This is a genomic window from Clostridium cadaveris, assembly GCF_020911725.1.
Classification (GTDB): Bacteria; Bacillota; Clostridia; order Clostridiales; family Clostridiaceae; genus Clostridium_X; species Clostridium_X cadaveris.
This window is the reverse complement of the sequence record NZ_CP076620.1, coordinates 2,465,664-2,523,334: the sequence shown is the minus strand read 5'-3', so window position 1 is coordinate 2,523,334 and position 57,671 is coordinate 2,465,664. Positions and strand designations below refer to the sequence as shown.

56 protein-coding genes (2 of these 56 cut by a window edge) are annotated in these 57,671 nt (G+C 30.5%); 42 read left to right on the top strand and 14 right to left on the bottom strand.

The genetic code is table 11. The features are described 5' to 3' along the window. A protein-coding gene (locus KQH81_RS12045) for a hypothetical protein (RefSeq protein ID WP_155850330.1) crosses the window boundary here: on the top strand, positions 1-137 show its 3' portion. Its footprint begins 34 nt before the window's first position; 137 of the gene's 171 nt are visible here — the last part of the coding sequence; its start codon lies beyond the left edge, outside the window; the stop codon is at positions 135-137. A gap of 121 nt (positions 138-258) precedes the next feature. Here the strand turns inward: KQH81_RS12045 and abc-f are convergent, their stop codons facing one another. After that, positions 259-2,175, bottom strand: coding sequence for a ribosomal protection-like ABC-F family protein (gene abc-f, locus KQH81_RS12040; RefSeq protein ID WP_027639577.1), 1,917 nt, complete (start codon positions 2,173-2,175; stop codon positions 259-261). Positions 2,176-2,353: 178 nt separating this feature from the next. On the opposite strand from abc-f, the gene KQH81_RS12035 reads away from it, so the two are divergent. Continuing rightward, positions 2,354-4,117 (top strand): DUF2207 domain-containing protein, encoded by a 1,764-nt coding sequence (locus KQH81_RS12035; RefSeq protein WP_027639576.1) that lies wholly within the window; start codon positions 2,354-2,356, stop codon positions 4,115-4,117. Between the two features lie 59 nt (positions 4,118-4,176). Here KQH81_RS12035 and KQH81_RS12030 read toward each other — a convergent pair whose 3' ends face one another. Then, positions 4,177-4,779, bottom strand: a complete 603-nt coding sequence (locus KQH81_RS12030; protein ID WP_027639575.1) for a hypothetical protein — start codon at positions 4,777-4,779, stop codon at positions 4,177-4,179. A 105-nt stretch (positions 4,780-4,884) separates the two neighbouring features. On the opposite strand from KQH81_RS12030, the gene KQH81_RS12025 reads away from it, so the two are divergent. From KQH81_RS12025 to KQH81_RS12015, 3 genes are all read left to right on the top strand, one after another. Next, positions 4,885-6,180 (top strand): aminotransferase class V-fold PLP-dependent enzyme, encoded by a 1,296-nt coding sequence (locus KQH81_RS12025; RefSeq protein ID WP_035771100.1) that lies wholly within the window; start codon positions 4,885-4,887, stop codon positions 6,178-6,180. A 367-nt stretch (positions 6,181-6,547) separates the two neighbouring features. Then, a complete protein-coding gene (locus tag KQH81_RS12020) occupies positions 6,548-7,093 on the top strand; it encodes a manganese efflux pump MntP (RefSeq protein ID WP_099336399.1) in 546 nt (181 codons plus the stop codon). Between the two features lie 89 nt (positions 7,094-7,182). Then, positions 7,183-7,608, top strand: a complete 426-nt coding sequence (locus KQH81_RS12015; protein ID WP_027639572.1) for a Fur family transcriptional regulator — start codon at positions 7,183-7,185, stop codon at positions 7,606-7,608. Here the strand turns inward: KQH81_RS12015 and KQH81_RS12010 are convergent, their stop codons facing one another. Then, a complete protein-coding gene (locus tag KQH81_RS12010) occupies positions 7,609-8,403 on the bottom strand; it encodes a metal ABC transporter permease (RefSeq protein WP_027639571.1) in 795 nt (264 codons plus the stop codon). After that, positions 8,403-9,065 (bottom strand): metal ABC transporter ATP-binding protein, encoded by a 663-nt coding sequence (locus KQH81_RS12005; RefSeq protein WP_027639570.1) that lies wholly within the window; start codon positions 9,063-9,065, stop codon positions 8,403-8,405. Before KQH81_RS12005 ends, KQH81_RS12010 begins: the two co-directional genes overlap by 1 nt. 94 nt (positions 9,066-9,159) lie before the next feature. On the opposite strand from KQH81_RS12005, the gene KQH81_RS12000 reads away from it, so the two are divergent. The 4 genes from KQH81_RS12000 (at position 9,160) to KQH81_RS11985 (ending at position 13,623) form a co-directional block, all read left to right on the top strand. Next, positions 9,160-10,065, top strand: a complete 906-nt coding sequence (locus tag KQH81_RS12000; protein WP_027639569.1) for a metal ABC transporter solute-binding protein, Zn/Mn family — start codon at positions 9,160-9,162, stop codon at positions 10,063-10,065. 94 nt (positions 10,066-10,159) lie between these two features. Beyond that, positions 10,160-10,555: a DUF6762 family protein gene (locus KQH81_RS11995; RefSeq protein ID WP_027639568.1), complete on the top strand. Its 396-nt coding sequence runs from the start codon at positions 10,160-10,162 to the stop codon at positions 10,553-10,555. 120 nt (positions 10,556-10,675) lie between these two features. Beyond that, complete coding sequence (gene pepF, locus KQH81_RS11990; protein WP_027639567.1) at positions 10,676-12,475, top strand: oligoendopeptidase F; 1,800 nt, start codon at positions 10,676-10,678, stop codon at positions 12,473-12,475. A 173-nt stretch (positions 12,476-12,648) separates the two neighbouring features. After that, positions 12,649-13,623 carry a rhomboid family intramembrane serine protease gene (locus KQH81_RS11985; RefSeq protein WP_051196326.1) on the top strand — a complete coding sequence of 325 codons (975 nt, stop codon included), beginning with the start codon at positions 12,649-12,651 and terminating at the stop codon, positions 13,621-13,623. Between the two features lie 74 nt (positions 13,624-13,697). On the opposite strand, the gene KQH81_RS11980 is transcribed toward KQH81_RS11985, so the two are convergent. After that, entirely contained in the window at positions 13,698-15,440 is a 1,743-nt protein-coding gene (locus KQH81_RS11980) for an ATP-dependent metallopeptidase FtsH/Yme1/Tma family protein (protein ID WP_027639566.1), read from the bottom strand. A gap of 210 nt (positions 15,441-15,650) precedes the next feature. Between KQH81_RS11980 and KQH81_RS11975 the strand changes: the two genes are divergently transcribed. The 6 genes from KQH81_RS11975 (at position 15,651) to clpB (ending at position 23,345) form a co-directional block, all read left to right on the top strand. After that, the gene (locus tag KQH81_RS11975; RefSeq protein ID WP_051196325.1) at positions 15,651-16,601 is read left to right on the top strand and encodes a YkvA family protein; all 951 of its coding nucleotides are present in this window, start codon (positions 15,651-15,653) and stop codon (positions 16,599-16,601) included. A gap of 13 nt (positions 16,602-16,614) precedes the next feature. Next, positions 16,615-17,535: a ribonuclease H1 domain-containing protein gene (locus tag KQH81_RS11970; RefSeq protein ID WP_027639565.1), complete on the top strand. Its 921-nt coding sequence runs from the start codon at positions 16,615-16,617 to the stop codon at positions 17,533-17,535. A gap of 119 nt (positions 17,536-17,654) precedes the next feature. Beyond that, a complete protein-coding gene (locus KQH81_RS11965; protein ID WP_035771096.1) occupies positions 17,655-17,852 on the top strand; it encodes a hypothetical protein in 198 nt (65 codons plus the stop codon). 165 nt (positions 17,853-18,017) lie between these two features. Further along, positions 18,018-19,316 carry a helix-turn-helix domain-containing protein gene (locus KQH81_RS11960; RefSeq protein ID WP_027639564.1) on the top strand — a complete coding sequence of 433 codons (1,299 nt, stop codon included), beginning with the start codon at positions 18,018-18,020 and terminating at the stop codon, positions 19,314-19,316. Between the two features lie 29 nt (positions 19,317-19,345). Next, on the top strand, positions 19,346-20,605 hold the full coding sequence (locus KQH81_RS11955) for a helix-turn-helix domain-containing protein (protein WP_027639563.1): 1,260 nt from the start codon (positions 19,346-19,348) through the stop codon (positions 20,603-20,605). Positions 20,606-20,756: 151 nt separating this feature from the next. Then, positions 20,757-23,345: an ATP-dependent chaperone ClpB gene (gene clpB, locus KQH81_RS11950; protein ID WP_027639562.1), complete on the top strand. Its 2,589-nt coding sequence runs from the start codon at positions 20,757-20,759 to the stop codon at positions 23,343-23,345. A gap of 49 nt (positions 23,346-23,394) precedes the next feature. Here clpB and KQH81_RS11945 read toward each other — a convergent pair whose 3' ends face one another. Then, entirely contained in the window at positions 23,395-23,577 is a 183-nt protein-coding gene (locus tag KQH81_RS11945; protein WP_027639561.1) for an alpha/beta-type small acid-soluble spore protein, read from the bottom strand. 290 nt (positions 23,578-23,867) lie between these two features. On the opposite strand from KQH81_RS11945, the gene KQH81_RS11940 reads away from it, so the two are divergent. Together KQH81_RS11940 and KQH81_RS11935 are read left to right on the top strand one after the other, a co-directional pair. Continuing rightward, positions 23,868-24,452, top strand: a complete 585-nt coding sequence (locus KQH81_RS11940; RefSeq protein ID WP_027639560.1) for an ECF transporter S component — start codon at positions 23,868-23,870, stop codon at positions 24,450-24,452. 125 nt (positions 24,453-24,577) lie between these two features. After that, positions 24,578-25,900: an IS3 family transposase gene (locus KQH81_RS11935; RefSeq protein ID WP_022788069.1), complete on the top strand. Its 1,323-nt coding sequence runs from the start codon at positions 24,578-24,580 to the stop codon at positions 25,898-25,900. Between the two features lie 61 nt (positions 25,901-25,961). Here KQH81_RS11935 and KQH81_RS11930 read toward each other — a convergent pair whose 3' ends face one another. Further along, the gene (locus tag KQH81_RS11930) at positions 25,962-26,159 is read right to left on the bottom strand and encodes a PspC domain-containing protein (RefSeq protein ID WP_074845876.1); all 198 of its coding nucleotides are present in this window, start codon (positions 26,157-26,159) and stop codon (positions 25,962-25,964) included. Between the two features lie 140 nt (positions 26,160-26,299). On the opposite strand from KQH81_RS11930, the gene KQH81_RS11925 reads away from it, so the two are divergent. The 17 genes from KQH81_RS11925 (at position 26,300) to KQH81_RS11845 (ending at position 45,030) form a co-directional block, all read left to right on the top strand. Continuing rightward, entirely contained in the window at positions 26,300-27,754 is a 1,455-nt protein-coding gene (locus KQH81_RS11925) for a DUF1648 domain-containing protein (protein WP_027639170.1), read from the top strand. A 93-nt stretch (positions 27,755-27,847) separates the two neighbouring features. Then, a complete protein-coding gene (locus KQH81_RS11920; RefSeq protein WP_407647294.1) occupies positions 27,848-28,495 on the top strand; it encodes an HD domain-containing protein in 648 nt (215 codons plus the stop codon). A 54-nt stretch (positions 28,496-28,549) separates the two neighbouring features. Then, positions 28,550-29,281 carry a TVP38/TMEM64 family protein gene (locus KQH81_RS11915; protein ID WP_230028328.1) on the top strand — a complete coding sequence of 244 codons (732 nt, stop codon included), beginning with the start codon at positions 28,550-28,552 and terminating at the stop codon, positions 29,279-29,281. 167 nt (positions 29,282-29,448) lie between these two features. Beyond that, positions 29,449-30,585 (top strand): cysteine desulfurase family protein, encoded by a 1,137-nt coding sequence (locus KQH81_RS11910; protein ID WP_230028327.1) that lies wholly within the window; start codon positions 29,449-29,451, stop codon positions 30,583-30,585. Further along, positions 30,582-31,727: a tRNA uracil 4-sulfurtransferase ThiI gene (thiI, locus tag KQH81_RS11905; RefSeq protein ID WP_230028326.1), complete on the top strand. Its 1,146-nt coding sequence runs from the start codon at positions 30,582-30,584 to the stop codon at positions 31,725-31,727. The genes KQH81_RS11910 and thiI overlap by 4 nt, the downstream gene beginning before the upstream one ends. A gap of 247 nt (positions 31,728-31,974) precedes the next feature. Further along, the gene (locus KQH81_RS11900) at positions 31,975-33,201 is read left to right on the top strand and encodes a murein hydrolase activator EnvC family protein (RefSeq protein ID WP_099336392.1); all 1,227 of its coding nucleotides are present in this window, start codon (positions 31,975-31,977) and stop codon (positions 33,199-33,201) included. A gap of 174 nt (positions 33,202-33,375) precedes the next feature. Further along, a complete protein-coding gene (locus KQH81_RS11895) occupies positions 33,376-33,816 on the top strand; it encodes a hypothetical protein (RefSeq protein WP_099336391.1) in 441 nt (146 codons plus the stop codon). A gap of 120 nt (positions 33,817-33,936) precedes the next feature. Then, a complete protein-coding gene (locus tag KQH81_RS11890; protein WP_027639165.1) occupies positions 33,937-34,758 on the top strand; it encodes a hypothetical protein in 822 nt (273 codons plus the stop codon). 117 nt (positions 34,759-34,875) lie between these two features. Beyond that, positions 34,876-36,168 (top strand): trigger factor, encoded by a 1,293-nt coding sequence (tig, locus tag KQH81_RS11885; RefSeq protein ID WP_027639164.1) that lies wholly within the window; start codon positions 34,876-34,878, stop codon positions 36,166-36,168. Positions 36,169-36,351: 183 nt separating this feature from the next. Beyond that, positions 36,352-36,948, top strand: a complete 597-nt coding sequence (clpP, locus tag KQH81_RS11880; RefSeq protein ID WP_027639163.1) for an ATP-dependent Clp endopeptidase proteolytic subunit ClpP — start codon at positions 36,352-36,354, stop codon at positions 36,946-36,948. 41 nt (positions 36,949-36,989) lie between these two features. Next, positions 36,990-38,279: an ATP-dependent Clp protease ATP-binding subunit ClpX gene (gene clpX / locus KQH81_RS11875; protein WP_027639162.1), complete on the top strand. Its 1,290-nt coding sequence runs from the start codon at positions 36,990-36,992 to the stop codon at positions 38,277-38,279. Between the two features lie 136 nt (positions 38,280-38,415). Further along, positions 38,416-40,107, top strand: coding sequence for an ATP-dependent protease LonB (lonB, locus tag KQH81_RS11870; RefSeq protein ID WP_051196276.1), 1,692 nt, complete (start codon positions 38,416-38,418; stop codon positions 40,105-40,107). Positions 40,108-40,252: 145 nt separating this feature from the next. Next, positions 40,253-42,580: an endopeptidase La gene (lon, locus tag KQH81_RS11865; protein ID WP_027639161.1), complete on the top strand. Its 2,328-nt coding sequence runs from the start codon at positions 40,253-40,255 to the stop codon at positions 42,578-42,580. Further along, positions 42,571-43,155, top strand: a complete 585-nt coding sequence (gene yihA / locus KQH81_RS11860) for a ribosome biogenesis GTP-binding protein YihA/YsxC (protein ID WP_027639160.1) — start codon at positions 42,571-42,573, stop codon at positions 43,153-43,155. The genes lon and yihA overlap by 10 nt, the downstream gene beginning before the upstream one ends. Positions 43,156-43,454: 299 nt before the next feature. After that, positions 43,455-44,015, top strand: a complete 561-nt coding sequence (locus KQH81_RS11855) for a hypothetical protein (protein ID WP_035770863.1) — start codon at positions 43,455-43,457, stop codon at positions 44,013-44,015. 87 nt (positions 44,016-44,102) lie between these two features. Next, entirely contained in the window at positions 44,103-44,462 is a 360-nt protein-coding gene (locus tag KQH81_RS11850) for a hypothetical protein (protein WP_051196275.1), read from the top strand. A gap of 82 nt (positions 44,463-44,544) precedes the next feature. Further along, complete coding sequence (locus tag KQH81_RS11845; protein ID WP_027639159.1) at positions 44,545-45,030, top strand: hypothetical protein; 486 nt, start codon at positions 44,545-44,547, stop codon at positions 45,028-45,030. A 26-nt stretch (positions 45,031-45,056) separates the two neighbouring features. On the opposite strand, the gene KQH81_RS11840 is transcribed toward KQH81_RS11845, so the two are convergent. The 3 genes from KQH81_RS11840 to KQH81_RS11830 all read right to left on the bottom strand — a co-directional run bounded on the left by KQH81_RS11840 (position 45,057) and on the right by KQH81_RS11830 (position 47,072). Further along, a complete protein-coding gene (locus KQH81_RS11840) occupies positions 45,057-45,434 on the bottom strand; it encodes a bactofilin family protein (RefSeq protein ID WP_051196274.1) in 378 nt (125 codons plus the stop codon). Between the two features lie 151 nt (positions 45,435-45,585). After that, positions 45,586-46,530, bottom strand: a complete 945-nt coding sequence (locus KQH81_RS11835) for a VCBS repeat-containing protein (RefSeq protein ID WP_027639158.1) — start codon at positions 46,528-46,530, stop codon at positions 45,586-45,588. Positions 46,531-46,664: 134 nt separating this feature from the next. After that, positions 46,665-47,072: a transcriptional regulator PerR gene (locus KQH81_RS11830; RefSeq protein WP_027639157.1), complete on the bottom strand. Its 408-nt coding sequence runs from the start codon at positions 47,070-47,072 to the stop codon at positions 46,665-46,667. Between the two features lie 326 nt (positions 47,073-47,398). Here KQH81_RS11830 and KQH81_RS11825 point away from each other — a divergent pair, with 326 nt between their 5' ends. After that, on the top strand, positions 47,399-47,881 hold the full coding sequence (locus tag KQH81_RS11825; protein ID WP_027639156.1) for a thioredoxin family protein: 483 nt from the start codon (positions 47,399-47,401) through the stop codon (positions 47,879-47,881). A 16-nt stretch (positions 47,882-47,897) separates the two neighbouring features. Here the strand turns inward: KQH81_RS11825 and KQH81_RS11820 are convergent, their stop codons facing one another. Genes KQH81_RS11820 through KQH81_RS11810 form a run of 3 tightly spaced genes read right to left on the bottom strand, consistent with a single transcriptional unit; the run spans position 47,898 to position 49,875 of the window. Beyond that, positions 47,898-48,395: a hypothetical protein gene (locus KQH81_RS11820; protein ID WP_027639155.1), complete on the bottom strand. Its 498-nt coding sequence runs from the start codon at positions 48,393-48,395 to the stop codon at positions 47,898-47,900. A gap of 12 nt (positions 48,396-48,407) precedes the next feature. Further along, complete coding sequence (locus KQH81_RS11815) at positions 48,408-49,007, bottom strand: DnaJ domain-containing protein (protein ID WP_027639154.1); 600 nt, start codon at positions 49,005-49,007, stop codon at positions 48,408-48,410. Further along, complete coding sequence (locus KQH81_RS11810; protein WP_022788065.1) at positions 49,000-49,875, bottom strand: DUF5685 family protein; 876 nt, start codon at positions 49,873-49,875, stop codon at positions 49,000-49,002. The genes KQH81_RS11815 and KQH81_RS11810 overlap by 8 nt, the downstream gene beginning before the upstream one ends. Positions 49,876-50,134: 259 nt before the next feature. Between KQH81_RS11810 and KQH81_RS11805 the strand changes: the two genes are divergently transcribed. The 3 genes from KQH81_RS11805 to KQH81_RS11795 all read left to right on the top strand — a co-directional run bounded on the left by KQH81_RS11805 (position 50,135) and on the right by KQH81_RS11795 (position 51,757). Further along, the gene (locus KQH81_RS11805; protein WP_022788066.1) at positions 50,135-50,464 is read left to right on the top strand and encodes a hypothetical protein; all 330 of its coding nucleotides are present in this window, start codon (positions 50,135-50,137) and stop codon (positions 50,462-50,464) included. Positions 50,465-50,777: 313 nt separating this feature from the next. Beyond that, positions 50,778-51,401, top strand: coding sequence for a manganese efflux pump MntP (locus KQH81_RS11800; RefSeq protein WP_027639153.1), 624 nt, complete (start codon positions 50,778-50,780; stop codon positions 51,399-51,401). A 158-nt stretch (positions 51,402-51,559) separates the two neighbouring features. Beyond that, entirely contained in the window at positions 51,560-51,757 is a 198-nt protein-coding gene (locus tag KQH81_RS11795; protein WP_035770862.1) for a hypothetical protein, read from the top strand. A 59-nt stretch (positions 51,758-51,816) separates the two neighbouring features. Here the strand turns inward: KQH81_RS11795 and KQH81_RS11790 are convergent, their stop codons facing one another. Beyond that, positions 51,817-53,286 (bottom strand): nicotinate phosphoribosyltransferase, encoded by a 1,470-nt coding sequence (locus KQH81_RS11790; RefSeq protein ID WP_027639152.1) that lies wholly within the window; start codon positions 53,284-53,286, stop codon positions 51,817-51,819. 142 nt (positions 53,287-53,428) lie between these two features. On the opposite strand from KQH81_RS11790, the gene KQH81_RS11785 reads away from it, so the two are divergent. From KQH81_RS11785 to KQH81_RS11770, 4 genes are all read left to right on the top strand, one after another. Next, a complete protein-coding gene (locus tag KQH81_RS11785) occupies positions 53,429-55,429 on the top strand; it encodes an ATP-dependent helicase (protein ID WP_027639151.1) in 2,001 nt (666 codons plus the stop codon). Positions 55,430-55,540: 111 nt separating this feature from the next. After that, the gene (locus tag KQH81_RS11780; RefSeq protein ID WP_027639150.1) at positions 55,541-55,843 is read left to right on the top strand and encodes a hypothetical protein; all 303 of its coding nucleotides are present in this window, start codon (positions 55,541-55,543) and stop codon (positions 55,841-55,843) included. 115 nt (positions 55,844-55,958) lie between these two features. Further along, complete coding sequence (locus KQH81_RS11775; protein WP_230028325.1) at positions 55,959-57,143, top strand: M20 metallopeptidase family protein; 1,185 nt, start codon at positions 55,959-55,961, stop codon at positions 57,141-57,143. 73 nt (positions 57,144-57,216) lie between these two features. Then, positions 57,217-57,671 carry the 5' portion of an RluA family pseudouridine synthase gene (locus tag KQH81_RS11770; RefSeq protein ID WP_027639148.1) on the top strand. Its footprint extends 502 nt past the window's final position, so only the first 455 of its 957 coding nucleotides appear in the window; it begins with the start codon at positions 57,217-57,219; its stop codon lies beyond the right edge, outside the window.

The window sequence follows — 57,671 nt, the reverse complement described above, 5'->3', positions numbered from 1 at the left end:
TTAAAGATGGAGTTTATACCTTAACGCTTGGTCAAGGTTCTAGTGGAGCAATGAAAGCTGTATTTGAAAGCAATTCTTTGAATGATGGATGGAAGTTTGTAAAGAGTTATAAGGGGATAATTCATACTATTGGATAAGAAAAACATATATAACAAAACAAGTGCATTTTTTAGTGCACTTGTTTTGTTATATGATTAGTCATCAAATAATTTAGAAGCTTTCACTAAAATATTTGATGACTTAAAATTATATTTTGATTTATTCGGATAGTTCTTCCCATTTCATGTATAAATCTTCAATTTCATTTTGCAGAGAAGCTATCTCTTTATTAACTTCTTGTGATTTTGTAGGGTTGGAGTATACTTCTTCAAGACATAGCTGTTGTTGAAGCTCTTCAAGTTTTTCCTCGCCCTTAGATATTGTAGTTTCAATAGATTTTATCTCTGCTGCTTTAGCCTTTGCGGCTCTTTCTGCTTCACGTTTCTTTTTCTTTTCATCATTTATCTGAGTTTTACTTTTATGCTCTGTAGATTCTAATCCTTCATATCGATTAGGATTTTTCTTTTTTTCTGCATAATAAGAGTAATTTCCAAGGTATTCTTTAAGGCCATTTTCATTAAGTTCAAGTATTCTATGAATAACCTTATTTAAGAAGTATCTATCATGAGATATTACTATAAGTGTTCCATCATAGTTTAGTATGGCTTCTTCTAAAGCTTCTCTTGACAATATATCTAGATGATTTGTAGGTTCATCTAGAAGCAGTAAATTTGATTTTGAAAGCATAAGTTTTAGTAGATTTATCCTGCATTTTTCTCCACCGCTTAAAAGATGAATTTCTTTAAATACATCATCGCCTTTAAATAAGAAAGCTGCAAGGGCATTTCTTATTTCTGTAGTAGTAAGTGTAGGAAAATCATCCCATACTTCATCAAGTATGGTTTTTGATTCATCAAGGTTTTTTTGCTCCTGATCATAATAACCTATAAAGACGTTTTTACCCAAAACCTTGGTGCCACAATCCTGAGTTTCCATATCCATTATCATTTTAAATAATGTAGTTTTGCCTCGTCCATTTTCACCTATAAGAGCTATTTTTTCACTGCGTTTTATATCCATATTTACATTAGAAAACAAAAGATGATCACCAAAAGATTTCTTTAAATTCTCTATGTATAGCACATCATTTCCGCTCTTTATTTGCGTTTCAAACTTTATTGAAGAGCCTTTAGCTTCCTTAATAGGAGCATCTAAACGGTCCATTTTGTCCAAAGACTTTTGACGGCTTTCTGCAGCACGTATGCTTTTCTCTCTATTAAATGATCTAAATTTCTCTATTATTTCTTCTTGACGCTTTATCTCTGCTTGTTGAAGATTATATGCTTTAAGCTGAGCTTCAATAACTTTTTTTCTAAGTTCTAAAAACTTAGTGTATGGAGCATTATAACATTGAACTTTTTTTCCTATAAGTTCATAAGTTCCGTTACATATGGAATCTAAGAAAAATCTATCGTGAGATATTACAAGTACAGTTCCTTTATAGGTTTTAAGATAATCTTCAAGCCATTCTATAGCTTCTAAATCTAAATGATTTGTAGGTTCATCTAAAAGAAGTATATCAGGATTTTGAAGAAGGAGTTTACAAAGAGCAACTCTTGTTTTTTGACCACCACTCAATATAGTTATAGGTTTCTCAAAATCATCATCACTAAATCCAAGTCCATTAAGAACTCTTGATATAGTTCCTTTATATGTATATCCACCACGATTTTCATAAACTTCAGTAAGAGTTGTATAGTCCTTTATAAGTTTATCATGGTAGTTGGCTTTTGCCGGGTCATAAGGTTCTCCCATTTTGACTTCTAAATCTTTAAGCTTAATCTCCATATCTAAAAGATCTTGAAATACACTTAATACTTCTTCATAAATTGTATTTTCATTGTTTAAAGAGAGGTGCTGAGCTAAATAGCCTAGAGTTTTATTCTTATCTATAAACAGATCTCCACTGTCTTGATCTAAGATTCCTGCAATGATTTTAAACAATGTAGACTTACCAGTACCATTAGCACCAATAAGACCTATTTTGTCACCTTCATTGATATTAAAGGTGACTTTATCTAAAACTATATCTATTCCATAGCTTTTAACTATATCTTTACATCCAATTACTATCATAAAAAAACCGCCTTTATCTAATACAGTATTATAAATATTATACTATTTTAATGAGGTTTATGGCAAATCACATTAAAGAGAGATAAAATTATTTTAAGATTTAATTAAGATAGACTTGTCACTTTCAAAGTATAATATAAGTACATTGTATTTTAAGATGAAGGAGGGAGTTAATAAAATGAGGGGAAAAAGAATAAAAGTATTTTTTTATGCTATCATAGTAGCTATAATTTTTATAATGTATCCATCTGTTAAAGCTTATGCTAGCGATGAGGTTACTATAGAAAATGTGAATATGAAAGTTAATCTTTTAGAAAATGGCGATGTATATGTGGAAGAAAATCTTTCTATGAAATTTAATGGTAAGTTTAATGGAGCTTTTAGAGATTTATCGGTTAATGGAACTGGAGGAATAGAGGAGTTTAAAGCATATCTAGTTGATAACGGAACAGAAAATGAATTTTATTACAATGAAAAAGCTAAAAAAGGCGATTATGGCACATACAAGGTTGAAGAAAAGAAAAAAAATTTATATAGAGTTCAGATATTTGTACCGTCAAAGAATGTCACAAGAAATTTTAAATTTACTTATAAACTTAAGAATTGTGCAGTTTTGTATAATGACGTAGGTGAGCTATATTTTAATTTTTGGGATAAAGGGTATGAGAGTGCAGTAAAAAGATTTAAAGGTTCAATAGTTCTTCCTAAAAGTTCAAATGAGCCCTTACAGTCATATGTAAGAGGAAATAAAAGATATGATGCTATGTCGGATAACAATATAGGTATATCTTTTGAAATATCTGATTTGAATTCAAGGGATTTTGTATCAGCAAGAGTAGTGTTTTCTAAAGATGTTTTAAAAAGCGCATCTAAAGTAGAAAATTATGATGGCAAGCAGAGAATAATGGACAAAGAAAAAAAATATGATGAAGCTATAGCCAAAAAGGAAGCTAATAAAATATTTTTTGGAAAAGTAATGAAAAATCTATTTTTAGTTTTCACTGTAATAAATATACCTCTTATAATTTTCTTTTATAGAAAAAACAAAAAAGGACATATAGACAAAACTATAAAACCCAAATTATGTACACCTGCAATAGCAGCAATGCTTACAGGGATTATGGGAAATGGTGAGGTGTTTATTGGAACCATATTAGATTTGAGTCAAAAGGGATATATTGACCTTGAAGGCGATGAGGAAAATAAAAATAATTATATTATAAAGTTAAAAGAAGGTAATTGGTCAGAGCTTAGAAATCATGAAAAATATTTTTTAAAGTGGCTTAGAGAGATAAGCAGAAATACTTCTAAGACATCAACAGATGAAATAGAAAAGCAGATGAAGGATTATAAGAGTGGATTTTTAGAAGGATTCAATAAGTGGTTAACAGAAATAAGAAAAGAATATAGATCTTTGGGATATAGAGATAAAAGTAATTATGGACTTGGAGGTATTCTAATCACATTCTTTATAATTGAACTTTTAATATCAATAGGACTTTGTATAAATTATAGTATAGTTTTAGGTATTCTAGGGATATTAGAATCTGTAATTATATTTATATTAGCTATGTGCTGTTTTATAAGGATGACAGATGAGGGATGTAGAGAAAAGGCTTCGTGGAAATATTTGAGAGAAAAATTTGAGAAAAAGAGCTTTAAAGATATATCAAAGGAATACCCTTTAGATTTGTATATGCCATATTTTATAGCATTAGGGGTAGGTCCAGATATATTTAAGTCATTTAAGAACTTTGCTATGAATAGTGAGGAGTATAAGGATAATTTATGGCTCACTAATTATTTTGCAGTTGATGCATTTACAAAAGGACATTCTTTTATATATTTAACAAGCACAAGTTTTGGAGGCAGTTCCATGAATGGTAATATCTCTACCGGCGGCGGTGGAGGTGTCGGCGGCGGTGGTGCTGGCGGATTTTAATATAAGAAATTAATAGGAGTACTGTAAAATATTTTGTGTATTTTACAGTACTCCTATTATTATTTTTCATAATGATATTTTAATGATAATTTTATAATTCTTCTAAGAAGAATTCTCATAGATGGGTAGGAATTTGTTTGAGCTAATAAAGTCTGAATTATCAAAGGATTCTTATCCTCGACATTGTTTAAAATTCGTTCAATTTCATATATGTCCACAATTTTTGTTACATCCTCAGCTTCTTTTTCATAAGATGGTTTAGATGAAGTTATGTCCAAAGGTGTAGAACTATTTTCTCTTGCTATATCTTCATAAGTATGATTTAAAACATTATTTTCTATATCTTTTAACAAAGTAGGGTCTTGTGGAATATTTTGAGTATTAGGTAAAGATTTATTTTCATAAGTCGTTCCACTTCCAAAAGGAATCACAGAAGAAGCGAAAACAGTGTTAAAAGGTATAAAATCGCTATCCATCATTGAACTCGTTGGAGATGATTTAAAATCAAAGCTATTATTTAATGTGTCAAAAGTGTTTGAGTCAATAGCATTTATGTTATGAAAACCTCCATATTCATCTGAAAAATTCTCATTATCAATAGGATAAAAGTTAAATTCACTAAAATCATCTTCTCCATAAGACTTAAATTTATTAGGAACCATAAAATAACCTCCAAAACTGTAAATAACTACAATATATAATATGTTATAAGAAGGATAATGTTAACAAAAATATGGAAAATATTAAAAATTTAAGGAGGAATATATATGTATGATAAACAGAAGATTAGAAACTTATTTCCAGGAATAGAAAATAAAGTACCTCTTAAGAATGGAATTATGGCAACTGGAATTAATTTTGATAATGCAGCTACAACTCCTCCATTATTATATGGGCTAGAAGGTATTGAAAGATTTGCACCGTGGTATTCTTCAATACACAGAGGAACAGGATATAAATCTATAAAAACAACAGAACTTTATGATAGATCTCGTGAGAGAGTTTTGGAATTTGTAAATGCAGATAAAAATAAATACACAGTCATATATGTAAAAAATACAACTGAGGGCTTGAATAAACTCTCATATAGACTTATAAAAAGCAGAAACGATGTGGTACTTTCTACAAGCATGGAGCATCACTCAAATGATTTGCCATGGAGGAGCAAATGTATTATCGATTATGTAGATGTGAATGAAGATGGGACTTTAAATATTTTCGACTTAAAGAAAAAAATAATGAAATACAAAGGAAAACTAAGATTAGTTACTGTAACAGCAGCATCAAATGTAACTGGTGCAATAAATGACATCCATTTTATAGCGAAAATGGCTCATGAAGCTGGTGCACTAATAGTAGTGGATGGAGCTCAATACGTACCTCATAAAAAGATTAGCATGAGAGGAAACAGCAGGACAGAAGATATAGATTACCTTGTATTTTCAGCTCATAAGATGTATGCTCCTTTTGGAATAGGTGCAATAATTGGAAGAAAAGATTTGTTAGAAAATGGTGCTCCTGAATATTCTGGTGGTGGAACTATAAAAATAGTTACTCCAAGTAAAGTTATATGGGATGATTTACCTATGAAAGATGAAGCTGGAACGCCCAATGTATTAGGAGTTGTGTCACTTATGGCTTCGATTAATATGTTTAATTCTCTAGGATTAGATGAACTTTATATGGAAGAAAGGAATCTTACTAGATATTTGATGAATAACTTGAGTCAACTTCCTGTAAAAATTTATGGTCCAGAAGATGTTAATAACAAGGTTGGAATTGTTAGCTTTACTATTCCAAAATTAAGTCATAGTTATGTTGCAGAAACTTTGTCAAATACTTTTGGGATAGCCGTGAGAAATGGGTGTTTTTGTGCTCATCCATATGTAGAAAAACTTTTAAATATATCTGAAAGTGATATGGAAAAGTTTTTGAAAAACCCTAATTTAGAGAAGCCTGGACTCATACGGGCTAGCCTTGCCATGTATAATACTAAAAGAGAAGTGGATAGATTTACAGAGGCAATATATAAAATATGTGTTGCAAATAATATAAGAATGTAAAAAATAAGCCTAGGAATGGACAAAATCCTAGGCTAATATCCTTTTTGAATGATTTGTTATACTGCTATTTAGCTGAGAAGCAGAAAACTATCATACCTAGGATAAAAATAACTCACAATAAAGGAGTATTATAAAATTAAAATGATTGTAAATAATGCGGCACAAAATTCGCCACATTAAGATTGTATCCTGCTAATATAATATAACATAATGAGAGAAAAATAAAGAATTTTTTTGAAAAATCGTAGTCTATATGAAAATAGCATATTATATTTGGTAGTAATGTAATAATATTACAAAAGATTAATATTTTGATATCTAAAGCCATAATATATATAAAGTTTATTTTTATAAGGAGAATTCATATATGGAGATACACTCACTAATAATAATTTCTATTGCATTGGCTTTAGATGCATTTGGCGTTGCATTAAGTATAGGCTTAAATCCTCAGGTAAGAAAAAACAATAAGATACTATTTATATTATCTTTTGGATTTTTTCAATTTTTCTTTTCTTTTATAGGAGCATATATAGGTTACTTGTTTAATAGATTTACATCTGTTCCCAATACTATTGGTGGAATTGTTATAATGATAGTAGGAATCATGATGATCAAAGAAGGCATGGAAAAGAAGGAAGAGAGTATATTATTAAAACCAAAGATGTATTTTATTTTAGGTATATCAGTAAGTATAGATGCTTTGGTAGTTGGTTTTGTTGTGTTAAGCGGCATAACTAAGATACTTGTCATAGGGATTGATACTATTTTTATAGGACTTACCACATGTTTTTTATCTGCAATAGCTTTTATAATTTCTAAATCTTTAAAAAAAGTTAAATTTATAGCAAAATATGCGGATTTTATAGGTGGAATTATTTTAATTATTTTTGGATTAGAAATGATTTTATAATGATATGATATGTGAATATAAACATAGAAAATTATGCTCTAAATTGGTATAATATATTATATATAATTTATTTTACGAAGGTGAGCTAAATGAATGCTAGAGAAGTTTTTAAAGAACATTCCATAAAATCTACTAAGGCTAGAATAAACATATATAATATAATGAGTGAAAATAATGAGGGATTAAAGGCAGAAGATATTTATAATATATGTAGAGATAAAGATGTAGATATAAATCTTTCAACTGTATATAGAACTTTAGAAATTTTTGAAGAAAACAATATTGTAGGAAAGTATGATACTGGAGAAAATTCATATAAATATTTTTTAAATCATGAGACTCATAAGCATATTTTAGAGTGCAGCATTTGTCATAAAGAAATAGAACTTGATTGTCCAATGAGGCGTATTGAAGAGATGCTGAAAGATGAAACAGGATTTGTGTTATTAGACCATGAGCTTTTTATGAAGGGAATATGCAAAGACTGCAGTAATAATAAAAAACGTCAAAAATAGTTAACTATTTTTGACGTTTTTTATTATGAGGGAAATCAATAATATGGTTACAGAAGTTACTGCTATTGTTCCCCCAGGAGCACTGTTTATATAGTAAGAGGATAGTAGACCAGTTATGATATCTATAAAACCTATTACTATGGATATCATTAAAGTTGACTTAAACCCTTTTTTAAATTGGAGGGCTGTAGCTACTGGCACAACCATCATAGAAGAAATCACAAGAATTCCCATTATTTGAATTGATACAGATATACAAGCTCCAACTATTAAAGTAAATATATAATTTATAAGTTTTACTTTTACACCTAAAGCTTTAGCACCATCTTCATCAAAGGTTATATAAATTAGTTTGTCATATAAGATTATAACGGCTAAAATACTTATAATGCTTATTATTGATATAAGCATCAAGTCTTCTTTTGAAACCGTAAGAATGCTTCCAAATAATATGGAATTTACATTTGTAGCAGCTTTTCCGCTACTTATTAATATTATTGCGATTCCTACACTTAGAGTAAGTATAATTGACATTACCATTTCTCCAAATTTTTTATAGTAATTTCTTAAAAACTCTATAAACACTCCACATAAAGATGTAAAAGCAAAAGATGATAAAAGGGGATTAACACCTAAAGATAATCCTAAAGCAATTCCTGCGAAGGAAGCGTGGGATAGCGTATCACCCATCATCGAATATCTCTTTAACACAAGAAACATTCCAACAAGGGGGCACAGTATGGATATCATTATACCTGCAATTAAGGCATTTCGCATAAATTCGTATTCAAGCATTAAAAGAATTCCTCCTTGTTTTGATACATTTCTTTAAATTTAGCAATGTCATAACAGAAAGCATCGCCATCTTTCAATTTGTAAATTAAAGTAGAATTGGTTAGAACGGCATCCATGTTATGTTCTACGGCTATTACAGTCATATTAGATTTTAAATTGAGGTCTTTTATTAAGCTGTAAATCTCTTTTTGACTAGATACATCTATACCTGTAGATGGTTCATCTAAAATTAGCAGTTCAGGGTTTCCAAGAAGAGCTCTTGCAATTAATATTTTTTGTTTTTGACCACCTGAAAGATTTCCTATAAGATTATTTTTAAAATCAACCATGTTTACAGTTTTAAGAACTTTATCGATAAGGTTCTTATCTTTTAACTTTAAGGTTTTTAGATGTATTGAAAGCACCTCTTTTACCGTAATTGGAAATTCAGAATTAAAGCCATCAAGCCACTGAGGAACATATGCTATATTAGAAGATTTTTTTATTATCTCACCTTTTTGAGGCTTTAAAAGACCTAAAATTAATTTTACTAAAGTACTTTTGCAGCTTCCGTTTTCACCTATAATTGATACATAGCTTCCATCAGGAATGAAAATATCTATATCTTTTAAAAGTGGCTGAAAGCTATTATAAGAAAAACTTAAATTTTTAATAGTTACCACTACATCATCTCCATCTTTTATAGTAATTGACAAATCAATGAACAAGTATTATTATATACTCAAATGCAAATCATTTGCAATAGGAGGTTTTTTTATGAAGAAAAAAATAGGCTTGATTTTAGCAGCTGTTTTACTCATTACTTTAGTTTCAGGGTGCGGTAGCGACAGAAAGAAAGATGATGCAAAATCAAGCGATAAGATAAAGGTCATGGCAAGTTTTAATGCAGTGGCAGATCTAACTAAGGAAATAGGAAAAGATAAAGTAAATATAAGTGTTATGGTACCAAAGGGCAGTGAGGCTCATGATTTTGAACCTAAACCAAAGGATGTAGCTGCTTTAAATGAGAGCAACTTATTCGTATATAATGGGCTAGATATGGAACATTGGACAGAAGATACTTTAAAGACGATAAACAGTAATGTAACTATTGTAGAAGCTTCAAAGAATGCTGAGCTTTTGGAACTTAAAAACGGAAGTGACGACCATGAGCATGGGAAATATGACCCTCATATATGGCTTAGTCTTAAAGAAGCTAAGGTAATGGCTAAAAACATAATGGAAGGTCTCATAAAGATAGACAGTAAAAATGAAGACTATTATGTAGAAAATTTCAATGATTTTACTAAAAAGGCAGATGAACTTTTGAGTGAATATGAGAAAAAATTTGATAGTGTGAAGAATAAAAACTTTGTCACAGGCCATGAAGCTTTTGCATATTTATGCAGAGATTTCAATCTGACTCAAAAGAGTGTTGCAGGAGTATTTAATGAAGGGGAAGCTACTTCTGTAAAGCTTAAAGAAACTATTGATTACTGCAAAGAAAACAACATAAAAACTATTTTTATGGAGCAAGGAGCAAGTAGTAAGGTTACAGATACTATTTCAAAAGAAACTGGGGCGTCTGTAGAAGAAATCAATACTTTGGAGATTGAGGGAACTTATATGGATACCATGAAAAATAATTTAGAAAAGATATATAGCGGACTTAATAAAATGTGAGAAGCAAAACATTAAGCTTCTCACATTTTTTCTTTGACTTATATTAAAATATAGTATATATATAAAGATAAAGATAATAAAAGGAGATGATTTTATGGATTTTTCATCTTTAGTTCTTATGCAAAAGGATGGAACTAGTGGTTTTTTGACCAAGGAATTAGGAAGTTTTGAGGTTGGAGAAGGAGCTTTATACATAAAAAAGTTCTATGAGATAGATGGAAAGGTTACAATAGTTTTTGATACTAATAAGGATGTAGAAGATTGGGAGTATTCAGCTATATATGATGTATTTGATTACGAAGTTTTTACAGAAAATGGATACAACATTGAGGATGTGGATGATGAATTTAATCCTACTTGGAAGATAGAGATGTCATATGTAGAGGATATGAAGGAAATGGGATCTATAGTGTATGATATATGTGAAATTATAAGTGAAACTATGGAAAAGGCCTTTGAAGAAGCTGAAAAGAATAAGGAAGAATATTAATAGTATATAAAGTTTAAGATAAAAATAATATAATAATAAATATAAATTATTGGAAATAAAAAAATCCCTATGGTAATATAAATATGGGGATTTTTATTTTATTTGAAAGGGGAATAAATCATGAGTGAAATTACAAAATTAAGAACTAGAGAAGAAATACCTGAGGAATATAAATGGAATATTGAAAAAATATATAGTAGTAATGAAGCCTGGGAAGAAGATTTTAATAAACTAAAACAATTAGCTCCTAAGCTTTCGAATTATTCAGGAAAGCTTGCAGATCCAAAAGAGTTATTTAACTTTTTAAAGGCAGAAGAAGAAGTATCAAGATTAGCCGGAAAAGTATTTGTTTTTGCACATCTAAGAGGAGATGAAAATACAGCAAATACAATATATCAAACTTTAAAAAACAAAATTGATCCATACCTAGCAGAAATAGGAGCATATACTGCATTCTTTGTTCCAGAAATTTTATCTTTGTCAGATTCATATTTTGAAGAAGCAGTTAAATCAGTACCAGAATTAGAGCTTTATAGGTTCCATATAGAAAGAATAATGAAGAGAAAGCCACACGTATTAAGCAAAGAAGAGGAGAAGCTTTTAGCTGCAGTTTCAGATTGCTTAGAAGCTCCAGAGAATATATTCAGAATGCTTACCGACGCAGATATGACTTTCCCAGAGATAAAAGATGAGAAAGGAAATATAGTTGAACTTACAGAAGTTAACTATGCTTCTTTTATAAGATCTAAGGACAGGAGTGTAAGAAAGGCTGCTTTTGAAGCATTATTTGGAACTTATAAAAAGTATGTAAACACAATATCTACATCCCTTACTTCAAGTATAAAGAATTTTGCTTTTGTAGCAAAAACTAAACATTATTCATCATCAGTTGAAGCATCTTTAAGCCCAAATGATATACCTGTAGAGGTTTATAAAAATGCTGTAGAAACTATAAACAAGAATCTTCCACTTCTTCATAGATATGTTGATGTTAAGAAGAAGCTTTTAAATCTTCCAGATATGCATATGTATGATTTATATGTTCCAGTTATAGATATAGAAAAGGAACATATAGAGTTTGAGGAAGCTGTAAAGATAGTAAATGAAGGTCTTCATCCTTTAGGTGAAGAATACTTATCAATATTTAATAACGGAATAAAAGAAGGATGGATAGATGTATTCGAAAATAAAGGCAAAAGAGGTGGAGCATACTCTTGGGGATCTTATGATACAATGCCTTATGTACTTTTAAATTATAATTATGATATAAATGATGTATCTACATTAGCTCATGAAATGGGACACTCATTACATTCATATTACTCTAGAAAGACTCAGCCATATATATACGGTGACTATACATTATTCTGTGCAGAAGTTGCTTCTACAACAAATGAAGCTCTTTTAATACATCACCTTATAAATAAGGAAGAAGATAAAAAGAGAAGATTATACCTTATAAACCAAGAGCTTGAGCAAATAAGAACAACTGTGTTTAGACAACTTATGTTTGCAGAATTTGAGCTTATAACTCATGAAAATATAGATAAAGGAATTCCTCTAACTGGAGAAGATTTATGCAGAATATGGCATGAATTAAATGTTAAGTATTTTGGACCTAGCATGAATGTAGATGAGGAGATAGATATGGAATGGTCTAGAATACCTCATTTCTATAGTGATTTCTATGTATATCAATATGCAACAGGATATGCAGCAGCTTCAGCTTTTGCAAGAGCAATATTAAAAGATGGAGAACCAGCAGTTGAAAAGTATAAGGGATTCCTAAAGGCTGGTGGCTCTGATTACCCTATAAATATATTAAAGAAAGCAGGAGTGGATATGACAACACCTGCTCCACTAGAAGCTACTATGGCAAGATTTAAAGAGCTTTTAGACATGTTAGAAAAAGATATGTAGAAAATATTAAAGTAAAAAAAAGCTGTAGTTTCGATGGTATAATCAAAACTGCAGCTTTTATTAATAAAAAATACATATAAAAAATATAACAATCGGGGAAAAATCATAGTATAATTAGGTTAAATCTTTGGAAATATTGACATTGACTTGAAAGATGATACAGGAGGTTTGACGTGGAGAAATTTATATTAAATAAGCTTGTACGGTATGGCTTTGTGATAGAAAATTATAAGATTTTAGGAGCCTGTGAAGAAGGCTATATAGCAGTATACTATGGGAATAACAATAAGATACTTGGAGTTATAGTGTCTAATACTTTAGAGTATAGATTGAAAATAACAAGTGCGTTAGATTATTTAAGAATGAAGGGTTACGGAGACGTAAGCTTAAATACAATATTAATTATGGATAAAAAAAATATAACTGAGGAAGAAGCGAGAGCTCTTTATTGTGGAGATAGCGGAATAATATATTTGAATTATGATAGACAAATATTAGGGGCACTTAGCGTAAGTGAGAATATTTTAAAAATATTAACTGAAGAGCTTAAAGATAAAGAGGATAATAAGAAACCTAATATTAAAAATATAAAACTTACAGCAACCAATGTTATCATAGCATTAAATATTATTATTTATTTTATAAGTGCTCTTAAATCTCATAGTCTATTTGAAATACATCCTTATGTGTTAATTGAAATGGGAGCAAAATATAATCCGCTTATACAAAGGGCAGGACAGTATTATAGGCTTTTAACGGCAGTATTTTTGCATGGTGGTATTATACATTTGGCATTAAATATGTATGCATTAAAAGTAATTGGGGATCTTATAGAGGATTACTTTGGGACTAAGAAATTTTTGACTATATACTTGATAGCAGGGGTAGCATCTACAGCAGTAAGTTATATATTCTCACCTTATTTGTCCATTGGAGCATCAGGAGCTATATTTGGATTGTTTGGAAGTGCTCTTGTATTAGGATACAAAAAGAAGGATACTATAGGACCGCAATTCCTTAAGAGTATAGTATCTGTCATTGTAGTAAATGTAATAATAGGATTAAGTGCTTCTAATATAGATAATTTTGGGCATTTCGGAGGATTAATTGCAGGAACTATAGTTGGTGCAGCTTTATATAAGGATTAAATTAAAAAAATGACACTCAAATATTATATTTGAGTGTCATTTTTATATATTTTAAATATATTATAAAAAATTTTTTAGGTTGACAATAATCTTTCAAGTTCTTCTTCCATCAAGGTTTCTTTATCTAAAAGTTCTTCTGCTATAAGATTTAAAGTGGATAGATGTGCTACTAATATGTCTTTCGCTTCATTATAAAGGCTGAGAAGTTTTTCTCTAGATTCAGTTACTACATCTTGAGATGATATAGAAGAACTATTTTGAATTTCACTTAAATTTAAAAGCCCAAGAGATTCGCCCATGCCATATTGTGTTATCATGGCAGTTACCAATGAAGTTGCTGTTTTTAAATCATTAAAAGCTCCAGTAGTAACTTTGTCTGATCCAAAGATTATTTCCTCAGCGGCACGTCCTCCAAGCATAACCATAAGTCTTTTATTTAAATAATCTAAGGTCTGATAGTTGGTATCCTTAGGTATGGTTAAAGTATATCCGCCAGCTCCATTAGAAGTAGGTATTATGGTTATCTTTGAAACATTATCACAAGGAAGCATGAGCTTAGAAATCAAAGCATGGCCAGCTTCGTGATAAGCTGTTATTTTTAAATCTTCATGACTTAATGAGTCTCTATTTATTTTTTCATGTCCTGCTACAACTCTAGAAAATGCTTTTTCTATGTGTTCTTCATTTATATAAGGCTTCTGGTCTTTGCAGGCTAGAATTGCAGCTTCATTTATTAGACTTTCAAGTTTTGCACCAGAAAAATATGTGCATTTTTTTGCTAAAGTTTTAATGTCTATGTCTTCACAAGGCTTATTTTTAAGGTAAAGCCTTAGAATGTCTTCTCTTGCAGCCACATCAGGGAGAGCAACTTCAACATGCCTATCAAATCTTCCAGGTCTCAAAAGAGCATCATCTAGCATGTCAAGCCTATTAGTCGCTGCTATTACTACTATTCCATTATGGTCATTAAAGCCAGACATCTCAGTTAAAAGAGCATTTAAAGTTTGGTCTCTTTCGTCTGAACCTCCATTTTTAGAAGATGATCTCTTCTTTCCAATAGCATCAATTTCATCTATGAATATTACAGCTTTTCCATGAGCTTTAGCTTTTTTAAAAAGGTTTCTTATTCTGCTGGCACCTACACCTACATACATTTGAATAAAGTCAGAGGCAGATATTGCATAAAAGGGAACCTTTGCCTCACCAGCTACAGCTTTTGCTAAAAGAGTTTTTCCTGTTCCAGGAGAGCCATAAAGAATGACACCTTTAGGCATTCTAGCACCATAGGATGCATATTTTTCGGGATTTTTTAAAAAGTCTACAACGTCCTGAAGGCTTTCCTTTGCCTCCTCATTTCCGGCAAAAGATTTAAAGCTAAATTTGAATGAATCTAAATTATGAGCTTCTATAGCATCTACTTTAAGCATTGATTTAGAAGAAATCTTAGAAGTTTTAATTGCAGTTATTCCTAAAGATATAACTGAACATAGAAATACTAAACCTAGAGCTGTCTCTACAGGGGATACTGATTTGTTTTCTTTAACTATAACGTTTTGTTTTAAAAGATTTTCCTTTAAAGTTTCAGTCCTTGGGTTGTCTGTTGAGTATTTGGTACCATCTTTTGTTTTTATATCCATGGTGTCTGTTGAATCCATATTTACGGAAACTACATTACCACTATTCAAATCATCAAGAAATTTATTGTAACTTTCCATATTATTAGAATGGACAAAAATATTAACATAGGCAATCAATATTAAAGAAATAGCTATTCCAATAACGGGTATATAGATTTTAGTTTTTTTAATTTTATTCATTATCTACACGCCTCCTTTAAACAAGAATCAGCTTGTACTAATCATTATAGAGATTTTTAGAATTTTGTCTAATGAAAATCATATATTTTGGTAATGTAAATTTTGGACTAGCTGATTAATTTTTCACGAAGATGTGATATACTTTAGGAAGTGAAGATAGAGAACACAAGAGTTAAAAGTGAATAGATTAGATTTAATGAGGTGGGAAATATGAGAGTATCAAGTGTTAATGTGTCATTAAGCGGGGATGATATTATTTCAATAATAAATGATTTTATGCAGGTCCCTGGTTTATCTATATATGAAGTGAATTTAAAAGATTTTATAGAAATAAAGGGAGAGTATAAAGCTTTATTTAAAATTCCATTTAGTGTGAAGCTGGCCCTTGGGAATGTGGATGATAATAAGATTCATATGACTATATTAAAAATCGGTATTTCAAAGCTTTCTATATGGTCTGTAGTAAGAAGACAAGCCCTTAAGGTAGCTGTAAAAAATTTAAAAGAACAAGGGATAAATATCGATATAGAGAAAGATGTATTAACTTTAGATTTGGATGACATTTTAGAGAAGCTTCCTGTAAAGCTTGAGCTTAGTTTGAAAACTTTAACCTTAAAGGAAGAAAAGATATATGTTGAAACTAATGACATAGACTTTTCTTTAGAAAAGGAAGTTAAAGAGAAAGAGGTTATTGAGGAACAAAAAGAAGAGGTTTCAGAAGTTGTTATAGTGAAAAAAGTAGATGGTTATTCTAAATTTAAAGAGAATGTAGAGAATAAAGTGCCAGAAAAATATAGTGGTGCCGCAAAGTATCTTATGATAGTGCCTGATTTTTTAGCTTTATTGTATAGACTATTTAAGGACGAAAGAGTGGATAAAAAGACTAAAGCGGTAGTAGGCGTAGCACTTGGATATTTGGCTTCACCTATAGATATTCTTCCGGATTCTATTCCTTTTATTGGAAAGATAGATGATGTAGCTATAATATTTTTTGTACTTAACAAAATAGTAAATGATATTCCTGAAAATGTGCTTTTAGAGAATTGGCAGGGGCAGGAGGATATAATGAATCTTATAAAAGAAGGGGTGAATTATATAAATTCTGCTGTAGGAGGAGATACTATAAATAGTATATGGACAAAGATAGAAAGTATGTTTTAGAAAGAGGTAAACTATGGGGAAAAAAGTTTATGCAATAAAGGAAGGATTTGATTCTCAAAATCAAAAAAAAATTGAAAATCTTATAGTAAATACATGGAATGAGTGCTTATCTTATGTAAAAGGTGTAAAAGGTGCAAAATATAAAAGCTTTGAAAATGTAGAAGAAGCAAAAAAATATTTAAATGAAAGTGCAGCACTTTTAAAGAAATCAGATAATAATTATCCTAAAGAAGGCCTTCATGTGTATGTGGATGGTAGTTATAATTCTGCTACAGAAGAATATTCATATGGAATAGTTGCAGTGGAAAATGAAGTGGTTTTATATATAGAAAGCGGAAAAGGAAAAAATAAAGGTGAGAGAAATATAAGACAAATTGCAGGAGAACTTAAAGGAGCTATAAGAGCTGTTGAATATGCTTTAGATAACAACCAAAAAGAGGTTGTTATATTTCATGATTATGAAGGTGTAAGTCATCATGCTACAGGATTTTGGGAAAGACGAGAAGAATCTTCTGAAAGATATTATAATGAAATGCAGCAACTTATGAACAAAGGAATCAAAGTAACTTTTGTAAAGGTAGACAGTCATACAGGTGATTTATTCAATGAACTTGTAGATGAAAAGTGTAAAGAAGTTTTAGGGATAAGTTCGGATAAAGTGGTTGAAAAATGGCTTAAAACTAACACTTTAAAAGTTAAAAATTTAGAAGTTAAAAATAGCATATTAAAAATAGCATCTGATAATTATAATAATATAAAAGTTAGTGATACAAATAAAATTGTAACTTTAGATGACAAGGAAAATATAGATTTTGAGGCTATATTAGAGTCATATAGAAATGATAATAAAATCTTCATTGAAAATATAAAAAGATTAAATGAAGATGAAAAGACAGACTTTATACTTTATCTTTTAAAAAATATAACTCTATAGAAAAGGCAAATTAATTCGTCAAATATTTCATTACAAATATGGCAAGAACTTTATGGAGTAATAAAAGTAAAAATGCACATTATAATAGTATCAATATTTATGAAAGGAAGTGAAAGATTATGAGTATGAGAAATAGTCATAATGCTGGTGGTTTCGTAAGTGGTATTGCAACAGGTGCTATGGTAGGAATGGCCATGGGAGCTGCAATGGGAATGAATGCAGATAATGCGACAAAAAGAAAAGTAAGAAGAACAAAGAAAGCAGTAAAAAACTTTACTAATGATGTATATGGAAATATGTCAAAATGGATGGATTAGTAGTAGAATGGACCATATTTTGAATAATATGGTCCTATTTTTATGGAAAATAATAAACAGATAAATATTAAGTAAAAATTATATGTATTACATTAAAAATATGTTATAATAATACATAATATGAATAGTTTTGAGAAACTAATGTTAGAGAAGAGGAAGGCGAAGATGGAAATATTATCTTTGGGCGAAAAAATTAAAAGAAGACGTAAAGAGCTAGATATGACTCTCAAAGATTTAGCAGGTGACAGAATAACTCCAGGTCAGATAAGTTTAGTGGAATCAGGAAAATCAAATCCAAGCATGGATTTATTAGAATATATATCAAGTGTTTTAAATACTTCAATTGAATATTTGATGGAATCAGAGGAATCGCAGGCTGAGAAGATTTGTCTTTATTATGAAAACTTATCTGAATCATATATATTAAATGATGAATTAATCACAGGAAGTGAATATATAGAAAAAGCTTTATATTATGCTGAAAAATATGATTTAGAATATAGAAAAGCACGCAATCTATATCTAAGAGCGACCATACATATGAAGAAAAAGGAGTATGCATTAGCTCAACAGATATTTTTGTCTGCAAACGTTATTTTTATAAAAAATAATGACTATGAAGAGATAATAAACACCTTCTTAAATCTTGGAAAGATAACATATGAATTAAAAGCTTATCATTCTTGTAACAGTTATCTAAAACAAGCAGAAAAGACATTCTTAGACAAGCGTATGGATAACGATAATTTGCTTGGAGAGATATATTATTTTATGGCTAGTGTATATTTTAAGCTTGAAAATATAGACAAGTCTATGAAGTACTCTTATCTGGCAAAAGAAAAGTTTGAGCAGCTTCAAGATAAAAGAAAATATGCAAAGTCATTACTTTTACTTACAGAACAGTACCACAAAAAAGGTGATATAGATAATGCTATAAACTGTTGTGAAAAGACGTTGGATATATTTAGAAAGCTTGATGATGCTTCTGAATTATCAAAAATAGAAAATAATTTAGGAAAACTTTTTTATGAATTTGATAATATCGAAGAGTCTTTTAAACATTTAAACAAAGCTAAAGAAATGAGAATAGTAAATAAAGACAAAAACCTTATACAGACTTTAATAAATATATGCGATAATTATATAAAAATGAAAGATCCAGAGAACTGCGACAGAGTATTAGGTGAAATTTATGATTATATAGAGGATGGAAACGAAGGGGCTATAATAGATTACTATCTTCTAAGACATAGAGTGGAATTGTTGAAAAACAATGTATTAGCAGCGGAAAATTCATTAATAATGGCATTAAATTTTGCTAATAATATGGAACAATTCAAAAGAGCAGGTGAAATTTCAATAACACTTGGAAAGTTTTATATTGAAATAAATAAAGAAATTGAAGCGGCTAAATATTTAAATGAAGGCGTTATTATATTTAAAAAACTGGGAATTTTAAGTTAAATATAAAGTGTTAGTGTGGGTGTAATTTTATGGAAGTATTATCGACTGGGGAAAAGATTAAAAGAGCTAGAGTTTATAAAGGAATAACTTTAAAAGATATATGTGGGGATAAAATATCTGTTTCTAAGATGAGCTGTATAGAGAATAATAAGATAAAACCTGAAACTTGGATTTTAGAATTTATATCAGAAAAATTAGATTTATCTATGGAGTATCTTCAGCAAGATGTCAGAGAACAGATAAAGGAAAACATAGATAGGCTTAAAAGTAAAGAATTTTCTCATCAAGTAGAAGCGGATTTCAAATACAATTTAGAGTATGCAATGGAATTTGAAGAATTTGATTTAGCTTTTGATATAACTCATGTACTATTTACTTGGTATTTAGAGAAAGAAAGATTTCCAGAGCTAGAGGAACTTATCTCTAATTATTATGAAATATGTGAAAAATGCGATGAGAGTTTTTGCTATATGATCTATTATTCAGATGTGGGTCAATATTTTGAGTACAATGAAGAATATGTACAAGCTATATCTTGCTATGAAAATGCAATCAATATAATGAATACCAATAATATAGATGATTTAACTAAAAGATGTACTATTGAATATAATGAATTTATTTGCTATTCATTTATGGAGGATTATGAGAAGATAAACAGATATAGAGATAGATTAAATGAATTATTAGCTATAATTGCAAATGACACTTTGAAAGCAAATATTTATAGTATTATAACTGTGTTGGAATTAAGATTCGGAGATGAAAATAAGGCATATGATCTTCAAAAAAAGGTTATGGACCTTTATGGAAATGATGAAAAGAAAATTATGAGTATGCTTATATTTGCAAATACTCTTATGGATTTGGGAAGACATGATGAAGCTATAGAGTGTTTGGAAAAAACTGTTAATATGTGTTATAATGGCTTTAACAACATGTTAGGAAATGCAATCATATTTGAATTGAAAAATCTGTTGAAGGTGAACTATTTAGATAAAGCTGAAGAGAGATGCAGTGAGGTTCTAAATTATGCTATTTCTAATGATAATATAAAACTTATGGAGAAAGCTTATTATTATAAATCCATAATTTTGAAAGAGAAAGGCATGAATATAGAAGCGGAAATGTATATGAACTTATCTTTAGATGCTCTTATGAAATTTGGGTCTAAAAAGGAATTGTATAAGCGCTATATGGATATGGGAAATATGTATTATGATTTTTCTCAAACTAGAGATGCATTAAGATACTTTAGTTTAGCTATAAATTTAGAAAAAATAATTTAAAGCGTAAAATTAAAAGGTATGTTATGATAAAGCTGTTTTTTTATTGTAACATAGCTTTTTTTCATATAAAAGAATAGAATATCATACTTTACAAATCCTATAATTGAACTATAATGTGTTGATGAAAGATATGTAGAAAGGGGTAGAACTTATGAATATTGACAAAATGACCTTAAAAGTTCAAGAAGCATTAAATGATGCTCAAAGCACAGCAGTACGTTTTGGAAATCCTCAAGTGGATGTAATTCACCTTTTTTATGCTTTATTAGCTCAAAAAGATGGACTAATACCTAATATAATTCAAAAAATGGGAAAAGATCCTAAGACTGTTTTGGATGTTACTCAATCTTTTATAGAAAAACTGCCTAAAGTTTCAGGAGATGGTTCAAGCAGTGTATATGCAACAAGAAGAATAGAAGAAGTATTAAACAAAGCTGAAAATATAGCAGAGGAATTTAAAGATAGCTTCATAAGCGTAGAGCATGTTTTTACAGCTATAATGGATGTGGATTATAAAGGTGAAGTAGGACGTATACTTGCTACCTTCGGCATCAATAAACAGGATTTTCTTAAAATAGTTGCAGCTGTTAGAGGAAGTCAAAGAGTTGAAACTCAGGATCCAGAAGGAACATATGACGTTTTAACCAAGTATGGAACAAATTTAGTAGAAAGAGCTAGGAAACATGATATAGATCCGGTCATAGGAAGAGATGAAGAGGTTAGAAGAGTTGTAAGAATATTATCAAGAAGGACCAAGAATAACCCTGTACTTATTGGAGAACCTGGAGTGGGTAAAACTGCAATAATAGAAGGTCTTGCACAAAGGATTGTAAAAGGTGATGTGCCAGAAGGATTAAAAGATAAGATAATATTCTCACTTGATATGGGTGCTCTTATAGCAGGAGCGAAATATAGAGGAGAATTTGAAGAAAGATTAAAGGCTGTTTTGAAGGAAGTAGAAACTAGCAAAGGTAAGATAATATTATTTATAGATGAAATTCACACCATAGTTGGAGCAGGAAAAACTGAAGGAGCTATGGATGCAGGAAATCTTATAAAACCGGCTCTTGCAAGAGGGGACCTACATTGTATAGGTGCTACTACCTTTGATGAATATAGAAAATATATAGAAAAAGATAAGGCTTTAGAAAGAAGATTTCAGCCTGTAAAGGTAGAAGAACCATCTGTAGAAGATACTATAGCAATACTTAGAGGACTTAAGGAAAGATTTGAAATACATCATGGAATAAGAATACAAGACTCAGCAATAGTAGCTGCAGCAAAGCTTTCTCACAGATATATACAAGATAGATATATGCCGGATAAGGCCATAGACTTAATTGATGAAGCGGGTGCTATGATAAGATCAGAAATAGATAGCATGCCTACAGCTGTAGATGAAGTAAGAAGAAAAATACTTCACCTGGAGATAGAAAAAGAAGCCATCACAAAAGAGGGCGGAGATTATGGTAAAGATAGGCTTGAAGCTATAGAAAAGGAATTATCAAACTTAAAAGAACAGGATAAGACTTTAACTATAAAGTATGAAAAGGAAAAAGAACAGATATTATCTATCAAAAATTTAAAAGCTCAGCTTGACAAAGTTAAAGGCGATATAGAAAAATATGAAAGATTATATGACTTAAATAAAGTGGCAGAACTTAAATATGGAGAACTTCCAAAGTTAGAACAAGAGATAAAAAATAAGGAAGAAATATTAAAAAAGAATTATGATGATGCTCTATTAAAGGAAGAGGTAACTGAGGATGAAATAGGACAGATAGTATCAAAATGGACTGGAATACCAGTTTCAAGATTAGTAGAGACAGAAAGACAAAAATTATTAAGGCTTCATGAAGAACTAAGCAAGAGAGTGGTAGGTCAGGAAGAAGCAGTAAATACTGTAACTGATGCTGTTATAAGAGCAAGAGCTGGACTAAAGGACAATCAAAAACCTATAGGTTCATTTATATTTTTGGGACCTACAGGAGTTGGAAAAACAGAATTGGCAAAGACTTTAGCCAGAACTTTATTTGACTCTGAGGACAATATGATAAGAATTGATATGTCTGAATATATGGAGAAATACTCCGTATCAAGACTTATTGGAGCTCCTCCAGGATATGTTGGATATGAAGAAGGCGGACAGCTTACAGAAGCTGTAAGAAGAAAGCCTTATAGTGTAATCTTATTTGATGAAATTGAAAAAGCAAATGCTGATGTATTTAATATATTTCTTCAAATACTTGATGATGGAAGGCTTACAGATAATAAAGGAAAGATAATAGATTTTAAAAATACAATAATAATAATGACATCAAATATAGGAAGCAGCAACATCTTAGAGGGTATAAAAAACAATAATATAACAGAAGAAGCTAGAGAGAAGGTAATGGAAATAATGAAGCGAAGCTTCAAACCAGAATTCTTAAACAGAGTTGATAATATAATAATGTTTAAACCTCTTTCTGTAGAAAGCATAAAGAATATCATAGAAATCTTCCTTGAAGGTGTAAGAGGAAAACTTAAAGAAAAGAATATAACCATTGAACTTACTGACAAAGCAAAAGAACTTATAGCAAGAGAAGGTTATGACCCTTTTTATGGTGCAAGACCATTAAAGCGTTATATAGAAAATTCAATAGAAACAAAGCTTGCCTATGAGATAATAAAAGGAACTGTAAAGAATGGTTCACAAGTAATTGTTGATGAAAAAGAAGGAGAACTTATTTTCAACTAGAAATGGTAAAGGGATTGCCGAATCGGCAATCCCTTATTTAAGCTTATATTTATTTCATGTTCTTTTCGTAAGCTTCTACCATTCTCTTAACCATTTCTCCGCCAACTGATCCACATTGTTTAGAAGTTAAGTCTCCATTGTATTCTTTGAATGGAACTCCTAATTCGCTAGCAACTTCGTTTTTGAAAGTTTGTAATCCTTGTTTTGCTGTTGGTACTAATGTTTTTGCCATATATATTACCTCCTTAAATTTCAAGACGTTGTTGTTAATTTTAATTATTAACTTGTCTTGTAATAGTATTTTGTCCACGGATAATATAAATAATCTATAAAAATAGAGGCAAAGTATAAACCTTGTACCAAATCAAGAAAAAAATTCTAAAAAATAATGTAAAAAAATATTTAAAATTTATAATGAAAATGATAAAATATGTCTGTCGGTATTTATATTAAATCGAACAGAATAATTTATATTAAGTTTCAACTCATATCCTTAACGGAATGAGAGTGAGGAGGATTTTTATGCAACGTACAAAAGCAAATACTACAAAAAATGTGAGACAACTTGTTATTGTTGGACTATTGGCAGGAATAATATTATTTTTAGGTTTTAGCGGCCTAGGATTTATACAACTTCCAATAGCAAAAATAACAATTGTTCACATACCAGTAATGATAGGAGCGCTTATAGAGGGACCAAAGGTAGGACTTATCTTGGCTTTCATATTTGGAGCATCTAGCTTATATCAAAGTATGGTGGCACCTACATTATTATCATTTGCAATAGTTGATCCGAGAGTATCAATACTTCCAAGACTTTTAATACCTATAACATGTTATTTCGCCTATAAGTTTATAAAGATTAAAAATGAGTCGGTAAGAGTTGGACTAGCAGCTATGATCGGATCATTGACTAATACTATTGGATTTTTAGGAATGATTTTTATGCTGTATATAGACCAATATGCAGAAGCTTATAAGCTAGCTATATCAGGTGCGAAAACGGCTATAATGAGCCTAGTATATACAAATGGAATAATTGAAGCAATAGCATCAGCTTTTATAACATCAGCTATTGTTATAGCAGTAAAAAAGATGAAAAGATAAATAATTATAATAGAAAAGAGTTTGTCCCTTGTTTAAAATGGAACCTATAAGATAGACACTAATAAAAGAGAGTCTATCTATATAGGTTCTTTTTTTGTACAATAAGTTTATGAGGTGAATTAACTATGAGTAAAATAAGATTTTCAAATGATGAAATTAGTAGACTATCAAGAAATAAATATGTGAGCAATGTAAGTGAAAAAGCAATAACATATACTAATGAATTTAAAATACATTTTATCGCTGAATGTAGCAAAGGGAAAACTTCAAGAGTTATTTTTGAAGAAGCTGGATTTGATATAAATACCCTCGGTATTCGTCGTATTGAATGCGCTGGTACAAGATGGAGAAAAGCATTTAAGGATAATGGAATATTAGGATTAGACGACACTAGACGAAAAAATAGTGGTCGACCACGTAAGCGTAGTATTACTAGCGATGAAATAATAGAAAAGCAAAAAGCAGAAATTGAATATTTAAAGGCTGAGGTAGAATTGTTAAAAAAATTAGAGCTGCACGAAAGGCAGGTGAGAAAAGGTAAATTAATTGCAGCACAAGCATTTGCCTTAATAGAATATATTGTTAGCAAGTTGCAAAATCATAATGTAGTCAAACATCTATGCAGTACGGCTGGTGTTTCACGCTCTGGTTACTATAGATATCTGTCTTGTAAAAATATTAGAACTAATCGCGAAAACAAGGATAATTTAATTAGAAATACTATTCTTGAAGCGCTGAATTATAGAGGTTATAAAAAAGGATCAAGATCAATCAAAATGATTTTAAAAGATAAATTTAATATTGTGTATAGCAGAAGGCGTATCCAAAGAATAATGAGAAAGTACAATATAGTTTGCCCTATTAGGAAACCTAATCCATATAAGCGTATAGCTAAGGCTACAAAGGAACATACCGTGGTACCTAATCTACTCAATAGAAATTTCAAGCAAGAAATACCTGGTAAAGTATTGCTTACAGATATCACATATCTACCATATTCAAATAATAATATGGCTTATTTATCGACCATCAAAGACGCTTCTACTAATGAAATCCTAGCATATAATTTATCTAATAGAATAACCTTAGATATCGCCACGAATACAATACTTAAACTAATGGCCAACTCCAATGTCAAATTAGCAAAAGATGCTTTTATTCACTCAGATCAAGGTAGTCATTATACAAGTCCAATATTTCAAAAACTTTTAAAATCTAAGAATCTTGGACAATCTATGTCTAGACGTGGTAACTGTTGGGACAATGCTCCTCAAGAATCATTTTTTGGTCATATGAAAGATGAAATTGATTATAAATCTTGTTCAACTTTATCTGAACTACAGTTAATTATTGATGACTATATCGACTACTATAACAATGATCGTTGCCAGTGGAATTTAAAAAAGCTGACTCCTGTTCAATACAGAAATCAGCTTTTAGTAGCCTAGCTCTCTTTTTTTAGTGTCCTTGACATAGGTTCCACTTTAGTTAGGGATAAACTCTTTTTTATTAATTGTTTGGATTTTCAGGAAGAATTAATGCGCATACAAAATAAAGAATTACACCAGAACCATAGGTTAGACATAATAAGGTCCACAGGATTCTAATTATAGATACATCTAAGTTAAGGTAATCAGAAACACCAGAACAAACACCACACAACATTTTGTTTTGACGATTTTTATATAACTTTTTAGATTCGCTCATTGTAATTTAATCACTCCATAAAATTTTATATTATATTAATATCATATATTTAGGAAATAGATATGTAAAGAATTAAATAAATATACTAAAATTATAAGTATAATAGAAGTATATTTTAAAAAGAAAGAAGGGAGATTTTTATGATACCACTTTCTATTGTAGGATCAATAACCATTTTGATAGTATTTTTATGTGGATTTTTTATTCAAGCTTTAAGTGAGAAGAATATATTTTACGGTGCTAGAATACCATTTGGGACTAATGAAAGAAAGGATTTTAAAGATATAGATAAAAGCTATAAAAAATCATGGTTTCTAATTAGCTTAAGTATAATGTTTATTATGTTAGTATTGATATTTACAACATTTGAAAAATTTATAATGCTAATATTTATGGGAGCTATATTTGGACAATTGTTAGCCATGATTTTATTATTTAGTAAAGCTAATAAAAAAGTAAGGGTTATAAAAGAAAAAGAAAACTGGAAGAATAGCTTTTCATCTAATATAGTTGTAGTTGATATAAAAAATAGAGATAATAAAAAAATACCATCTGCAAAGAAATTTTGGATTTCAATTGTATTAGTTATATTAAATTTTATTGTACTTATTATAAGATATCAATCTCTTCCTGAACGAATACCTCTACATTATGACTTATATGGAGTACCGGATAGGTGGGGAGTAAAGGAAAGTTTTGGAGCTTTTTTTCAAACAACATTGATGATTCCTATCATAAGTGTGGCCATGATAATTTTCTTCTACATTATTTATAAGATTATTATGAAGGCAAAAGAAATAGATAATGGAGGAACTATAGAAGAAATAAGGATTAGAAATGAAAATAATAAACGTTTAGGTGCAGCGGTAACTATAGGAGGAGCTTTTGCGACAACATTGACTTTCATGATGATAAGTTTAACAATGGCGGATATATTGAGTTTTAAATGGATTTGGGTAGCAGTTTCTATTCCGATGGGGGTATTCATTGTTTATATAATAGTTAAAAGTATTAATTTACGTAAATGTTACGCTGAAAATTCCGTTGAATGTGTAAATGAAAATAAGAAAATTATTGTAAATAGAGATGATGATGATAATTATATTATGGGACAGTTTTATTACAACAAAGATGATCCTGCTGTCTTTGTTCCAGCAAGAGTTGGCACAGGCTGGGAGATAAATCTTGCTTCTAAAGGCGGTAAAATAGCGGCATCAATTACAGCTGTTATTATTCTAGCATCTGTAGGAATATCTATGTGGGCGACTTATTTTAGTACGGAGGTATCCATTACAGTTAGTGAAGAAACTTTAAAAATAGAAGGTTCATATGGTACAAATATAAATAAAGATGATATAGAACAAATAACTTTTAGAGATGCTATACCAAAGGTGAAGCTTAGGGTAGGAGGTACGGCGATAGACAATAAAAAATATGGTGATTTCAATGTGGAAGGCTATGGAAAAGTTAAATTTTACATTGAGGATTCCTCAAAGCCTTGCATAGAAATACAAGATAAATCAGGAAGGTTTTTCTTTATCAATTACAAAGATGAAGAAGATACTAGAAGCCTTTACGACAAACTTAAAATTTAAGGTCCCTTAAAGGGACTTCTTTTATTTTTCATGGTATAATTTTCTGTAGAATATAAAGACTATTAATAAATTAAAAAATACGAGGAGATAAAAATGAATAAACTATACGATGAAATAAATTATCATTTACTAAATGACGAAAAACCATCTATCTATATGAATGAGATTTTAGAAGAGGGAAAGTTAGACGAATATCCATTTAAAATGATAGGAGATTTGAAGGATATTCCTCAAAATTTAGAATATCATCCAGAGGGGAATGTATGGAATCATCTTATGCTTGTACTAGATGAAGGAGCAAAAAATAGAAAATATAGCGATTATAAGAGAGAATTTATGATGTCTCTTTTTCTTCATGATATAGGTAAAACAACAACTACAAAGATGAGACGAGGAAAATGGACTTCTTATGATCATGATGTTGTTGGAGAAAATATGTCGAGAGAATTTTTAAAGAATTTTAATGAAAATGAGGAATTTATAAATATGGTGTCTGCTGAAGTTAGATATCATATGCATTCTTTATTTGTAACAAATAATCTCCCTTTTGCAGATACTGATGGGATGATAAAAAATACATTATTAAAGGAATTAACATTAATAACTCTTAGCGATAGAATGGGAAGAGCTGAGATGGATGAAGAAAAGATAGAAGAAACTAAAGAAGGTATAAGAAAATTTGTAGATATGATTAGCGAAAAATATCACATTGAAAAGCCAGAAATCCAAGCTCTCCAATAGAGGGCCCTTACGAAGAATGATATGGACAAGTTTTGCATTCGAATGGAGGAGAAAATGAAATTCTTAAAAGATAAAAAGAAATTATGTATAATAACATTAACTATATTAATATCAGCATTTATTATTTACCTAACAAAGGATAGTATAGTAAGCTTTTATAAATTACTTATAGACAGGGAAAAATTAAAGGCATATTTAGAGTCATTTGGATACTGGTCTTGGGCAGTATTTTTTATATTGCAGATATTACAAGTTGTCATATTCTTCATACCTGGTGAAGTTATACAGGCAGCTGGAGGATATGTATATGGTACTTTTTGGGGAACAGTTATATCTTTTTTCGGAATAGGAGTAGGATCCTATTTGTTATTTTTAGTCAGCCATAAATATGGAAGAAGTTTTGTGGAAAAAGTTGTACCTCAAGACCTACATAAAAAAATAGAAAAAATTCTTCATAAAAAGCGTAAAGAAATTACTGAAGAAGAGGAAAAAGAATTTAAAAAGAGAAGAGAAAAAATAGTTGCATTTTTACTTTATCTCCTTCCGGGAATGCCAAAAGATTCTCTTGTTTTAATTTTTGGGCTTACTGAAATGACACCACTTGAGTTTATAACTTTATCAATGGGAGCAAGAATACCAGCTCTTGCTATCTCATGTTACTTTGGAGCTAATATTGCTAATGGAGAACATGCAAAAGCTATAGTAGTAGGTTCTATAGCCTTAGTAGTAGTACTTATTGGGATATTTTATAAAGATAAAATATTAAAAAAGCTTGAAGAAATGTAGATTTTATAATAACATTGAGTGCAAATATGACAAATATAATGTATAATATAAACTGAATTCTAACCTTCAGGTGGAGTTTTAACTCGATTTGAGGGTTAGAAGTTGTTAAACGACTAGATATTAAATAAAGTTGAAAAATATAGGAAACAATAAGGAAGGATGAAACCATGGAAGTATATTTTGATAATGCAGCTACTACAGCTCCTTATTGCGAGGTTGTAGAAGAAGTAGCATATGCTATGAAGAATTATTATGGTAATCCATCATCAGTACATAAATTGGGACTTGTAGCAGAAAAGAAGCTTAACTACGCAAGAGAAGTTCTTGGAAGTATGATAAATGCAGATAAAGATGAGATTATTTTTACATCTGGTGGAAGTGAAAGTAACAACTTTCTTTTAAAAGCTTTTTTAAAACCGGAAGCACATATAATAACTACAAAAATAGAACATCCAAGTATATTGAATACTGCAAAAAGTTTAGAAGAGAACGGCATAGAAGTTACATATTTAGATGTGGATGAAAATGGAAGAGTTAATCTAGAGTCTTTAAAAGCTGCATTAAAAAAAGAAACTATATTAGTTTCTGTAATGGCAGTCAACAATGAAATTGGAATTATTGAAGATTTACAGGCTATAGGTGAAATCGTAAGAGCTCATGGCAAGGCTAAATTTCATGTAGACGCCATACAGGGATACGGAAAGATTAATATAGATGTAAAGAAGTTTAATATAGACTTATTATCAGCTAGTGGTCATAAGATTCACGGGCCTAGAGGTATAGGTTTTGCTTATGTAAAAAAGAACCTTATACCACGACCTCTAATATATGGGGGAGGACAAGAACATGGTATAAGGTCTGGTACAGAAAATGTAGCAAATGCATTGGGTTTTGCAAAAGCTACAGAAATAATTAAATGTAATTTTAAAGAGAATTATGATAAGGTTACAGAGATAAAAAAACACTTTATAGAAGGATTATCTGGAATTAAGGACATATCGATTAATAGTCCTTTAGAAGATGGATTTTCACCATATATTTTAAGTGTTAGCTTTAAAGGTGTTAGAGGCGAGGTACTTCTTCACATGCTTGAAGCTGATGGCATATACGTATCTACAGGATCAGCATGTTCATCAAAGGATAAAAATTTCTCCCACGTACTTACAGCTGTAGGAGTAGGTAAAGACCATATTGATGGAACTATAAGATTTAGTTTCAGCGATATGAATACATTAGAGGAAGTTGACTATACACTATCAATATTAGAAAAATCATTAAAATTTTTGAGGAGAATTAGGATATGAATAAACTTATATTAGTAAAATATGCACCAGAGATATTCCTAAAAGGGCTAAATAGAAATAAATTTGAAAAAAAATTAAGAGATAATATAAAATATGTTTTAAGAGGCGTTTCTTATGAATTTATAGTTGATCAAAATAGATGGTTCATAAAGGGAGATGACTTAGAACAGATAATCTCAAGAGTAAAAAAAGTATTTGGTGTCTCAGAAGTATGCATAGTAAGCCAAGTTGAAAGAGAATTTGATATTATAAAAGAAGAAGCTTTAAGAGTATTAAAGGAAATTAATCCAGCTACATTTAAGGTTGAAACTAAACGTGCAAATAAAGAGTTCCCTATGAATTCCATGGAAGTTAGCAGAAGCATTGGAGGATACATATTATCTCAATGTGAAGATGTTAAAGTAGATGTTAAAAAACCAGAGCTTTTCCTTCAGATAGAGATAAGAGATAAAGCTTATGTGTATGAAAAGAAGATAAAAGCAGTTGGAGGGCTTCCATATGGAATGAATGGCTCTACAATGCTTATGCTCTCAGGAGGAATAGATTCACCAGTGGCTGCATATATGATGGCAAGAAGAGGTGTGGGAGTACAATGTGTATATTACCACAGTCATCCATATACAAGTGAAAGAGCAAAAGAAAAAGTAAAGGATCTTGCAAAGATAGTTTCTTTGTATACTGGAGGAGTAAGGCTTTATGTAGTACCTTTTACAGATATACAAATGAACATAATAGAAAAATGTAGAGAAGATGAACTTACTATTATAATGAGAAGATTCATGATGAGAATTGCTTGTGCTTTAGGTGAAAAAGTTGGAGTTCAATCAGTAACCACAGGTGAAAGTATAGGACAGGTGGCAAGCCAGACTGTGGAAAGTTTAATATGTAGTGATGACTGCTCAGATAGACCAGTATTCAGACCTTTAGTAACTATGGATAAAATAGATATAATGGATATAGCACATGAAATAGGTACTTATGAGACTTCGATATTGCCATATGAAGACTGTTGTACTATCTTTGTTCCAAAACATCCAAAGACTAAACCAAGATTAAATGAAATAAGACAGTCAGAGAGTGTTCTTGAAATAGAAAAACTAGTTGAAGAAGCTATAGATGGAATGGAAGTTTTTGACCTTTAAATAAGTATTGTTTAAGAATAAGCATAGGGTAGTAATCCTATGCTTTTATTTATGTGGTGTGCTTATAAAAAGTTAATATAAAAATTAAAGAAAACTTTTAGAAGTCTCTTGGTGTAAAGTTTAATGTATAATTAAGTATAATAAAATAATGTAAAAAATTTTTCAACATTACTATTCTAAAGTCAAATTTATATAAATTTAATGTATAATAAAGAAGAAAATTTGTATTAAAGAGGAGGTGAAAGGGATGAAAAAGAAGATTTTAGTTTGTTCACTAGCAGCTATAATGATTACAAATATAAGTGTTGTAAGTTATGGAAAAACTGTAGATGGAATGAAGCAGGAGCAGAAGGAGAACAACCAGAAAATAAATGATTTAAATAATAAGAAAAGTAATCTGGAAGGTGAAAAAACAAAAATTCAATCTGACATTGAAGACTTAAGTTCTAAAATTTTGGCTCAGTCGAAAATTGTAAATGAAAAAAATTCTGTAGTAGAAGAATACGAAAAAAAGATTCAAGATATAAAAGACCAGATTAAGTCTTTAGAGGAAAAGATAAATAAGTTGCAAGATAATATAATAACTCTTGAGATGGACAAGACCAAGAAGGAAGAGGTTTTAGGGAAAAGACTACGAGGAATATATAAGTCAGATATGTATGGAAATATATTTTCTTTTTTATTAGAAAGTGAAAGTATAGGAGATTTCATAAGTAGAATAGATGGTTTGGGCAGAATAGTAAAAAATGATCAAACACTACTTAAAGAGGTAGAAGATGCTCAAAATGATCTAGAATTAAGCGAAAACAAACTTAACGAAGAGAGAATTCTAATGAATGAACAAGTAGAATCTCTAAATTCATCTAAAGAAACACTGGTTCAAGAAAAGCAAAAATATGAAGATGCTTTAAAAGAATTAAAATCTATAGAAAACGAGAAGATTACAAAGAAAAATAATTTATCCTCAGAGGAAAGAAAGCTTCATGATCAAATACTTGCTCTTGAGGAAAGTAATGATGAACTTCAAAAGGACATAGAGGGTTTTCTGAATTCTGTAAATAATGGGTCTAATGGTTCACAGACTCAGGGAGGTAGTTTTATACGACCTGTAAGTGATGTAATAACATCTAATTTTGGATATAGGACCCATCCTGTTACTGGTGAGCAGAAATTACATACCGGTACAGATTTTGGTTCTCCTTATGGTACTCCTGTTAAGGCTTCCAAAAATGGTACTGTAGTACTTTCCGGTACCTATGGTGGTTATGGAAATACAGTTATAATTGATCATGGTGGGGGAATACAAACTTTATATGCCCATAATAGCAGCTTGCTAGTGAAAAGTGGACAAACTGTAAAACAAGGAGAAATAATCTCTAAGGTTGGCTCTACAGGAGTAAGTACAGGACCTCATCTTCATTTTGAAGTGAGGGTGAATGGAACACCTCAAAATCCTATGAATTATATAAAGTAAAAAAGTGATTTTAAATGCCCGCTATGTAATTAGACTTTTTTCGTTTAATTACATAGTGGGATTTTTTAAAATTGTGATTAAAGTCTAATTATTAACAGTTGACTTAAAACTTATCAGTTGGAATTATTAAGCTAGTATGCTAAAATTATTATAATTATGGATGGAGGTAAGGCTATGAGCGTAGGGAAAAATGCTATACATAAAGAAGTGTTGCAAATAAATGCTTCTATAAAGAAGTTAGAAGAAAAAAAGATAAATATGTTAAGAGAAATACCTTTTACAAAATGGACTGATTTGACAAATGCCCTTCAAAGGATTTCAACTAATATGATACTTATTATTGACATTCAAAATGAAATGTCCGCTTTAAATAAAATATATGAATCTAAAGAAGATATAAAGATTCGAAAGCAAGAGCTTAACTCAGCTTTAAATGAGATAAGGGAGAGGTTGAGACCTTTAGTAGAAATAAAAAACTCAATCTTAGCTGAATATGGTGCGGAATTTGGGAATGAGATTCAGAATATATATCTTCAAATCGAAGCCTTAGAAAAGAAAAAGAAGAACTTTTCTATTATAAGCGATTTAGTAAATAATCCGGAAAATTTCACATAATAAATAAAATATATAGATATGGGCAAAAATAGTTTAAGAGTTTTTTAATATAATATATGTTACTATTTTCAAAGCTATAATATATAATGATTATTGAATTATAGGTTGGGAGGTATTAAGTTGAAAAGAAAACCAAGCATATTTAGCAGAGAATATGAAAGAAAAATGAAAAGGCGTAAAGTGGGCATAATTTCTCTTATAGTAATAGTTGTTCTAATATTAGGCTTTCTAGTATTCGGTGATTATGCAAAACCATTTATAAAAGATAAAATTGGCTTTATAAGTGCGAAAATAAACAAGGGTGAAGAGAAAAATGAGGAGACTGCTAAGGATATAGTAGAAGACGAGAAAACTCCTGACTCAGAAGAAAAAGAAAATATCACAGATAAAGCACCAGAAGAAAAAGAGATGTCTTATGATGTTACAGTATCAGATGGGGTTACAGTAAAGGCTTTATACGATGAAAAAGATGGAACAAAATCATTCAAATTTATAGAACCAGGTTCGAATAAAGTTTCCTTTGATATAAACAAATCGTCACAACAAATGCTTTTATTAGACGAATCAAGTCAAAAAATGGTGCTACAAGATATAAACGGTTCAACTAAAGATATAACTTTAGAAACTTATGTATCATCTTCAGGAACTCAATTTTTAAGAACAAATATATTAGGCACTAATCCAGGATATGTATGGACTAAGAGTCCTAAATTTATCGACGATACTCATATTGTATATATTAGTCAACTTCCTTGGTTTAATAAAGAAGGAAGATATTATGTATGGATACTTGATGTAACAACAAATTCTCATAGCAATATAAATGGTCTTGAAGGTGCATCTATAACTATTGGTGCTTGGGAGGATAATGGTATAAATATAGATATAGATGGAAACAAATTTATATTAAATTCTAACGGCTCTGCCACAAAAGTAAATTAATTTACTGTCCTATGGAAAATATCTCACAATAATATTTGTAATATTTTTTAATTGTGTGGTATAATGGTTTAGTTAAAATATATTGCTTATAAAAAGGAAAGTAGGAGGAGTAAGGCAATGAAGGTTAATATGGAAAAAGTAGAAACTAACGTTATTAAGTTAGAAGTTACTGTTGAAGCTGAAAAATTTAATGAGGCATTAAAGAAATCATATAAAAAGAATGTTAAGAGATTTAATATACCTGGATTCAGAAAAGGAAAAGCTCCAATGGCAATTATAAAGCAATACTATGGAGTAGAAGCTTTATATGAGGATGCTATCAATTTCTGTTGCGAGGATACATATCCAAAGGCATTAGAAGAAAATAACATAAACCCTGTTGATTATCCAGAAATCGACGTAGTAGAAATCGGGGAAGGAAAAGACTTCGTATATACTGCAAAGGTAGTTGTTAAGCCAGAAGTAGAACTTGGAGAATACAAGGGGTTAGAAGTTGCAAAGGTAGAACATCCAGTTGAAGCTGAAGAAGTTGAAAAGCAACTAGTTGCAATGCAACAAAAAAATGCAAGAATCGAAACTAAAGAAGCTGGAGAAGTTGCAAAGGGCGATATAGCTGTAATAGACTTCAAGGGATTCATGGACGGAGTTGCATTTGAAGGCGGCGAAGGAACAGATTTTGAATTAGAAATAGGATCAGGAACTTTCATAGATACTTTTGAAGATCAATTAGTTGGTGCAAAAGTTGATGAGAAAAAAGAAATTAATGTTACATTCCCAGAAAACTATGGAAGAGAAGAGTTAAACGGAAAGCCAGCTTTATTTGAAGTAACAGTAAAAGCTATAAAGACTAAAGAACTTCCAGAGCTTGATGATGAGTTTGCTAAAGATGTATCAGAATTCGACACAATAGCAGAGCTTAAAGCTGATATAGAAAATAAAATGAAAGCTGCAAACGAAGAAAGAGCTAAGAGAGAGCAAGAAGAAGCTGTAATAAATGCTGTTTCTGAAAATGCAAAGGTAGAAATACCAGAAGTTATGATAAATAAAGAAGTGGATGCTATGATACAAGATTTAGAAAATAGATTAAAGTATCAAGGATTAGATCTTCAAACATATTATGCATACACAAACAACACAGAAGAAAAGATGAGAAGCTTCATGAAAGAAGGAGCTGAAAAGAAGGTAAAAACTGATTTAGTTCTTGAAGCTATCATAAAAGCTGAAAACTTAGAAGCTACTGATGAAGAGTGCAAGGAAAAGGCTACTGAAATAGCAAAACAATATGGCGGAGCAGAAAACACAGATAAGATGGTTGATCTATTAATGAATGCTCAAGGACATCTTATAAAACATGACGTAGTAGTTGAAAAAGCTATCAAAATGCTAGTTGAAAGCAGCAAAATAGCATAATATAACTGTAAGAAATATAATTGCCGGAACTATTGTTTCTGGCAATTATTTTAAATTTATAAAAATTTAATTAGTATAAATTTTTTTTTTATTATATAATAGTAAATATGGTTACAAATAAACGAAGATGGATATATTATATAACATGTATTGTTTAAGGGTTATTAAAGGAGGGTATATATTATGAGTTTTGTACCAATGGTTGTAGAACAAACAAATCGTGGAGAAAGGTCTTATGATATCTATTCTAGATTGTTAAAAGATAGAATAATAATGTTAAGTGATGAAGTCAATGATGCAACTGCAAGTTTAGTTGTAGCTCAATTATTATTCTTAGAAAGTGAAGACCCAGATAAGGATATTTATCTATATATAAATAGTCCTGGAGGATCCATAACATCGGGAATGGCTATTTATGACACCATGCAATACATAAAGCCTGATGTATCTACTATATGTATTGGAATGGCAGCATCTATGGGATCATTTTTATTAGCAGCAGGAGCACCAAACAAAAGGTTTGCTCTTCCAAATAGTGAAATAATGATTCATCAGCCTTTAGGTGGATTCCAAGGTCAAGCTACAGATATAAGCATTCATGCTCAAAGAATTTTGAGAATAAAAGATGAATTGAATCAAATTTTAAGTGAAAGAACAGGTCAGCCTTTAGATAAGATAAAAGCAGATGTTGAGAGGGATCATTTCATGAGTGCATTAGAAGCAAAAGAGTACGGATTGATTGATAAAGTATGGAATCAAAAAGAAAGAAGGTTTGAATAGAAGAAGAAGTTCTTAGATGACCTTATTAGTGAGGTGTGACAATGGTGAAGTATGATGATAAAAAACAATTAAAATGCTCATTTTGTGGTAAGAACCAAGAGCAAGTAAAAAGACTTATAGCTGGACCAGGTGTTTATATATGTGATGAGTGCATAGAATTATGTTCTGAAATAATTGCTGAGGAGTTTGAAGAAACTACTCATGTTAATACTGGAACGTTACCAAAACCAGCAGAAATTAAAAATTATCTTGATCAGTATATAATAGGTCAAGAAAAGGCAAAAAGATCTCTTGCAGTAGCAGTATATAACCACTATAAGAGAATAAATTCTAATGAATCTGATAATGATGTAGAATTACAAAAAAGTAATATATTACTTTTAGGACCTACAGGATGCGGTAAGACTTTGCTAGCTCAGACTCTTGCTAAATTTTTAAATGTTCCTTTTGCTATTGCCGATGCAACTACATTGACAGAAGCAGGATATGTAGGAGAAGACGTAGAGAATATACTACTTAAGCTTATACAAAATGCCGATTATGATGTTGAAAGAGCAGAAAAAGGTATTATATATATAGATGAGATAGATAAGATTGCTAGAAAGTCAGAAAATCCATCTATAACTAGAGATGTATCAGGAGAAGGTGTACAGCAGGCGCTTTTAAAGATTTTAGAAGGAACTGTAGCATCAGTACCTCCACAAGGTGGAAGAAAACATCCACATCAAGAGTTTATACAAATAAATACAAGTAATATACTATTTATTTGTGGAGGAGCTTTTGATGGAGTTGATACAATAATTGAAAAGAGAACTAGAAAAAGTGCAATGGGATTTGGAGCGGATATTCAATCCAAAACTGAAAAGGACTTAGGAAAGATTCTAAAGGAAGTTATGCCAGGAGACCTTCTAAAGTTTGGATTAATTCCTGAATTTGTAGGAAGACTTCCTATAATAGTTACTTTAGATGCTTTAGAAAAGAGTACTTTGGTTAGAATATTGCAAGAACCTAAAAATGCTTTAGTAAAACAGTATAAAAAGCTTTTTGAGATTGATAATGTTGAATTAGAATTCTCAGAAGATGCATTAGACAAGATAGCTGATGAAGCTATAAGTAGAAATACTGGTGCTAGAGGATTAAGAGCTATAATAGAAGAGGCTATGGGAGATATTATGTTTGATATCCCTTCAGATGAGGAAATAACAAAGGTTACAGTTACAAAAGATACAATTGAAACTAAAAAACCAGAAGTCCTTAAAATTGAAGGACAAAAAAGACCTCAGATAAAAGGCAAAAAAGTAAAGACTAAAAAAGACATAGAAACAGCATAATATATTAAGGTAATGATGTCCTACTATGAAAAGAAAGGGCATCATTTTTTTTGTAAAATTTAAATTCATTGGAATATAATTCACTTATTAAGACAATAATACAAATATTAGCTTTAGAAAGGAGAATTGTATATAAATGGTAGAAGTTTTTATGATTTTACAGTTTGTTTTAACTGTAATTATGGGGCTTTATTTTTTTAATGCTTTGAAAGGACAAAAAAGTCAAAAAACTGTTATAGATAGAGAAAATAAAAAGGAAATGAATAAGCTTATGATAATGAGAAACATAAAGCTTACAGAGCCTTTAGCAGAAAAAAGCAGACCAAAATCATTTAATGAAATAGTTGGTCAGGAAAAAGGATTAAGAGCTTTAAAAGCTGCTTTGTGTGGGCCAAATCCTCAGCACGTTATTATTTATGGGCCACCAGGTGTAGGGAAGACTGCTGCGGCTAGATTGGTACTAGAAGAAGCAAGAAGTAATATGTATTCACCATTTAATGATAGTGCTAAATTTATAGAGATGGATGCGACTACAATAAGATTTGATGATAGGGGGATAGCAGACCCTCTTATAGGTTCAGTTCACGATCCTATATATCAAGGAGCAGGTTCTCTTGGAATAGCCGGTATACCTCAGCCTAAGCCTGGAGCAGTAACAAAGGCTCACGGCGGGATACTCTTTATAGATGAGATTGGAGAACTGCATCCTATAGAGTTAAATAAACTTTTAAAGGTTATGGAGGATAGAAAGGTATTTTTAGACAGTGCATATTATAGTTCAGAAGATCCTAATATGCCTAATTACATTAAAGAAATATTTGATAATGGACTTCCAGCAGATTTTAGACTTATTGGAGCTACTACTAGAAATCCAGAGGATATTCCAGCGGCAATAAGATCTAGATGTGTGGAGATATATTTTAGAGCGCTTCTTCCAGATGAAATAGAAGAAATAGCACTGAATGTCATAAAAAAAGTAAATTTATCTATAGAAGATGGCGCTTTAGCGCTTTTGAGCAGATACTGTACAAATGGAAGAGAAGTTGTGAATTTAGTACAGTTATGTGTAGGAATAGCTACAAATGATGATAGGATGGAAATAGGTATAGAAGATGTTGAGTGGGTTATAGAGAATGGACAGTATTCACCAAGACCTGAAAAGTTAATAGAAAAAGAACCTAGAGTTGGATATGTTAACGGACTTGCTGTATATGGAGCAAATATGGGAACGTTGCTTGAAGTTGAGGCTACAAGTCATAGATGTGAAGATGGAAAGGGAAAATTGAGAGTAACAGGTATAATTGAAGAAGAAGAGTTTGGTAGCTCAACGAAAAAATCAAAAAGGAAAAGTACAGCAGGATGTTCTATAGAAAATGTCCTTAGCGTTTTAGAAAATAATTTTGGAATACAATGTGATAACTATGACCTTCATGTGAACTTCCCAGGAGGAATGCCTGTAGATGGACCATCAGCTGGTATAACTATAGCAACAGCTCTATATAGTGCTGTAAATAATGCTTTAGTAAACAATAAAGTTGCTATGACAGGAGAAATATCTCTTCAAGGATTTGTAAAACCTATAGGTGGAGTTACGGCAAAGATAAATGCAGCAAAAAAAGCTGGAGCAGAGACAATCATAATACCTAAAGAAAATTGGAGTGAAAGTTTTAGCAGGATGGAAGGTGTAAAGATAATTCCTGTGGAAAAAATTGAAGAAGTTCTTCAATTATCCATAATGAAAGAGAAAGTTCACGAACTTAATTTATCTAAAAAGGAAAGTTTACACTTTGGAATACCAACTGGAAAAACAATAAATAGTGAATTTTAGGCTTCTAAATGAAAGAAGCCTATATTTTTTCGTGTACTTTAATTGATAAGAAATATAATATACTATATAATATTATAATAGCTTTATTGTATAATAATAAAGAGACATGAATTTTATTTCATAATAGCAGAAATGAGGGAGAAAGATGGAGACTACAAAAAATATTTTTCCTTTAATTCCTTTAAGAGGCATGATAGTTTTTCCTTATATGATACTTCATTTTGATGTGGGTAGAGAAAAATCAATTTTAGCACTTGAAGATGCTATGCTAAATGGGCAAGAAATATTTTTAGCAGCGCAAAAGGAAGCAAAGGAAGAAGAACCTACACCAGAAGATATATATGATATAGGTACATTATGTACTATAAAACAAATCTTAAAGCTGCCAGGAGATACTGTAAGGGTATTGGTAGAAGGTATTAAAAGGGCGAAAATTTCAAGCTTTGAGGAAAGTAAACCATTCTATAAGGTTGCAATAGATATAATAGAAGATGAGAATGAAGATGAAAAAGAGAAGGAAGCTTTGCTTAGAACTTTAAAAGTTCATTTTGAAGATTATGTAAAGCTTTCAGGTACTTTGCCAGAAGAAGCCATAATAAATGTTGATGAGTTTGATGATTTATCAAAAGCTATTGATACTGTAAGTGCATATATGACTTTAAAGCAAGAGCTTAAACAGGAACTTTTGGAAATTCTCAATGTCAAAGAAAGAATAGAGAGACTAATAGTCATAATAGATAACGAAGTAGAGATTTTGAAACTTGAAAAGAAAATTTCAACTAAAGTTAAGGGGAATATTGATAAGGCTCAAAAAGAATATTTTTTAAGAGAGCAACTTAAGGTTATACAAGAAGAACTTGGTGAAGAGGACGAAATTAAAAAAGAAGTAAAAAAATATAAAAATAAGATTACAAAGGCCAAATTGCCAAAAGATATAGAAAAGAAAGCTCTTTATGAACTTAATAAGCTTAAAAATAATGGACCGTACTCTGCAGAGGGAGGAACTATAAAAACATATTTAGATTGGATTTTAGAACTTCCTTGGAATGAGAAGACAGATGAGCATATCGATATTAAAGATGCAAAAAAAGTATTAGATGAGGACCACTATGGACTTAAAGATGTTAAGGAGAGAATAATAGAGTATTTAGCAGTAAAGAGTATAAAGGGTAGTCTTAAAGGACCTATATTATGCTTGGTGGGACCTCCAGGTGTCGGCAAAACTTCAATAGCAAAATCAGTAGCTAGGGCTCTAAATAGAAATTTTGTAAGAATGTCTTTAGGCGGCGTTAGGGATGAAGCTGAAATCAGAGGCCATAGAAGGACTTATGTAGGGGCTATACCTGGAAGAATTGCTTATGGAATGAAAGAAGCAAAATCTAAAAATCCACTTTTCTTATTAGATGAAATTGACAAGATGAGCAGTGACTTTAGAGGAAACCCAGGAGATGCCCTTTTAGAGGTCTTGGATTCGGAACAAAACTCAACCTTTAGAGATCATTTTTTAGAAGTTGATATGGATTTATCAGAAGTTATGTTTATATTGACTGCAAACACCTTAGATACAATTCCAAGACCTCTTTTAGATAGAATGGAGATAATAGAGGTATCAGGATATACTCATGAAGAGAAGTTTAATATATGCAAGAGATATCTTGTTCCTAAGCAATTAAAAGAGCATGGAATAGAAGAGGAAAAGATAAAAATAAATGATACTTCAATAAATCTTATTATAGAAAGCTATACGAGAGAATCTGGAGTAAGAAGTCTTGAGAGAAAGATAGGGTCAGTTATTAGAAAAGCTATAACTGATATGATTAAAAACAATAAAAATCAATTGTTGATAACTCAAAATCACATTAGAAAGTATTTAGGGCCAGAAATATTCAAGAGGGACTCCATAGACAATGAGGATAAAATTGGAGTAGTAACAGGGATGGCTTGGACTGCTTATGGTGGAGATATTCTTCCTGTAGAAGTATCTGTAATGGATGGAAGTGGTAAGCTTGAGCTTACAGGACAACTTGGAGATGTAATGCAGGAATCAGCGAAAACGGCATATTCTTTAGTACGTTCACAATCTAAATCATATGGCATAGACGCAGAGTTTTACAAAAATAAGGATATACACATCCATGTACCAGAAGGTGCGGTTCCTAAAGATGGACCATCAGCTGGAATAACTATGACAACAGCTTTAGTCTCAGCTTTAGGAAAGAAAAAAGTTAAGCATGATGTTTCTATGACAGGAGAAATAACCTTAACAGGGAAAGTTCTTCCAATAGGAGGGCTAAAGGAAAAAGCATTAGCAGCATATAGATCAGGAGTTAGAACTATAATAATTCCAAAAGACAATGAAAAAGATGTAAATGATATACCTAAATCAGTTAAAAGTAAGGTTAAATTTGTATTAGCTGATAAAATAGATGAAGTTCTAAATAACGCATTGGTTGGTGAAGAAATATGCAAATAAAAAAATCAGAATTTATAACATCTGCTGTAAAGAAGAATCAATATCCTATAGATGGATATCCAGAAGTAGCTTTTGTAGGCAGATCTAATGTGGGAAAATCTTCTTTAATAAATTCCATAACAAATAGAAAAAAACTTGCAAAGGTTAGTGGAACTCCAGGAAGAACTAGACTTGTGAACTTTTTCTTTGTAAATGATGAATTCTATTTAGTTGACCTCCCTGGCTATGGTTACGCTAAGGTTTCAAAAACTGAAAAACAGGGCTGGGGAAAGATTATAGAAGATTATCTTCATGGAAGAGAGCCTTTAAAAAGGGTTGTTCTTTTAGTAGACTGTAGACACAAACCTACAGCTGACGATGTTATTATGTATGAATGGATTATTCACTATGGATATGAAGTTGTAGTAGTAGCAACAAAAAGTGATAAGATATCTAACAATGAAAAATTTAAATGTGAAAAGATCATAAGGGAAACATTAAAGCTGAAGCCGGAAAATAAGCTTATATTCTTCTCATCCTTAAATAAAAAAGGTGTAGAACAGCTTAATGATGAGATCTTTGGAAATCTAGAATAAAATATATAGAAAAAACCAATTCAATCTGTTGATTACAGAATTGAGTTGGTTTTTTTGTTTTAATAAACTGACTTCTTAGTTTCAGGTGAAGCTTCAATTCTTGATGAAGCTAAGAAGTGTTATTATCTATGGGCATTTCTACTGCTAGAGGTTGAAGCGTTACAACGTATAGACATCAGATAAATATATAATAAGGAAAAAATATAGAAATAATTTTTTGTGTCAAAATATACTTACAAGAATAGTATATATTATAAAACAAAAGACAAAATAAAAAAAATATGGAAGGAGGAAGTAAAGTGGATGTAACAAGCATTTTAAATGGCTTTGCTGGAGGTAAAATGGATAAAAACACACTTAACGCTTTAGCAGGCTGCTGCTCTGGAAATAATGGAGCCAATAGTCCTATAATATGGATCATCCTACTATTGCTTTTCTGGAATGGAGGATTTGGAGGCAATAATAATTGTGGATGCAATAATAATTGTGGAGGAAACAATGGGAATACTTGCTGTGGAAACTACAATGTAAACCCATATGCACCATACTACACTTATTATGATCCATGTTGCTGCTGCTGTGAATCTTCTAAGAAGAGTAAGAAAGAGAATGATTTATACTATATGCAACCAGTAGGCTATAATTATTGTATGCCACAAAATTGTAATAATAATTGCAACAATGGATGCAATAATTCATGGTGGATATGGATAATCATACTTCTTTTATTTACTGGATTGGGTAACAACGGAGGATGTTTTGGAAACAATTCTTCTTGTAGCGCCACCGCTGCTGCTTCAGGAGCAAGAGTAAAAGAAGATAACTATGATAGCTGTGATGAGGTAGACTTTACAGACTAAGAGCAGAATTAAAAAACAAATAATTAGTTTATTGTATTAAAAACTAAGGTTCAAAAATACAAAACAAAACCACAGGGAGGGGTTAAGATGTCAAAGTGTAAAAACAATTGTTGTTGTAACTGTTCATGTAATGCAACACCAGTTTGCGGACCATTATATCAAATGAATCCAGTAAGGATGGCTCCAGTATGTATGCCTGTAGCGCAAAATACTGCTCCATCATATATGCCAATGCAAATGCCAATGTATAACAATGCAGGATGTGGAAATGGATCTTTCTGCGGTGGATTTGGCGGCGGTGGAATATGCACACTATTACTATTCTTGTTAATCTTAGGAAACACTGGATTATTAGAGAATAGAAATGCTTTAACTTTAATACTTTTATTCTGGTGCTGTGGCGGATTTGGCTGCGGAAATAATAGAGGTTGTGGCTTTGGCTGCTAATATTAGCATTTGAATTAAGTAAGTTATTGGAGGGCTTAATGCCCTCCAAAAAAATATATTTATTAGGAGGTAAATTACATTTATGGGAAAACATAAAAGACACAGAAGTCCGGAACCTATTATGGATAATAGTGCCATGTATCCTCCTGGAATGATGGGTTCTAATATGAACCCAAGCATGATGAATCCTAATATGATGAATCCTAATATGATGAACGGAAACATGATGAATGGGAACATGAACCAACCTAATATGATGAATGGAAACATGAATCAGCCCAATGGAGGGCCGATGCCATTTAATCAAAATCCATCAACAGGAAATCCTTTCTTTGATATGCTAGGTAGTGCAGATTTTAGTCAGTTAGGTTCTCTTTTAGGTGCGTTAACATCTAATGGAGTAAACCTAAATGATATAAATTTAGGTAACAATAATATCAATGATACGGTTTATGAAGATAGCACAATGCAGCTTTTAAATGCTTTAAGACCTTTTATGCCTTCAGATAAAGTAGGCATAATAGATAAAGTGATACAAATGTATTCAAATGGAGAACTTAATGATTAAAGAGTTTCTTTTGGAAACTCTTCTTTTTATTCTATAAGATCATTTTTTGGCATTTCAGCAATCATAGTGCATTTTCCATCGAAAAATCCTCCCTTTGCAATCTCTAAATTTTTTACGGTTACATTTCCTATAAGTTTGCCAGAAGGCTCTATCAAAAGATTGTTTTCACAGGTTACGTTACCAGTAACTACCCCCTCTATAACAGCATTTTTGCATGAGATATTTCCGGAGTAGTTTGAACTTTCACCTATAATTATGTCATCCATCCAATCTGTGTCACCCTGGATGGTTCCATCAATCTTGATGAGACCTTCACCATTAAGATTACCTACAATTTTGCATTCAACTCCAATTAAAGTTTGTATTTCGGGAGATTTTTTTATATCCCTTTCATTATTAAACATATGGCACCTCCTTAAATTTTTAAACTAAAAATGTATATAAAGTTAAAGACAAGTCAATAATAATAATGTAAATAGGAGTTAAACTCCTATAGCTAAAAACAATTTTTAGCTAAAACCCCCCATCCCCCTTTGGGCCGCTATGGCGGCCCTTTTATTTTTTTTCGTAAATAGCACTTATTCTTAATTGATTATTGCTTGCAGTATCTTCGTTTAGTATGACATTAAGAGTGTAATTTTTAGGAGAAGAGCTTGGATTTTTAGGAGTATTTTTTAGGTTGATGGTCCAGATTATTTCAGAGGGCTCGCCGTTTTTATTCCATTTTGTATCATGAAAATAGCCATCTTCAAACTTTATAGCCATACTTTCAGCACTTACTTTTCCTATTGCTGATAAGGCATTTCCGCTCAAACCAGAAAAGAATATGTTCGGCATATTCTCTTCACCATAAGGTAAAGATTCCATATACAAGATAAAGCTCTTTATTATGTTGCCGCCAGGTAATGCATCACTATTAAAACTATAATTTTTTAAAGCTTTATTTTTCAATATATAATATCCTAAATCAAGAGTACCTCTAGAGTAACTTCCAGAAATTATTTTAGGAGTTTTTCCATTATTATAATCTAAAAATCCTAAAATATTATTGTTTGTACATAATAAATCTTTAAAATTATCATCATCATATAAGAAAATATGTTGTATTGCAATGTTATCCTCGGATGATTGTAGATATATTTCAGGAATTCTATCTCTATCTGCGTCTAAAAATGTTATTTTTAATGGCCAAAGAGAATCATATTTTCCTAAAGAAGTTTTCTCATCTTTAGACTTTATCGGTATAGTTAAATTTCCGCTGCACATTTCCATATAATATTTTGTATCATTGGTTTTTATGTACAACACATCATTGCTTCCATCTCCATTAAAATCTTCTTTAAAACTGCTTTCTTTAGAACTTACAAGACTAAATGTATCTTTACTACTTTTTAAATATTTCACACCTAAAAGTAAAGCTAAAAGTGCTAATATAGATACTATGCATACTATTATTTTTATTAGATTTTTCTTTGTAATTACGACTACATTGAATTTCATAAAATACACCCCCATTAAATTATATGAGAGAATTTAATAATCCATGCCTTTATAAACAAGAGAATAATTTCATATAAAAAAAGAAGCCCTATTAAACTTTATTAAGATTAATAGGACTTCTTTTAAAAGCTAGATTATTTGCAAGAAGGACAAATTCCGTAGAAATATACTTTGTTACTTAAAATATCATAGTCTATATGGTCAGCAGCTTCTTTGTTAAGCTTATCAAAGCATATGCCTTCTATATCATCTACTCTGCCACATTTTACACATTGAATATGTGGATGTTTCCCGACATTACCGTCATATCTAAAGTTACCTTCACCTACATTTAGCTCTTGAACTAAATTTACTTCAACTAAAGTTTTTAGTGCTTTATATACAGTTGCAAGACTCATTGTTGGATAGTCTTCCTGTAAAGCTTTGTATATGGTTTCAGCAGAAGGATGCTCTTTGGTACTTTGAAGATATTTATAAACAGCTATTCTTTGAGGAGTTAATTTTAGTTTTTTCTCTTTAAAAATAGTTGTAATATTATCCATATTCTCACCTCATATTATTAGATATTTATATTATATAATAAGGATTATTATTTGTCAAAGAATATTGAGTAATATATATAATTAAAAAAATATATTGAAAATATAGAAAAAAGTGATATTTAAAATGAGTTAAGAAAAAAAGATATAATTTTTCCGAAAAATGTATTGAATTATTAATAATATCTGATAAAATTAAATTAGGCTGTTAAGAAATTAACAAATTTTATATCAATCCATGTTCAATTATTTTAATTTAAAGGCGGTGAAAACTGTCTTTAATTTTTTTTTATAATAAGCTAAAATTAATCTATGAGGATGGTGATGATATGATAAATTTAGAAAAAGGTTTATCTTTTGAAGAGTACATGAAGAATAAGGAGGAGCTTAGGGAAAGATATAGTAATACTGAATTATCAATAGGAGCTAAGGAAAGTATTAAAGAGCTTAAAGAGGGAAGACAAGTGTTGATATTTACAGAGGGATATTGCAAAGACTGCACTGCAACACTGCCTTTTATAAAAAGACTTGAAGAAGAAAATTCATTAATAAAGCTTCATGTATTTGGAATAAAGGATCAAGAAGACAATAGAAATTTTTTAGAGGAAGCTGTTGGAGAGGTTAGAATACCTAGTATTTTAGTGTTCGATGATGAAATGAATCCCAAAGGAGTATATATTGAAATTCCTAAAGAAATAAAAGAGAAGATTGCGTCAGCTCCTTTAGAGAAAAAGAGAATATATGTAGATGAATATCGAGAAGGTAGATACAATGACCTAATAGAGAAAGATCTTTTAGAGATTCTTATTTAAAACAAAAGGTAGAGTTCTAAACTCTACCTTTAAATTTTGTATCTATAAAATTTATTATAATAGTCAATGCATAGTCATATATAAAAGCAAAAACTATATATATAAGAGACAATATAAAGATGTTTAAAGCAAAGTTAAGAGGAAGCCCTAAAAGGCTGTATACACCGTATAGTAATCCTGCAGAACATATAAAAAATATAAGTTTTAATAGAATTTCAAGAACCGGTTTTCTTAAAGCTTCTACATAGTATTTTATAAATCCATATACTCCAAATAGCAATATGTAGTTTACTGCTGATGCATTTAAACCTAAAATTACAGCTAAAAGTCCTGAGGCACAATAAACTGCAAAAGAGTATTTAATACCTATAGTAAGTATGGAAAGTGGTATAATAGCAGATGCTACTGCAAGAAGTGTAAGCTTGTTTGTAGGGGCTATACTGCATATATATAGAATTAGTATTGTTAATGCAGTATACAGTCCTCCACGAGCAATTTTACTGCTTTTAATCATATTCAATCACCTCTAAATACAAGAAATCAAGTCACCACCCATGCATTCACAACAACAGTCTGCAATTATAAGGTTGCTGCAGCAGTCGCATGCGTTATTGGCACTATTACCACGAGTACCATAATAACTCTGTCTATAGTTTTGGGTACGCCTATTTAAAAAGTTTAAAGCCTGAGAATATTCTGCATTACTAGGGTCCATACGGTTAGCTTGAGATATATTATTGTAAGCTTCATCATGCCAGCCCTTTTGCATATAAATTACGCCCATAAGGTAGTGCCATTCTGCATTCTTATTAGAAATATTGCTTAGTTTGTACTCAGCAGAGGATAAATCTCCGCGCTGTATATCTTGTCTTATAGAATTAAAATCACCGTATCCGCTGCTAGTTTCATAATTACCAGAAGTATAGCTGCTATTAGAAGCAGAATTCTTTGAAAGATAATCATAAGCTTCGTTTAATTCCCTCATTTTTTCTTCTGCTAAATTTCTTAATGGATTATCTCCATACTGGTCTGGATGATATTTTTTTGCTAGTTCTCTATAGGCTTTTTTGATTTCATCTTGAGAAGCCCCTTCTTTTATTCCAAGTACTTCATAAGGGTTAGTCATTATGTATCACTCCTTTAGTTAATCGTTCTGTTTGTTCCATTATTCCTAAATGAACTATATTGAGTAGTAGGTCTTTATTTTTCTGTAGAGGAAGCTTTTCCAAATGATATAGGCATTCTGATCCGCAATTTATAAGAAGAAAATTAATTTTCTCAGCTATACAGGATTTGAAATCGCTAAAAGGAAGATTTTCAGTGTTATACACTTCATTTATAGCGTTAAATTTGTTTTCGCTGATATCTTTTTCTAAATCATCCATAGCATCAATTAGATAAATCCATCTCCCAAGGTTATAGCCTAAGGAATAAAGGTGTTTTTTATCTTTATCATCGCCATTATAGTGAGGGTATGAAGAAAGAACCACAGCCGTAAGGGTACTGAATGGATCACATATCTCATCTATAGAAGTTATTTTGGATGATTCCAATCTAGATAATTCCATAAGTTCATAATAAATCTCTAGATTTATACTTCCTATTTCATTTGAGTAGTTGTTGACTTTAGACTTCAACAGAGAACTTAAAGCTTTACTCTTTAAATTGTTATCATCTTTAACATCATCCAAAAGCTTATAATAAAATAAGCTTACATTCATATGAGCACTATATTCTAGTGCAAAATTAGAGCATACAAGAGATTTTTTCTTTGTTGGATGAGTGGGACAAATTATTTTTTTATAATTAATAGAATCCTCTGTAAGAGAATCTAATAATATTGCGAGGAATGTCATATCATAGTTTAAGCATAAGCGTGGAAGATTTCCATAAAGCTTTTTTATGCTATGGCATAAACCGCAATAATATGCTTTAAACTTTTCAAAATCTTTAACTTTAAGTTCTGGAATACATGGTTTTACATATCCAAACATTAAGTATCTCCTTTAGTTAAGGTTAATTTATGTCTTATTTCATATTATCATAAATAGAAGACAAAATGAAATTCTTTTAAATAAATTCAAGGAATATTAATTTATAATAGAGACATATATTTGTAATATATACATATAAAAGTTTATATAAAATTTTCTGATAATATTGAAAAATTATATTTACTAATTTAAAAAACTATGTTAAACTAAAAACATAAAGAATGTTAAAAAAATAACTAACTAATAGGGGGAAATATAAATGAGTAAATATAAAGTTGGAGACGAATTAATAATAGTAAGAGATGCTGCAGAAGACACTAAAAAGCTTAATGAAATGACAAAGCTTGAAATGAAAGGTGATTTTGCTCAAATTACTTGGGGTATAAAAGTTGAAAAGGTTGAGTATGACAAGCCTCATGTAGTGGTAACTTATAAGAATGCTTTTGGAGAGACAAACAAAGTATATGCACAATGTCTTGATGCAGCGAATTTCGATACTGAAAAAGTTTTAGAAAAAGCATTATTAAAAGCATTTCAAAATGAAATTATTGAAATAACATGCAGAAAAACTTTAAAATGCGATTTATAATAAAAATTGAGGAATTATTCTAGGACTCTTATTTTAAAGTATTAGAATAATTCCTATGTTTTTATTAGCAGTAACGAGTTGACATAAATTTATTAAGATAGTAGTATTAAAGTATTAAGATTATTGTAAAGTTAAGATATTGTATTAAAAGGGAGTAACCGCCTATATTTATAGGATTATAAAGTCAACATACTGGTTTAAATAAACCTGGCTTTATATTGATTTACGTCAAGGTGAGACTTTTAGCACAAATAGTTTTTGATAGCTATTTTGTGCTAAAAGTCTTTTTTTATTGTATAAAGGAGAGATGAAAATGAATTTATTATCACTAATATTAACGGCTTTTGGACTATCTATGGACGCTTTTGCAGTGTCTATAACTAATGGAATGAGAATGAAAAAAATAACAAATAAGAATGCAGCAAAGGTGGCTCTTTATATGGGGGGATTTCAAGGGCTTATGCCTGCAATTGGATGGGCATTGGGATTGGGATTTAAGGATTATATCACAAGCATAGATCATTGGATTGCTCTAATTTTACTTAGCATAATAGGTGGGAAGATGATTTATGAAGCAATGCAAGACAAAAAACATCCAGAAGAATATAAAGAAAATAAAAGCAAAGATGAAGATACTGATTCAAAAGTTAATAATGAAAAACTTGTGAGTAATAAAGAACTGTTACTGTTAGCTATAGCTACAAGCATTGATGCTCTAGCTGTAGGCGTAAGTTTTGCTTTTTTAAATATTTCTATAGTATCCTCAGCATTGATAATAGCAATAATAACTTTTATAATGTGTTTTATAGGAGTAAAGATGGGAAAGAAATGTGGATCATTCCTTAAAGATAAAGCTGAAATAATAGGAGGCATTATTCTTATATTGATAGGAATAAACATATTTCTGGAGCATACTAATTTTTTAGGACTTATTTAATTGGAAATAAATATAAAAAGATGCAATAACTTCTTTAGTTTTGCGTCTTTTTATTATAGAGGAATAAAAATATTAAAGAATTGATTATTTACTTTGATTTTTTAGAAAATTCTAATATAATGTAGTCAGGGGAATTAATAAGAACAGGGGTGATGACGATGAGTAATTGTCCTTTTTTATCAACAAATAGAGAAAGTGTACAATGTTTTAAAACCTGTGCTTTCTATGATAAAGGGGAAGAATGTCCATTCAAACTTTATTTAGATAGGGATGACTTTAAAGGAAGTTTTTCTCATATATTAAATGATGAATCATTATTTATAGAATCAGATGATGAGGATATGTTAGCATTATAATTTTAAAGAAAAAAGAGTGTATATTGCTTAATTCAATATACACTCCTTTCATATAAAGACTACTCTTCAAAGTTTGATGATAAGTTATGTAAAAGTGAATGCTTTAAATCCCATAAATCCTTAGACAGATCTACATAATACGTATGAGGATTTTCAAATCTTAAAACCTCAGGCCAAAGTTTTGATGTTTCTTTTTGAGAAAACTCTTTGATTTCTAATACAGATGGACTAGTATAAACAGCTTTACCATGATCAAATATCTTAACTAAAAGTTCTTTGACATAGTAATTTTTAACTTTCTTTCTTTTCCATGTGTATACTGGGTTAAATAATTCTAAAGGTTGGGACTCATCTACAATTTCAGAATTTAAAGCTAATAAATCAGCTATAGCCATATGCGATTTTTTATCAAAGACTCTGTAAATCTTTTTAAATCCTGGGTTAGTTATTTTTTCTTCATTTTCACTAATCTTTATTTTAGGTACTATGGTAGAGCCATTTTCTATAGCAGAAAGTTTGTATACACCACCGAATACTGGTTCCGATTTTGCAGTTATAAGTCTTTCACCAACTCCAAAGGAATCAACTTTAGCCCCTTGAGCAATTACGTCCGATATTATATATTCATCAAGAGAGTTAGAGATTACAATTTTACAATCTTCATATCCAGCTGCATCTAAAAGTTCTCTACAGCAATTTGTAAGATAAGTTATATCTCCACTATCTATTCTTATTCCTTTTGGTCTTATACCCATAGGCTTCAATATTTCATCAAATACTTTTATAGCATTTGGAATTCCTGATTTGAGTACGTTATAAGTATCTACCAAAAGCACGCAGTTATCAGGATATGTTTCTGCCCAACATTTAAAGGCATCATATTCATTATCAAAAAGCTGAACCCAACTATGAGCCATTGTACCCACTGCAGGAACATCAAACATTTCATCAGCTATAGTACATGCAGTAGAAGAACATCCTCCTATCATAGCAGCTCTCGCTCCATATATAGCACCGTCATAGCCCTGAGCACGTCTTGATCCAAATTCCATTACAGGTCTTCCTTGAGCAGCTCTGCAGATTCTATTAGCTTTTGTAGCTATGAGAGTCTGGTGGTTGACTGTAAGGAGTATCATAGTTTCAATGAACTGAGCTTGAATAACTGGACCCTTTACAACAACTAGGGGTTCGCTTGGAAAGACTGGATTCCCTTCTGGAATAGCCCAAACATCGCATACGAATTCAAAGTTTTTTAAGTAATCAAGGAATTCTTCTGAAAAAGTATTTTTACTTTTTAAATACTCTATATCATCTTCAGTAAACTTTAAATCAGATAAATATTCTATAAGCTGCTCTACGCCAGCCATTATGCAGTAACCGCCGCCATCAGGCACACGTCTAAAAAACATATCGAAATACGCTATTTTATTTGCAACTCCATTATCAAAATACCCGTTACCCATAGTAAGTTCATAAAAATCAACTAACATGGTAAGATTTCTTTCGTTTCTTACGTTGAATCTATTCATATCTCAAATCTCCTCTTAAATTAAGCATATTAAATTATATTTATTGTAATACTTAGTCAAAATTATTACAATATATTTTGTGCTATATATGTGGAGATATGGCTATAATCAAAGATAAAGGGTTTTAAAGAGAGGTTTTTTTATGCAATTAGACATGAGTCAAAAAGAAGCTATATTGACTTCAAATAAAAAGGTATTAGTAGTTGCAGCACCAGGTTCTGGGAAAACAACGGTTATTATAAACAGGGTTGCGCATCTTATTTATGATAAAAAAGTAAATCCACACAATATAATAGTTATAACTTTTACTAAAGCAGCAGCTCAGAATATGAAAGATAGATATAAAGCACAGTTTGGGGCAAATACTCCTTTTTTTGGAACTTTTCACGCATTGTGCTATAAGATACTTACAAGAATAATAGGGGAAATAAAGATAATAGAGTCTTCTATAAGCTATAGAATAGTGAAGAGTGTATTAGAGAAATATATAGATGATATAGGTGAGGAAAAGATAAAAGAAGCATTAAACAATATCTCTCTTTTTAAATGTAGTTTTAAATCCATAGATGAATTTGAAAGTTCTATAGATAAAGAAATTTTTAAAGAGTGTTATGAAGAGTACGAGAGGTACAAAGCTAAAGAGAGTCTTATAGATTTTGATGATATGCAGCTTATGGTAAAGGATTTTATGGATAAGACTCCTGGAATGGCAGAAAAATATAAAAGATTATTTAAATATATTTTGGTAGATGAATTTCAAGACTGCGATGATATACAGATATATCTTTTGAAGCTTTTTTCAGATAGAAATGAAAATAGTCTCTTTGTCGTGGGAGATGAGGATCAATGTATTTATAGCTTTAGAGGATCCAAGCCTCAATACATGGTGAACTTTTCAAAAGAATTTTTAGGAGGAGTAAAATATTATTTAGATTGCAATTATAGAAGTAAAAAAAATATTGTTGAAATTTCTAAAAGTCTTATTAAGAATAATAAATTAAGAAATCATAAAAATATAAATTATTTTAAAAAAGAAGATGGAATAATAAGATATATGACCCCTGTTAACGAAAATTTAGAGGGGGAGTATATAATAGATAATATAGTTGGAGAACATAATAAAAATGGAGTGAAGTATAGCTGTAATGCAGTCTTATACAGGACCAATCTTGAAAGTAGGAGCATAATAGATATATGTATCAGAAAAAAAGTGCCGTTTCTTTTACTAGATAAGGAATATAATTTTTTTAATCACTTTATTTGTCAAGATATAATAGCTTATTTGAATTTGTCATTAAATCCATATGACAGGACAAGTTTTTTAAGAGTAATAAATAAACCTTTTAGATATGTGAGCAAAAATACTTTAGATGGATTAAAAAAGTATGCTTACGAAGATAACTGCTTTAATATAATAAAAACAGTTCAGGACATGGCTCCGTTTCAACTAAAAGTTTTTGAAGGATTATCTAAAGAAATAGCTGCATTAAATAAGATGTCTCTTAAAAGTGCTGTTAGCTATGTATTAACTGATCTTGGGTATATGGATTATTTAAGAGAGTATAGTTTAAAATTTAAAATAGCATTAAGTGATTTAGAAGATATAGTTGAGGAGTTTAGAGCTTCTTTAGAAGGATATAATGCTATAGCTATGTTTTTAGGACATGTGATTGAGGTTAAGGAGGAGCTAAAAAAACATTCTAAGAATTCTAAAGAAGATGCTGTAATTCTTAGTACTATACATGGAGTAAAAGGAATGGAATTTAAAAATGTCTACATAATAAATTGCTCTGAAGAATATATACCTCATAAGAGAAGTGCAGAGGATGAGAATAACATAGAAGAGGAAAGACGATTATTTTATGTGGCTATAACAAGGGCTATAGAAGGACTTTATTTATTTTCACCTAAAAATATAAGAGGAAAGAGCATTAAACCATCATATTTTATTGATGAGTGTAGCATAAAAGAAGAAATAGGATATGGTGATTATAAAATAGGAAATGCTGTTACTCATAAAGCTTTTGGGCAAGGGATTATTAAGGAACTTAATGACAACACAATAGTGATAGATTTTGGGGGAATAACAAGGACTTTTAATTTTTCAATACTTGTAAACAGCAATCTTTTGGAGCTAAATTAAAAAATAGTTAAAAATATACAGGTTATAGTGATATACTATTTGAAAATATATCTCTAATATGATATACTAATGTTGTGTGCGAAGTTGTAAAGAAGGGGGAATTGATTTAAATTGATAGCCTTTAAAAAGATGTGGGAAGATGTAAATTATATTATGATGAATAATAAGGAGTTAGGAATAGATGTTGTAGACAACTGCAGTGGAGAATTTGCTATTAAGAATTCAGGGGAGTCTATAATATTTTTGACCAAAGAAGATTTTGTTGATGTATGGTGTCATATGCAGTATTACAATAAAGTTTTCAAAGGAGAAAACTTTAATATAAAAGAAGAGGTAGCTGACTGTATTTACAGTATAATAAGAGAGCTTCCTTATATAAAAGAAGAAGATAATGAATTAACTATTAATATGTAATCTAATGTTATTGAATAAGATAAAATAATGATATATAATTCTAATTAAAAGCTCATATTCCTAGAATATGAGCTTTTAAATTGCCTTACATAGTAAAAATATGAGGAGATGAATTATGAAGAATATAGATTTTTTAAAAGAGGCCAAATCTATAGAAAAGGAGATAATATCCATAAGAAGAGATCTACATGAGTATCCGGAGCTTGGCTTTGAAGAATATAGAACCAATGAAAAAATAAGAGAGTTTTTAGATAAAGAAAATATTCCTTATGAAGTAGTATCGAAGACAGGTGTATGTGCCTTAATAGAAGGTGGAAAACCTGGCAAGACCGTTGCTTTGAGGGGGGATATGGATGGACTTCCTCTTAATGATAGAAAGGAAGTTGAATATAAGTCAAAAATACAAGGAAAGATGCATGGATGTGGTCATGATGCCCATACATCTATATTACTAGGAGTAGCTAAGGTATTAAATTCTCACAAAGAAGATCTAAAAGGAAATGTTAAACTTTTATTTGAACCAGCAGAAGAGACTGTTGGAGGAGCAAGATTTATGATTGAAGAGGGAGTTCTTGAAAATCCTCATGTAGATGCATGTTTTGGACTTCATGTATCAGAGAGCATAAATGCAGGAAAAATAGGACTAAGATATGGAGTATTTAATGCTGCATCAAATCCTTTTAATATAAAAATAAAGGGAAAGGGAGGTCATGGAGCTCATCCAAATGACACTATTGACCCTATAGTGATAGCAAGTCAAGTCGTGGTAGCTCTTCAAACCATAGTTTCAAGAGAAGTATTACCTGCATCTCCAGCTGTAGTTACCATTGGTTCATTTAATGGAGGTACTGCTCAAAATATAATTCCAGAAGAAGTTACGCTAAAAGGAATAATACGAACTATGACATCAGAAGACAGAGAGATGGCAAAGAGAAGACTTGTAGAGATAACTGAAGGCATATGCACTGCAATGAGGGGAAAGGCAGAAATAGAAATAGAAGAAAGCTATCCATGTCTTTATAATGATGATTCTATACTGAATTATGTGAGAGAAAGTTCAGAAGAGATTTTGGGGAAGAATTCTATAGAGATGCTTCAATATCCAAGTATGGGAGTTGAAAGCTTTGCTTATTTTTCTAATGAAAGACCAAGTGCTTTTTATTTCTTAGGTGTTAGAAATAGCGACAAGGGTATAGTAAATCCAGCGCATGGATCATTATTTGATATAGATGAAAGTGCTCTAGCTTATGGTGTAGCACTTCAAGCTCTGAATGCATTTAATTATTTGACAAGAACTTAAAATAATATTATGCTAAAGAAATGTGAATAGCGAATAAATACTACAACTTAAACCTTAAATTAGGAGTGATTTTGTGAATATAACAATTGGTCAAAATGAAGCGGGACAGAGAATAGATAAATTTCTTAGAAAGTTACTTAAAGATATACCGTTAAGTGCTATATATAAGACTATAAGAAAAGGCAATGTAAAAGTAAATGGTAAAAAGTGCAAAGAGAAATACTTTTTGCAAGAGGGTGATGAAGTTGTAATACGTTATATAGAAACATCAACTCAAAAGAAAGAAACATTCCAAAAGGTAGACGCTAATTTTAAGGTTACCTTTGATGATGAAAATATTTTGATAGTAGAAAAATGGCCAGGAGTGTTAGTTCATTCTGATAAAAAGGGAGGAGACCCTACACTTACTGATTATGTTTTATCTTATTTAGAAGAAAAGGGAGACTATATTTCAGAAAAAGAACTTACATTTACACCAGCTCCATGTAATAGACTTGATAGAAATACATCAGGTGTAGTTATATTTGG

What these genes read in the sequence shown, in the direction of transcription:
- abc-f (WP_027639577.1), bottom strand. Translation starts at nt 2,175, where the DNA reads ATGATAGTAATTGGATGTAAAGATATAGTTAAAAGCTATGGAATAGAT.
- KQH81_RS12035 (WP_027639576.1), top strand. Translation starts at nt 2,354, where the DNA reads ATGAGGGGAAAAAGAATAAAAGTATTTTTTTATGCTATCATAGTAGCT.
- KQH81_RS12030 (WP_027639575.1), bottom strand. Translation starts at nt 4,779, where the DNA reads ATGGTTCCTAATAAATTTAAGTCTTATGGAGAAGATGATTTTAGTGAA.
- KQH81_RS12025 (WP_035771100.1), top strand. Translation starts at nt 4,885, where the DNA reads ATGTATGATAAACAGAAGATTAGAAACTTATTTCCAGGAATAGAAAAT.
- KQH81_RS12020 (WP_099336399.1), top strand. Translation starts at nt 6,548, where the DNA reads ATGGAGATACACTCACTAATAATAATTTCTATTGCATTGGCTTTAGAT.
- KQH81_RS12015 (WP_027639572.1), top strand. Translation starts at nt 7,183, where the DNA reads ATGAATGCTAGAGAAGTTTTTAAAGAACATTCCATAAAATCTACTAAG.
- KQH81_RS12010 (WP_027639571.1), bottom strand. Translation starts at nt 8,403, where the DNA reads ATGCTTGAATACGAATTTATGCGAAATGCCTTAATTGCAGGTATAATG.
- KQH81_RS12000 (WP_027639569.1), top strand. Translation starts at nt 9,160, where the DNA reads ATGAAGAAAAAAATAGGCTTGATTTTAGCAGCTGTTTTACTCATTACT.
- KQH81_RS11995 (WP_027639568.1), top strand. Translation starts at nt 10,160, where the DNA reads ATGGATTTTTCATCTTTAGTTCTTATGCAAAAGGATGGAACTAGTGGT.
- pepF (WP_027639567.1), top strand. Translation starts at nt 10,676, where the DNA reads ATGAGTGAAATTACAAAATTAAGAACTAGAGAAGAAATACCTGAGGAA.
- KQH81_RS11980 (WP_027639566.1), bottom strand. Translation starts at nt 15,440, where the DNA reads ATGAATAAAATTAAAAAAACTAAAATCTATATACCCGTTATTGGAATA.
- KQH81_RS11975 (WP_051196325.1), top strand. Translation starts at nt 15,651, where the DNA reads ATGAGAGTATCAAGTGTTAATGTGTCATTAAGCGGGGATGATATTATT.
- KQH81_RS11970 (WP_027639565.1), top strand. Translation starts at nt 16,615, where the DNA reads ATGGGGAAAAAAGTTTATGCAATAAAGGAAGGATTTGATTCTCAAAAT.
- KQH81_RS11965 (WP_035771096.1), top strand. Translation starts at nt 17,655, where the DNA reads ATGAGTATGAGAAATAGTCATAATGCTGGTGGTTTCGTAAGTGGTATT.
- KQH81_RS11960 (WP_027639564.1), top strand. Translation starts at nt 18,018, where the DNA reads ATGGAAATATTATCTTTGGGCGAAAAAATTAAAAGAAGACGTAAAGAG.
- KQH81_RS11955 (WP_027639563.1), top strand. Translation starts at nt 19,346, where the DNA reads ATGGAAGTATTATCGACTGGGGAAAAGATTAAAAGAGCTAGAGTTTAT.
- clpB (WP_027639562.1), top strand. Translation starts at nt 20,757, where the DNA reads ATGAATATTGACAAAATGACCTTAAAAGTTCAAGAAGCATTAAATGAT.
- KQH81_RS11945 (WP_027639561.1), bottom strand. Translation starts at nt 23,577, where the DNA reads ATGGCAAAAACATTAGTACCAACAGCAAAACAAGGATTACAAACTTTC.
- KQH81_RS11940 (WP_027639560.1), top strand. Translation starts at nt 23,868, where the DNA reads ATGCAACGTACAAAAGCAAATACTACAAAAAATGTGAGACAACTTGTT.
- KQH81_RS11935 (WP_022788069.1), top strand. Translation starts at nt 24,578, where the DNA reads ATGAGTAAAATAAGATTTTCAAATGATGAAATTAGTAGACTATCAAGA.
- KQH81_RS11930 (WP_074845876.1), bottom strand. Translation starts at nt 26,159, where the DNA reads ATGAGCGAATCTAAAAAGTTATATAAAAATCGTCAAAACAAAATGTTG.
- KQH81_RS11925 (WP_027639170.1), top strand. Translation starts at nt 26,300, where the DNA reads ATGATACCACTTTCTATTGTAGGATCAATAACCATTTTGATAGTATTT.
- KQH81_RS11920 (WP_407647294.1), top strand. Translation starts at nt 27,848, where the DNA reads ATGAATAAACTATACGATGAAATAAATTATCATTTACTAAATGACGAA.
- KQH81_RS11915 (WP_230028328.1), top strand. Translation starts at nt 28,550, where the DNA reads ATGAAATTCTTAAAAGATAAAAAGAAATTATGTATAATAACATTAACT.
- KQH81_RS11910 (WP_230028327.1), top strand. Translation starts at nt 29,449, where the DNA reads ATGGAAGTATATTTTGATAATGCAGCTACTACAGCTCCTTATTGCGAG.
- thiI (WP_230028326.1), top strand. Translation starts at nt 30,582, where the DNA reads ATGAATAAACTTATATTAGTAAAATATGCACCAGAGATATTCCTAAAA.
- KQH81_RS11900 (WP_099336392.1), top strand. Translation starts at nt 31,975, where the DNA reads ATGAAAAAGAAGATTTTAGTTTGTTCACTAGCAGCTATAATGATTACA.
- KQH81_RS11895 (WP_099336391.1), top strand. Translation starts at nt 33,376, where the DNA reads ATGAGCGTAGGGAAAAATGCTATACATAAAGAAGTGTTGCAAATAAAT.
- tig (WP_027639164.1), top strand. Translation starts at nt 34,876, where the DNA reads ATGAAGGTTAATATGGAAAAAGTAGAAACTAACGTTATTAAGTTAGAA.
- clpP (WP_027639163.1), top strand. Translation starts at nt 36,352, where the DNA reads ATGAGTTTTGTACCAATGGTTGTAGAACAAACAAATCGTGGAGAAAGG.
- clpX (WP_027639162.1), top strand. Translation starts at nt 36,990, where the DNA reads ATGGTGAAGTATGATGATAAAAAACAATTAAAATGCTCATTTTGTGGT.
- lonB (WP_051196276.1), top strand. Translation starts at nt 38,416, where the DNA reads ATGGTAGAAGTTTTTATGATTTTACAGTTTGTTTTAACTGTAATTATG.
- lon (WP_027639161.1), top strand. Translation starts at nt 40,253, where the DNA reads ATGGAGACTACAAAAAATATTTTTCCTTTAATTCCTTTAAGAGGCATG.
- yihA (WP_027639160.1), top strand. Translation starts at nt 42,571, where the DNA reads ATGCAAATAAAAAAATCAGAATTTATAACATCTGCTGTAAAGAAGAAT.
- KQH81_RS11850 (WP_051196275.1), top strand. Translation starts at nt 44,103, where the DNA reads ATGTCAAAGTGTAAAAACAATTGTTGTTGTAACTGTTCATGTAATGCA.
- KQH81_RS11845 (WP_027639159.1), top strand. Translation starts at nt 44,545, where the DNA reads ATGGGAAAACATAAAAGACACAGAAGTCCGGAACCTATTATGGATAAT.
- KQH81_RS11840 (WP_051196274.1), bottom strand. Translation starts at nt 45,434, where the DNA reads ATGTTTAATAATGAAAGGGATATAAAAAAATCTCCCGAAATACAAACT.
- KQH81_RS11835 (WP_027639158.1), bottom strand. Translation starts at nt 46,530, where the DNA reads ATGAAATTCAATGTAGTCGTAATTACAAAGAAAAATCTAATAAAAATA.
- KQH81_RS11830 (WP_027639157.1), bottom strand. Translation starts at nt 47,072, where the DNA reads ATGGATAATATTACAACTATTTTTAAAGAGAAAAAACTAAAATTAACT.
- KQH81_RS11825 (WP_027639156.1), top strand. Translation starts at nt 47,399, where the DNA reads ATGATAAATTTAGAAAAAGGTTTATCTTTTGAAGAGTACATGAAGAAT.
- KQH81_RS11820 (WP_027639155.1), bottom strand. Translation starts at nt 48,395, where the DNA reads ATGATTAAAAGCAGTAAAATTGCTCGTGGAGGACTGTATACTGCATTA.
- KQH81_RS11815 (WP_027639154.1), bottom strand. Translation starts at nt 49,007, where the DNA reads ATGACTAACCCTTATGAAGTACTTGGAATAAAAGAAGGGGCTTCTCAA.
- KQH81_RS11810 (WP_022788065.1), bottom strand. Translation starts at nt 49,875, where the DNA reads ATGTTTGGATATGTAAAACCATGTATTCCAGAACTTAAAGTTAAAGAT.
- KQH81_RS11805 (WP_022788066.1), top strand. Translation starts at nt 50,135, where the DNA reads ATGAGTAAATATAAAGTTGGAGACGAATTAATAATAGTAAGAGATGCT.
- KQH81_RS11800 (WP_027639153.1), top strand. Translation starts at nt 50,778, where the DNA reads ATGAATTTATTATCACTAATATTAACGGCTTTTGGACTATCTATGGAC.
- KQH81_RS11795 (WP_035770862.1), top strand. Translation starts at nt 51,560, where the DNA reads ATGAGTAATTGTCCTTTTTTATCAACAAATAGAGAAAGTGTACAATGT.
- KQH81_RS11790 (WP_027639152.1), bottom strand. Translation starts at nt 53,286, where the DNA reads ATGAATAGATTCAACGTAAGAAACGAAAGAAATCTTACCATGTTAGTT.
- KQH81_RS11785 (WP_027639151.1), top strand. Translation starts at nt 53,429, where the DNA reads ATGCAATTAGACATGAGTCAAAAAGAAGCTATATTGACTTCAAATAAA.
- KQH81_RS11775 (WP_230028325.1), top strand. Translation starts at nt 55,959, where the DNA reads ATGAAGAATATAGATTTTTTAAAAGAGGCCAAATCTATAGAAAAGGAG.